Origin of the sequence: Streptomyces sp. NPDC020875 (genome assembly GCF_040641415.1) — a bacterium.
Lineage (GTDB): Bacteria > Actinomycetota > Actinomycetes > Streptomycetales > Streptomycetaceae > Streptomyces.
The window spans coordinates 1-57,671 of record NZ_JBFADP010000046.1 but is presented as its reverse complement, the minus strand read 5'-3'; the positions used below and the strand labels follow the sequence as shown (position 1 = coordinate 57,671).

The following is a 57,671-nucleotide window of genomic DNA, read 5'->3' as shown; positions in this document are numbered from 1 at the left end:
CGGGGGATACGGCCAGTGCGGCGCACGAGGAAGAACGGAAGTGCTGTGATGAACGGTCCGGTCGTGGTCGGTGTGGACGGCTCGAAGTCGGCGCTCGGGGCGGTGGAGGTCGCGGCGCGGGCGGCGCGGCAGCGCGGCGTCGGGCTCCATGTGGTGCACGCCTTCATCTGGCCCGCGATGCGGGTACCCCTCGGCCCGTCGCCCAGCGGGCCCCGGGACGGCGGACTGCGCAACGCGGCCGAGCGGCTGCTCTCCGAAGCCGTGGACCACGCCCGGGAGACCGAGCCGGGGATCGCCGTCACCCAGGACCTGGTCACCGGCGAGCCGCTGACCGTGCTGGAGGCGCAGTCGCGGGACGCGTCCCTGGTCGTGGTGGGCAGCCGGGGCATGGGCGGGTTCATCGGTCTGCTGGTCGGATCGACGGCGGTACATCTGGCCGCGCACGGCCGGTGTCCGGTGCTGGTGGTACGCGGCGACACCCAGGCGGCCGGGCCGGTCGTGGTCGCGGTCGACGGCTCGCCGGAGTCCGACGCGGCCGTCGGTTTCGCCTTCGCCGAGGCGTCGGCGCGCGGGGCCGAACTGGTGGCCGTGCACGCGTGGAACACCTGGACCGAACGGGGTGACGACGACCCCGGATACCCGGAGAACCTGGTCGACGGCATCGACCGGATGCGGGCGGCGGAGGAGCGGCTGCTGGCGGAGGCGCTCGCCGGGCACCAGGACCGTCATCCGGATGTCACCGTCCATCGGCGGCTGGTGGAGAACCGGATCCGGCAGGCCCTGATCGAGGCGACGGAGCAGGCGCAGCTGCTGGTGATGGGGGCCCGGGGCCGTGGTGGTTTCACCGGGCTGCTGCTGGGGTCGGTCAGCCAGGCGCTGCTGCACCATGCGCACTGCCCGGTCGCGGTGGTCCGCGGCGACCAGCCGTGACCCTCGGCTGACCCGCGTGCCGGGAGCCCGCCGCCCGTCTCGGGCGGCGGGCTCCAACGTGTGCCGGGGACGTCCGGGGCGGGTCCGCGCGGGGCGTGCCCCGGCGTACGGGGGTCGTACGGCCGTGGGTTCCGGACTCCTCGGGCCGGGGACACTCCGGGCCAACCGGTCGACCCGGGCGGGGGCCCGTCCCTACGATGCGTTCGGTTGGTCCGTTTCCTTTGTCCCACCACCGGCCGGCCGCGACCGTCCGGTGTCCTCCGGGGGGTTTCGCATGTCCGAGCAGCGCCATCAGCATGTCCACGGTCCGGTCGACGGTGATTCCGGCCGGCGGGGAGTGACGGCGGTCAGGTCCGACTTCTGCGCCGTACCGCCGAGTCCGCGGCTGCGGGCGGCGTACGCGACCCGGCCCGCCGACGGTTCGGGGCCGCAGCTGACACCGGCACCGCCGGGTCTGGCTTGGTCCGGGTTCGACGACGGGACCATCAAGCCGGCGGAGTCGTATCCCCCCGACACACCCCGGTTCACCGTGATGTCGGCCGCCGCCGACCGGGCCCCGCTGCGCGGACCGGTCCGGGTGGCCGTCGTCCTCGCCGACTTCGACGACCGGCCGATGGGGGCCGGGCGACAGCACTTCGAGGATCTGTTCTTCTCGCTCGGTGTGCTGCCCAAGGGCAGTGTCCGGGAGTACTTCCGCGAGGTCACCAACGGTCTGGTCGATATCGTCGGGGAGGTCGTGGGGCCGCTGCGGCTGTCGCGGACCCTGGCCTGGTACGCCAACGGCAACTCGGGTGTGGGCAACCCCGAGGGCGAGCCGCGGGCCCGGACGATGGCCGAGGACACGGCCCGGGCCGCCGATCCGCTGATGGACTTCGCGCCGTACGACAACGACGGCAACGGCTTCGTCGACGCGTTCATCGTGGTGCACGCGGGTACCGGCGGCGAGACCAGCGGGGACGGCGGGGACCTGTGGTCGCACAAGTGGCTGCTGCCGTCCGCGTACGACGCCGACGGGACGCGGATCTACGCCTATCTGACGATCCCGGAGGACGCCCGGATCGGGGTGGCCGCCCATGAGCTGGGGCATCTCGTCTTCGGTTTCCCCGATCTGTACGACACCGACGGCTCGTCCGAGGGCGTCGGGGACTGGTGTCTGATGGCGGGCGGCGCCTGGGGCGGTGACGGTGATGTGCCGGTCCATCCGTCGGCCTGGTGCAAGGTGCGGCAGGGCTGGGCGTCGGAGACGGTGGTCACCGACGGCGGGGCGGTCTCCTTCGAGGAGATGAAGACGTCCCGTACGGCCCACCGGCTGTGGACCGGTGGGGCCGTCGGGAGCGAGTACTTCCTGGTGGAGAACCGGCAGCGGACCGGTTACGACGAGTCGCTGCCGGCGGGCGGGCTGCTGGTGTGGCATGTCGACGAGAGCCGTCAGGACAACGCCGACGAGAGCCGGTACAAGGTCAGGCTCGTCCAGGCCGACGCACTGGGCGATCTGGAGGGCGCCAGGAACCGGGGCGACGCGGGTGACCCGTTCCCCGGGAGCGAGAACAACACGGCGCTCACGGCGGAGAGCAAGCCGGGGTCGCAGACGTACGCGGGCAGGGACAGCGGGGTGTCGCTCACCGGGATCTCGGCCTCCGGGCCGGTGATGACGGCGACCGTGTCGGTGACGGCCCCCGCCGCACCCGACTCGTCCGCCGCACCCGCCGGGCCCGAGGCGGGCGCTCCCCCGGCCGTGCCGGTCGTGCCCGCCGCGTCCCCCGCCCCTGCGGGGGAATCGCTGTCCGCCGCCGGGACCTCGGTGGCGCCGGGCGTCTGAGCGCCCGCCCCGTGTCGTAGGCGCCCCAACGGTTTCGGGGGCGTACGACACGGGTCGTACGCCCCCGGGGCGGCGGGTCAGGGCGGGGTCGCGGGCGGTTCGGCCCGGCTGCCGAGGATGCGTAACGCCTCTTCGAAGGCGGTGCGCTGATCCGCCGTCATCCGGCCGAGGAAGGCCACCAGGGTGTCGGCGCGGCGGCCGCCGTGCGACCACGCCTCGTCCATGAGGGCGGCGGCGTAGTCGGCCCGGGTGGCGACGGCCGTATAGCGGTAGGCGCGGCCGTCGAGTTCCCGGCTCAGCAGGCCCTTGCGGTGGACCTTGTCCATCACGGTCATGACGGTCGTATAGGCGATGGTCCGCTCGCGGCGGAGTTCGACCATGACCTCCCGGACGGTGACGGGCCGGTCGAGGCGCCACACCCGGGTCATCACGGCGTCTTCAAGTTCTCCCAGTTGTCCCTTCACGGAAACCACACTAAAGAGCGGAGGCGACCACCCCGACCGGTTTTCCGATTGTCACCACTTTCCGCCCGTCCGCGTGTTCCGCCGGGACTCCGGTAGCCCGGCGGGAGCGTGTCATCCGCCGAACAGCCTGCGCCACCAGGAGGCGCGCGGGGCGGGCGTGCCCGGGGCCGCCGTAGGGACGGGGGGCACGGCGGGCGCGGCCTCGGGCAGGGGTTGCGCCACGGGCGCGGCGGGGATGTCGAGCGGGGGCTGCGCGGTCTCCCGGGGGCTGGCCCGGGGGAAGCGTACGGGCAGCCGGTCGAGCCGGGCGGACATCCAGGTGGCGGTCATCGTCAGCTCGGCGTCGGAGACGGCGAGTTCGATCTCGGGCATCCGGCCGAGCAGGGCGTCGATACCGGTATCGGCGACGGCCCGGCCGATGTCGATACCGGGGCACTCATGGGGTCCGCTGCCGAAGGCGAGATGGGAGCGGTTGCCGTGCATGGGTGCCTTGAGGTCGGGCCGGATCTCCGGGTCGACGTTGCCTGCGGCGATCCCGAGCATCACCATGTCCCCGGTGCGGATCTCCTGTCCGCCGAGGACCGTGTCGCCGAGGGCCCAGCGGGTGGGGATCACCGCGAGCGGCGGCTGGTCCCACAGCACCTGGTCGAGGGCGTCCGGCAGGGTCATCTGGCCACCCGACAGATTGCCCCGGAAGCGGGGGTCCGTGAGCACCATCCTCAGGGTGTTGGCCACCAGGTTGGAGGTGGTGACATTGCTGACGGTCAGGGCGTGCCGGACGTGTTCGGCGACCTCGTCGTCGGTCAGGGCCCCGTCGTGCTCGATGAGCCAGCTGATCAGGTCCTTGTCGGGGTTCTCCCGCTTGAGCGCGACCATTTCCCGCATCGTCGTCATCACGTACTCGTTGCTGCGGACGGCGCTCTCGCTGCCGGAGACCATGTCGCGGACGGCGTCGCCGAGGGGGATGCCGTACTCCTCGGGGATACCGCAGAGCCTGGCCATCACCAGGATCGGCAGCCGGTCGGCGAACTCGGTGACCAGGTCGGCCTCGCCGCGGGTGATGAACGCGTCGATCAGCTGGTGGGTGAGACGGACGATATGGCGGCGGACGCCGTGGCGGTTGAACCGGCCGAGGGCGGTGGTGATGGCGCCGCGCAGCCGGGCGTGCTCCTCGCCGTCGACGAAGGCGAGCAGCGGCTGCCAGGCGGTGACGGGCAGCAGTGGGGAGTCGGCGGAGAGCCTCCCCTCCTTCATGGCGCTCCAGTTGCGGGAGTCGGCCGTGAAGAGGGAGGGGGTCCGCATCACCTCCAGATTCTCCCGGTGGCCGAGTACCAGCCAGGCGGATACGTCGCCGGGGAGGAGGACCGGGGCGACGGCGCCGTGTTCGCGGCGGAGCCGTTCGTACAGCTCGTAGGGGGAGCCCTCGGCCTCGCGTCCGTAGACCCGGCGGACGGGGGTGCCCTCCAGTCCGTGTGCGGGACATCCCTGGGGTGGCACGGTCGCGGTCCTGGTGAAGGGCTGCTCGGTGTGCGGGTTGCTCATGGTGCCTCCGGGAGACGACGGCGGGGTACGCGGGCGCGGCGGGTCCGGGTACGGGGTCGGGGGGTGGGTGGCGCGTCGTGGGGTCACCTCGGCAAGGGAGGGCCCGCGCGGCAGCCCGCAGCTTAGTGCGGCGCCGGGGGCGGGGGCGGCGGATCCGGTGAATCGTCCGCGATCTTTCCCGTGCCGGTTTCGGGGTGGTGCGTGCGTTCGGGACAAATATGGTCGAGCGCGGAGAGCGAGGGCACATCCGATCGAAGTACCACGGGTCGCCATCACTCCTCGAACTACCGTACGGAGTGGGGTAGTGGTGTTCCGGAGATGCCGTGGAACCTCTCCCACGAGCGGGCTCCCGGTGATGTGATCTCCTCGGCACCCCGGGTGGCGCGGCACCCCGGCCGGTGGGTGCGCGGATGGCCGTCAAGGGGTTGCGGTCGTCGATTCCCTGTCCGGGTTTCGCCGGTTTCGTTCGACGCGCTGTGAGTTTCCGCGGGATTTTCGAGTTCTTCTGAGTTTCTTCGAGTTCGTGGATTGGTTGGGGGTTCGTGGTGGCAGAGGTTTCACGGTCGACCGGGACGAGTTCGGTACCGCGCGCGCCCGGGGCGCTTCCGCTGATCGGGCACGCCCTGCGGCTCTGGCGCGATCCGCTCGGTCTGCTGAACTCACTGGGCCGGTACGGCGATCTGGTCCGGCTGGACGTGGGCACGCTCCCGGTCTATGTCGCGACCTCGTCGGAGCTGGTCTACGAGATCCTGACGGCCAAGGGGCGGAGCTTCGAGAAGGGACGGTTCTTCGAACGGCTGCGGCCGCTGGCGGGCAACGGGCTGGCCACCGCGGACGGCGAGTACCACCGCAGGCACCGCAGGCTGATGCAGCCGATGTTCTCCCGGCAGCACATCGAGGAGTACTCGGGAACGATGAGCCGCAAGGCGGCCGAGCTGGTGGAGTCGTGGCGGCCCGGCCAGCGGATCGAGGTCGAGCGGGTGATGAGCACCTACGCCGTTGAGACGCTGGCGTCGACCATGTTCTCGACGGACTTCGGGCGGCCCGCGGTGGCGGCGGTCCGGGACAATCTGCCGGTCCTCCTCAACCATCTGCTGGTACGGGCGGCCTCGCCGCGGCTGCTGGACCGGATCCCGATCCGCCCCAACCGGGACTTCGACGCGGCCGCGGCCCGGCTGCGCGCGGTGATCGACGAGACGATCCTCGGCGCCCGCGACGGCGCCGCTCCGGAGCGGGGCGATCTGCTGTCGCTGCTGCTGGCGGCCCGGGACGCGGAGGACGACGGGCGGCTGGACGACACGGAGATCAGGGACGAGCTGAGTACGATCCTCTTCGCCGGGGTGGAGACGACGACGGCGGCCCTGTCGTGGACGCTGGCCGAACTCGGCCGCCACCCGGAGGCGGAGGCGGCGGTCGCCGCCGAGGTGCGCTCGGTGGTCGGCGACGGGCCGGTGACGATCGGGGACGTACCACGGCTGCCCGCGTTGCGCCGGGCGCTGGACGAGGCGATCCGGCTGCACAGCGTGACCCTGCTGATGCGGCGCAGTACCGAGCCGGTGGAGCTGGCCGGATACCGGCTGCCCTCGGGGACGGAGATCGCGTTCAGCCTGTACGCGATCCACCGGGACGGGCGGGTGTACGAGAATCCGGAGGCGTACGACCCCGACCGCTGGCTGCCGGAGCGTCAGCGGGCGGCCGGGCTGGGGCGGGAGGCGTACATCCCGTTCGGGGCGGGCAGCCGGAAATGCATCGGGGACCTCTACACCTATACGGAGGCGACGATCGCGCTGGCGACGATCCTGGCGCGGTGGCGGCTGGTCCCGGCGGACGGCGCCGGGCCCCGTGAGGTGGCGTCCACGATCCCCCGGGCCGAGGGGGCGACGATGGTGGTCACATCCCGGGAGTGAGGGGCGCGCCGGTCACGGCCGTACGGATGAGCCGCCGCCCGTGGCCTCTCGCGTGGTGCGGGAACGGGAGGCGGTCAACGGGGTCCGGGCGACGCGGGGGCGGAGGGGCCGGGCGGGTCGTCGTGGAAGGTGCCGCCGGATCCGGCGGGCGCCGCGTTGAGTACCTGGAGTCCGGCGAGTACGGCGAGGGCGAAGACGGTGACGACCAGGAGGGTGAGCATCAGACGCCGGCGGCGTTCGCGCCGCCGCCAGGTGCCGCGGGCGGTCCGGTACGCGTCGGGGGCGGCGTGCACCCCGCCCGCGAGAGCCTCCATCGCCTCGCGGAGCCGGTCCTCGGTGTCGTGGGTGTCCGGGCCGTTCGCGGGCCCGGTGGGGCGGCTGTTCATCGGCGGTTCTCCATGACCTGGGACAGTGCGGCGATCCCGCGCGCGGTGTGGGTCTTGACCGAACCCGGTGAGATGCCCATGGCCTCGGCTATCTCCCCCTCCTTGAGTCCCATCCAGTGCCGCAGTACCAGCGCCTCGCGCTGGCGGGGCGGCAGTTTCCGCAGGGCGTGGATCAGTGCCCGCTGGTCGTCGTGGAGGAGGGCGGTGTGTTCGGCCGAGGCGACGGCGGCGGGCTCCGGGCCGCTGTCGGTGGTGCGGGTGTGGCGGCGGACGACCTGGAGGTGGCGGATCCGCATCCGGGTCAGATTGCAGACGACGGAGCGCAGATACGACTCGGCGCTCTCGGCGCTGCGCAGCTTGCGCCAGCGGCGGTACAGCTCGTAGTACGCCTCGGCGACGATGTTCTCCGGGTCGTCGGCGCCCAGCAGGGTGGCGAGCCTCAGCATCGAGGTGTAGTGGAGCTCGAACAGCCGGGCGAGGGCGGCCTCGCGTTCGGTGTCGCCGTCGTCGGCGACGGCCGGGGCGGCGCCGGTGACCACGGGGGGCTGGGCGGGGGCCGTCAGGGTGCGCGCGGCGCGCGGGGTCCGTCTCACGGGGTGCTCCGTCCCGGGTCGGCTCGGGGTGCGGGCGCCGGGCCGGGGGCCGGGGCGCGGCGTCCGGGCAGGGCGGAGGCGGCGGCGGTGACGGCGGCGTTGAGGACGAGGGCGGCGAGTCCCGCGTACACCTCGGGCGGGGCGCCGCCCGTACCGGGGAGGATCGCGGGGAGAGGGATCACGGACGAGAAGCCCTCACGGACGACGGCCAGGGTGCCGAACGCCATGCCCGCCGCCCAGCCCGCGAGCAGGGGCCCCGGCCTGGGCCGCCGGGCGTACAGGCCGAGGACGACGGCGGGGAGTATCTGGAGGATCCAGACGCCGCCGAGCAGCTGGAGGTTGACGGCGGCCTGGTCGCGGAGGCCGAAGACGAAGGCGACGGCGCCCGCCTTGGCGGTGAGGGAGACCGTACGGGCGATCCGTACCTGGTGTTTGGGGGTGGCGGTGGGCTGGATCCGGGCCACGTACACATTGCGGACGAAGAGGGTGGCCGCGGCGACCGACATCACGGCGGCGGGGACCAGGGCGCCGACGGTGATGGCGCCGAGGACGAGTCCGGCGAGCGGGGCGGGCATCAGCCGTTCCACGAGCAGGGGTACGGCGGATTCGGCGGCGCCGGGCGGGGTGCGGATCCCGGCGGCGACGGCGGCGATCCCGAGCAGGCCGAAGACGGCGAGGACGGCGGTCCAGGCGGGCAGGGCGATGGTGGCGCGGCGCAGGGCGCGGGGGCCCGAGGCGGCGAAGCCGACGGTGAGGACATGGGGGTACATCAGCAGGGCGAGGGCGGAGCCGAGGGCGAGGGTGGCGAAGGCGGGCTGCTGGCCCGCCGTCAGCAGCAGGGCCGTGTCGGGGTCGTGGCCGTGGGCGGCGCGTTCGGCGGCGGCGGAGGCGAAGACCCCGCCGGGGCCGCCGAACCGGTCGAGGACCAGCCAGACCAGGGCGATCACGGAGGCGAGTACGGCGGCCCCTTTGAAGCCGGAGATCACGGCGGGGGCGCGGAGGCCGTGCCGGTAGGTGGCGACGGCGAGTCCGGCGAAGAGGGCGACCATCAGCAGATCGGCGGCGGCCGAGGCGGCCGGGGTCAGCCCTCCGGCGTCCAGGACGGCGCGGATGCCGAGGAGCTGGAGGGCCAGATAGGGCATGGTCGCGAGGATGCCGGTGAGGGCGACGGCGAGTTCGAGCGCCGGGGAGCCGTAGCGGGCCCGGACCAGGTCGGCGACGGTGACGCTGCCGGTCTCCCGGGCCGCCGACCAGAGCCGGGGCAGCAGGACGAAGGCCAGCGGGCAGACGATGACGGTGTAGGGGACGGCGAAGAAGGCCAGCGCGCCGTTCCCGTAGGCGAGGCCGGGGACCGCGGTGAAGGTGTACGCGGTGAAGATCGTGCCGCCGAGCAGCAGCCAGGTCCAGCCGGGGCCGAGGCCGCGGTCGGCGAGGGCCCAGCCGTCGAGGGAGGGCAGGGTGTCGGCGGCGCGCAGCCTCGGGGCGGCCGCGGCCAGCAGGGACGCGGCGCCGACGACGGCGGCGAAGGCCGCGGCGACGGCGGTCGCGCTCATCGTCCACCCCCTTGGCCCGGGTCACCGGCGCGACCGGTCCCGTCCGAGTACTCGTCTCCGCTGCCGGGGGAAATCCCCCGGTCGTCCCTGTCAACCGAACCGCGGTGACCGGCAACTCTTGCACAGACCGGCCGGAACACCGAGCCCGCCGGCGGACAAGTGCGGAGGAACCATGGCAGGAGAGGTACGGCGGGCCGGGGGTCCGCCGAACCGGACGCGGCGTGTCCTGGCCTCGGTGGTCCTGTTGGCGCCGGTGGTCGCGCTGCTGTGGGTGCCGTCGTACGCCACCGGGCGGCCCTCGCTCGCGGGGGTTCCGTTCTTCTACTGGTACCAGCTCGCGTGGGTGCCCGGCTGTTCGCTGGGGCTGCTGGCGGCGCATCTGCTGACGCGGCCGCGCCGTTCGCCGCTGTGAGCCGTCGGTCCGCCCGGCGGAGTCCGTCCGCCGGAACCCGTCCCCGGGTGGTCCCGCCACCCTGTCCCCTTTTTCCCTTCTTCCCCTTGAATCCCCTGACCGCCCTTGTTTTCTCGACTCGCTTCGCCTTTCCGTCGTAGCCGTTTCACGTCATGTCAAGGAGCCCGTGTGTCCCGCTCCCCCGTTTCGCCGCTCCGGGCGAATCCGAAATCGATCCTGATCTGGACCTCCGTCGCCGTCGTCGGCGCCCTGTGCTGGGGTGTTCTGGCGCTCTCGCGCGGTGAGGAGATCTCGGCCGTCTGGCTGGTGGCCGCCGCGCTGGGTTCGTACGCCATCGCCTACCGCTTCTACTCTCGTTTCGTCGTCGACCGGGTTCTGAAGCCGGACGACACCCGGGCCACGCCCGCCGAGCGGCTGGAGGACGGTGTCGACTACCAGCCCACCGACCGGCGGGTGCTGCTCGGTCACCACTTCGCCGCGATCGCGGGCGCCGGGCCGCTGGTGGGCCCGGTGCTGGCGGTGCAGATGGGCTATCTGCCGGGGACGATCTGGATCGTGTTCGGTGTCATCTTCGCCGGCGCGGTCCAGGACATGGTGGTGCTCTTCCTGTCGATGCGGCGGGACGGCAAGAGCCTCGGGCAGATGGCCCGGGAGGAGATCGGCAAGGTCGGCGGCACGGCCGCGCTGATCGCCGTCTTCGCCATCATGATCATTCTGCTGGCGGTGCTGGCGCTGGTCGTGGTGAACGCGCTGGCGCATTCGCCGTGGGGCACCTTCTCGGTGGCGATGACCATTCCGATCGCCCTCTTCATGGGGTTCTATCTGCATATCCTGCGGCCGGGCCGGGTGCTGGAGACCAGTCTCATCGGCGTCGCGCTGCTGCTGCTGGCGATCGTGGGCGGCGGCTGGATCCAGGAGTCGTCGCTGGCCGACACCTTCACCCTGAGCCCGAAGACGCTGGTGTTCTGTCTGGTGGCGTACGGATTCGTGGCCTCCGTGCTCCCGGTGTGGATGCTGCTGGCGCCCCGGGACTACCTCTCCACCTTTATGAAGATCGGCACCATCGCCCTGCTGGCGCTCGGGGTGGTCTTCGCGGCGCCCTCGCTCCAGGCGGACGCCGTGACCAAGTTCGCCTCGACCGGTGACGGTCCGGTCTTCGCGGGCTCCCTCTTCCCGTTCCTCTTCATCACCATCGCCTGCGGAGCGCTCTCCGGCTTCCACGCCCTGGTCTCGTCGGGCACCACGCCGAAGCTGATCGCCAAGGAGTCCCAGGTCCGGGCGATCGGTTACGGCGCCATGCTGATGGAGTCGTTCGTCGCCGTGATGGCGCTGATCGCCGCGGCGGTGCTCGACCCGGGGCTCTACTACGCGATGAACGCGCCCGCCGGGCTGCTGGGCGATTCGGTGGAGTCGGCGTCGGCGGCGGTGGCGAATCTGGGGTTCACCATCTCGCCCGCCGATCTGACGGCGGCCGCCGAGGCCGTGGAGGAGTCCACTCTCGTCGCCAGGACCGGTGGCGCGCCGACGCTCGCGGTCGGTATGGCGCAGATCTTCTCCGATGTCATCGGCGGGGAGGGCATGAAGGCGTTCTGGTACCACTTCGCCATCATGTTCGAGGCGTTGTTCATTCTGACCACGGTCGACGCGGGCACCCGGGTGGGCCGCTTCATGCTCCAGGACATGCTGGGCAATGTGTGGAAGCCGATGGGCCGGGTCAACTGGAAGCCCGGGATCTGGCTGGCGAGCGCGCTGGTGGTCGGCGGCTGGGGGTACTTCCTCTACGCCGGGGCGACGGATCCGCTGGGCGGGATCAACCAGCTCTTCCCCTTGTTCGGGATCGCGAACCAGCTGCTGGCGGCGGTGGCGCTGACCGTGGCGACGACACTGCTGATCAAGTCGGGCCGGTTCCGGTGGGCCTGGGTGACGGGGGTGCCGCTGGCGTTCACCGTCGCGGTCACCTTCACCGCGAGCTGGCAGAAGGTCTTCTCGCCCGATCCCCGGGTGGGCTTCTTCGCCCAGCGGGACAAGTTCGCCGACGCCGCCGACGCGGGGAAGGTCCTGGCTCCGGCGAAGAGCGCCGACGACATGGACACCATCGTGCTCAACTCCACCGTGGACGGGGTGCTGATCATTCTGTTCGTCCTGCTGGTGACGGTGGTGATCGTCAACGCGGCGGTGATCTGCGTCCGTACCCTGCGGGCGCCGGAGCTGCCGCCGACCACCGAGTCCCCGTACGTCGCCTCCCGGCTCGACGCGTCGGCCGGGGCGGGGGCCGAGAAGGCGGTGGTCCGGGAATGAGCGCCCCGGCCGTCACCGCGGCCGGCCGCCGGCTGGGGGGCTGGCTGCGGACCGGGTACCGGTATCTGCGGGAGGTCAGCGGGGACTCGGCCTACGAGAAGTACCGCGACCATCACCGCAGGACCCGGCCGGACGTGCCGGTGCCGTCGCGGCGGGAGTTCCAGCGGCAGCGGGCCCGGCGGCTGGAGGAAGCCCCGCAGTCCCGCTGCTGCTGAACTCGGTTACACCCGTACGCGGCCGAACGCGCCGCCGCCCGTGCCGACGGGCGGCGGCCGTGCCCCGGGGGCCGTACCGCGAGGCGCCCCGGTCTCACTCCGCCGGAGCCGCCAGCCACTCGGCGACCGCGTCGGCCACCGGCTGTTCGGTCTCCAGTTCCACGAAGCCGAACTGGCCGCCCTGGTTGCACTCCAGGAACCACCAGGTTCCCTCGGTGTCCTCGGCGAAGTCGAAGGCACCGTAGGCGAGCTGGGCCAGCTCCATGTAGCGGACCACGGCACGGCGGACCCGGTCGGGCACCGGAACCGCGGACCAGGTGTGCCCGGTCTCCCCGTACCGGCCGTCGACCTGCCCCGGGGCGGCGACCTTACGGGCGGCGAACAGTTCGTCCCCCACCACGGTCAGCCGGATATCGGCCTCCTTGGCGATATACCGCTGGAGCAGGGTCGGCCCCGCGGCCACCTCGGAGAAGTCCGCGTCCGGCGGTACCAGGGTGGTCGGCAGCGCCATCGGGGGGTCGCTGGGCGGTTTGCCCGACACCGCCTTCACCACCACGTGCCGGTACTGGTCCGCGAACTGCCGGGCCACCTGCGGATAGGTGGTGATCACGGTCGCGGGTACCGGGAAGCCGCTGCGGTGGGCGACCCGCAGCTGCCACGGCTTCAGCCGGGCCCTGGCAGCCGCGCCGGGTTCGTTCATCCAGCGTGCGGTCGTACTGTGCAGCATGCCGTAGAGCGCCTGTCCGCTTTCGGCGGTCAGCCACGGGGAGGGTTCGGGGGCCCGCTCGGCCGGTTCGCCGGGCCTGCGCACCCAGATGGCGCGCAGGCTGTCCATGCTGACCACACGCCCGCCGGTGGACAGATAGCCGCGGAACTCGCCCCGGACGTACTCGGCGGAGAGCGTGCCCTCCCCCGGAAGGTCACCGGGGTCGAACCGGACGAGGGGAACGCCGCGTTTGTGGAGCTGCGCCACCACCATGTCCGCGGTCACGTCCTGCTCGCTGGTCAGGATCAGCACCGTCATCTTCGTTCGGGGCGTCAGTCGTCGAAGTGGGTCGCGGAACCCGCCGTCGATGTGGTGGTGCCGACCGCGGCCAGCAGAGCCCGGTCCATGATGGCGGGGCGACCGTCCGGCAGGACGTTCAGCTGGAGGGTGGCGTCGTACGAGTACTGATCGACGACGGGCGACAGCTCGGCCGGACGTGCGTAGTTCCACGCGAACGGTTTCATGCTTTTCTCCCTGCCCCGCTCGGGACTGTTCTCGGGCCACTGTGTGACCGCGTAAGGAGCAATACGCGACCGCGATGTAGCCAGTTCATCACGGTCCGTCATATTGCGGAAAAAGCTCGTCAGGAAACGTCCGACCGACTCCCCGACCGCATATGCGACGGCGAACACGACGACACCGAAGGGCCGTTGACGTTTTCCTGTCACACAAGGAGACGCTTGAACCGGCAATTTCGTGCACCGGAAAGTGGAGTGACATCCGTCACCATCTGACTCACCGGCCACACCGGCCCCGATCACCCCGCAATTCACTCCCACACCTCCGCTGTTGGATAAACAGAGTGTGATGGCGCGTTTCTCTTCGGTGAGTTCTGCCTGCCCGTGACCCTGGCCACGGGAATACCGGAGCGCGGTTCCGCTGCCCGGCAGACGGCGCGGGTCGTCCGCGAATGGGCCGCGCTCCCCCGTCCTCGTCACGGCCCCGCGACTGCGGGCGTACGACATGCCGCTACCAGGCTCGCACACGGCTTGGCGATTTTCGCCGGTACGCACCACCGATCGTGCCGGGATCGTCACTCGCACGGCATACAGGGACGGCAAACGACGCATTTCAGATACGTTCGCGTACGCATCGCGCCGCACACCGGAGAACGTTCCGGCCGTACGGGCATTCACCCGATGGCAAGCGCTATCACCGGCCCGGCCCGCCGGGGCTCGCCGCCGGGTGGTGTGTTCGGCGGGAATGGGCGGGAAGGCGGTGTGCGGGTGTCTTGTACGGGAACGCGGGCCGACCCGTACTCCTCGTCAGGACAGGAGCATATTCACGGTGTCGGAGAATCCCCGCCACGCCTGTTCCAGATCGGCCGTCGCGGTGTGCGGCGAGCGGAACCAGGCGACGAAGGCGTCGACGTCCTCCAGGCTCCACCGCAGCCGGTAGAGCGCCAGGGCTTCGGGGTCCGGCACCCGGCCGGTGAGCCCGGCGTACCGGTCGAGGTCGGCGTCGTCCCGGGCGACCAGCCACAGATCGCGTTCGGGGAGGGCGAGCCCCGCGGTGTCCCAGTCCAGGAGGAACCGGCGGTCGCCGTGGCGCAGGACGTTCCCGGGGTGGGGTTCGCCATGGGTGACGACCGGGGCGGCACCGCGTGCCAGCACGCGGGCGGTGAGCCGGTCGAGGTCGTCGAGGCGCCCGCGGACGGCCCCGGCGTGCTCCGCGAGGAGCTCCCGGGCGGGTTCGGAGCGGGGGCCGCCGGTCCACGGCTCCCGCACGGCCGTGAGGGCGGCTTCCAGCCTGCCGCGCGCGGACAGTTCGGGCGGGAGGGCCCGGGCGGCCGCCGGGGGCCTCTCGCCGTGCAGGGCGGCGAGCATTCCGATGGCCTCGGCCCGCTCCGCGGCGGCCGGTTCGTCGCCGAAGTCGCCCGCCGCGCCTTCGAGCCAGGGGAAGACGGCGACGGCGTACCGTTCGCCGATCCGGCGGACCGACTCGCCGCGCGCGGTCCGCAGCGGGGCCACCACGAACCCGCCGTCCGCCGGGCCGAGCCCGCGGTCGGCCAGTTCGGCGGCGGTGTCCATGGCCCGTTTCAGTCCGTGCCAGGCCGCCTCGGGGCCGATCCCGCAGTGATACTTCTCCGTCAGGTCGGAGAGGGTGACGAAGCGCCGCCCTCCGGGGGTCTCCGCCGTCCAGTGGTAGTCGCCGAATCCGAGGGGGACGTAGTCGAGGGCGGTGGTGCCGGGTCCCCAGGCGTCCAGGGCGTGCCGGAGCGCTGATTCGTCGATGCCCTCGGGCCGGTCTTTCATGGGGTGAAGGTAACCCGGGGCGGGCAGCCGGGGCACATGGATATCCGGGACCTCGGCTCCCCTTCCGACAGGTGCCCGGGGGATCCGGGTCCCGGCCGGCGCACGGCGCCGACCGGGGTCCCGTTCCGGTGGTACGGGACGGGCCCGGGGTCGGTGAAACGTGTAACCGACTCCTGGGGCCTGTGCCGGTGACGGCCCGTCGGGCGGGGCGGGCCCGTGGCCGCGATCGGCGCTACGGGACGGCCGGGCCGTCCTCCGGCTCCGCGCCGATGTGGTGGAAGCCGGGTTTCGGGTGCATCAGGAAGTCATGGTGCGAGATGTTCCAGGCGTACGCCCCCGCGAGGGCGAAGACCACCCGGTCCCCGGCGCGCAGACCGGGTGCGGAGACCGCGCGGGCCAGGACGTCCTTGGGGGTGCAGAGCTGTCCGGTGAGGGTGACGGGGCCGTCGGCGGGCGCGGTGGGGCGGGGCCAGGGGTGGGGCCAGTCGTCGACGGGCAGCACGGTGTGGGGCTGGGCATGGCCCCGGGTGGCCGGGGTGCGCAGATGGTGGGTGCCGCCGCGGAGGACCGCGAAGGTCTCGCCGTGGCTCCGTTTCACATCGATGACCTCGGTGGCGTACCAGCCGCAGTACGCGGTCAGGGCCCGGCCGGGTTCGATCCGCAGGACGGTGCCGGGGTGTTCGTCGGCGAGCCGGGTCAGTCCGGCGCCCAGGGCCGCCCAGTCGAAGCGGTCGCCGGGGCGGGTGTAGTCGACGGCCATTCCGCCGCCGACGTTGACCTCGGGCAGCGGCAGTCCGTGGCGGGCCGCGAGCGCGGCGGACCAGTCGACGACCGAGCGGGCGATGGCGAGGTGTTCGGACGCGGTCAGTCCGCTGGCGAGATGGGCGTGGACGCCGCGCCAGCGCAGCCCGGGGTGGCCGCCGCCGGTGAGTTCGCGGAGCAGGTCCTCCGTTTCGGCGGGGTCGCTGCCGAACGGTGAGGGGCTGCCGCCCATGGCGAGGGCGCTGGTGGCGGGGAGTCCTCCGGCGACGGGGAGGTTGACCCGGAGCAGCACCCCGGCGGGCGGCGCGCCGCCGGGCCGGATCTCGTCGGCGAGGGCGGACAGCTGCCGCAGGTCCCGGGCGCTTTCGACATGGAAGAGCGGCACTCCGCGGCGGAGGGCGGCCGTGGTCTCCTCGGGGGTCCGGCCGGGGCCGCCGAAGGCGAGCGGGCGGCCGGGTACGGCGGCGGCGACCGCGTCGAGTTCGCCGCCGGAGGCGACCTCGTAGCCGTCGGTCCAGGGCGAGAGGGCGCGCAGTATCGCGGGGTCGGGGTTGGCCTTGGCTGCGTAGTACAGCTCGACGCGGTCGCCGAGGGCGGTACGGACCCGGGCGGCGTGGTCGCGGAGGGCGGCGAGGTCGTAGACGTACGCGGGCAGGTCGCCCGGGGGCAGGGAGCGGACCAGGGTCTCGACGGCGGACCGCGGCGGGTGCGCGGCGTCAGGGCCCGGGAGATCCGGGTGCCCGGGTTCCGGGGGCGGGGCGACGGGAGGCGGGGTGGTGCCGGTCATCGCGGGCTCCGTTCGGCGTCGGTCCGGTGGGCCTGGTACAGCACGTTCTCGGCGAGCGGCGAGGGCAGCCGGACATATCCGGCGTGACGGTCGGCGGAGCGTTCCCAGCGGGTGAGGAGGTTGGCCTTGGCGGGCAGCGGTACGCCCGCCAGCAGGGCGCTCAGCTCGGGCGGGCAGCCGTGTTCGTCGGCGTACCGGCGGATGGTGCGGCGGACCTCGGACCAGAGGGCGGCCTCGGTCTGCGGATGGAGGTCGGCGAGGGCGGCGAGGAGTTCGGCGACATGGTTGACGAGGAGGCAGTAGACCACACGGTCCCAGCCGCGCCGGGCGTCGTAGGTCATGGGTCCGGCCACGTCCGGGGGCAGGGCGGCCAGGGCTTCGGCGTGGTGGCCGGGGAGGAGCTTGGTGCCCTCCAGGTCGCGGAAGAGGATCTGGGCGGGCCGGCCGTCGTCGCCGATGCCGACGACGACGTTCTGGAGGTGGGGTTCGAGGACGAGGCCGTGGTCGAAGTAGGCGGCCAGGACGGGCGGGATCAGCAGGGCGAGGTAGGAGCGCCACCAGGCGAGGGCCGTCGCCGGGTGGGCGGCGGGGCCGAGGGCGGAGACATGGCCGGGTCCGGTGGGGTACTCGTCGGCGACGGAGGCGGCGAGCAGGGGGGTGACGCCGGGCCGGAGCCGCCCGTCGAGCCCTTCGCGGACGATCACGCCGAAGCCTTCGAGGAGCGCGGTGTCGGGGCGGCCGTCGGGTCCGGGGACGGCGAGGCTGCGGTAGGCGGGTTCCCGCAGGACGGCGGTGCCGGGGAAGCGTTCCGCGAGGTCGCCGAGGGCGGGGCCGAGCAGCCGGGTGAGGGCGACGGCGCCGGAGAGTTCGTAGGCGGCGTTCTTGCGGAGGCAGTTGGTGATGCGGACGTTGAGACTGAATTTGAGGAAGGTCTCGCCGTCGTAGAGGGTGCGGACGGAGGCCGTGGGGGTGAAGCGGCGGCGGCCGGTGCCCAGGTCGAGGATGTCTTCGGTGGCGATGAGGGGGGCGAGGGCCGGGCCGAGTTCGCCGTACTGCCAGGGGTGGGCGGGGAGCAGCCGGTAGCCGGGCGGTACGGGGGCGAGCCGGTCGAGGGCCCGGACGGCCGGTCCCGGTTCGGGGTCGGCGTGCTCCTCGGCGACGAGGTGGTCGCGGACGGCGAGCAGTCGCAGTGGGAAGGAGACCCCGGCCTCGGGGGCGTAGCTGGACCAGGTGGCGGGGTCGCCGCTGTGGGCCTTGGGCGTGGGGTGGAAGCGGTGGCCGAGGGCGAGGGACTGCTCGGACGCGAGGTAGGCGGCGAGCCGGTGGTCGGCGCCGGTGGCGCCGGGGTGGGGCAGGGCCCGCAGGGCGGAGGAGACGCCTCGGTGGCTGGCGGTGATCTGGCCGAGGAACTCGTCGTTGGGTACGCCGGTGCGCAGGGACAGTTCGGTGTGGGTGTATTCGGCGAGGCGCCGCCAGTTGACGGCGGACCAGTGGCCGTCGCGTTCCTCGGTGACGGGTCCGGTGAAGCGGTGGGCGCCCAGCAGGGACGTACGGCGCAGGGCGACCCGGAGGAGGACTCCGGCGCGCGGCAGCCGCAGCAGCAGCCGTCCGCCGCTGACGGCGGTCTGGCGTTCGGGTCCCGAGACCTCCCGGAGGAGGCAGTTGAGCAGGGTGTGGGTGACGGCCTCCTCGGGGGTGGGCAGTTTGGCCGGGGGCCCGGCGAAGGGGGTGGGGCGGTCGGATGTGGTGCTGGTCATCGAGGGTCACTCCCCCGCAGCAGGTAGTTGGGTCCGGTGGTGTAGTGCTTGTTGATGTCCAATGCGCCTGATCTCTCCTTGGCCAGCAGGGTGCCCGCCGTGACCATGGCCTTGACGGGCAGTCGGGCCGCGTCCAGCACCCGGGCGCGCAGCAGCGCCCCCATCTCTCCGGGGCCCGTGCCGAGGCGCTCTGCGGCCTCGGCGAGCCGGTCCCGTATCAGGCCGAGCAGCCGGTCGAGCGGCGGATGGCCGCGGCGGGCGAGCCCGAAGGCGTAGGCGCCCGCGCAGAGATGGACGGTGATGGTGGTGAACAGGTCGAGCAGGGCGCGGTCGTCGTCGGTGACGATGCGCCGGTCGTCGAAGCGGGACGTCTCGAAGACGCCGGTCGCCTCGGCCGCGTCGCCGAGGGCGGCGCGGAGCCGGCCGGGGTGTATGCGGGGGCCGTCGTTGTCCTTGAGGAGGAGGCGGGGGCCGCCGGTGCCGTGGGGGGCGGTGGTGTCGTAGAGCAGGGTGATGTTCTGCTGGTGGGATTCGAGGGCGATGCCGTAGCCGAGCAGGGTCGTCTGCCAGTCGAAGAGGAGGGTGAGGACGGCGTCGAGGAGGGCGAGGGGGTCGCCGCCGTGGAAGCGGTCGGCGAGCCGGTCGACGACGAGTCCGCCGCCGGGCGCGGGGGCGAGCAGGGCGGCGAGGGGGACGGCGGTGGTGGTGCCGGGGTCGAGTCCGGGGGGCGGCCGGCGGACGAGGACGGCGAGGAGTTCGTGTCCGGCGTGGGCCCAGCCGGTTTCGTCGGCGTGCAGGACGGTGTGGCGGAACCGGGGTTCGCGGTCGGCGACGGCCGTGATCAGCCGCTGGGCGGCGGCGCCGTCGACGAGGGTGCCGGGTTTGATGGTGCGCCGGTTGAGGGCGCCGAGGGTGGCGGTGGCCAGCGGCATCTTGAGGTGGACCGCGGGGTCGTGGACGAGGGAGACGGTCCGGGTCGAGAGGGTGGGGACGACGTCGTGGTGGGGCAGGTCGGCGAGGTGGGCCCGGCCGGTGAGTCCGGTGGCGTCCAGGGCCCGGCGCAGGGGCGCGCCCGCGGTGAGCGGGTGGACGGGCAGGGTGCGGTGGGTGGTGTCGAGGTGGTGGGGCAGGCCGAGGGCGGAGGGGGGCGGGCAGATGTCGTCGAACCGGCCGGTGGCGGTGACGGCTTCGTGGGGTACGGCGAGCCAGCGGAGGGGGAACCGGGGGTGGAATTCGGGGGCGTAGGCCCGTAGCTCGGTCTCGGTGAATCCGGCGCGGCCTCGTCCGGTGGGGTGGACGGGGTGGTCGATCCGGGCGGCGAGGGTGTCGAAGGCGAGCGCGGCGGCGGGGCCGGTCCAGTGGGCGGGGTCGGGTCCGTACCGTTCGCCGAGGTCGTGCCGGACGGCCTCGTCGGTGGCGCGGTGCAGCCGTACGGTGGCGTCGGCCTGTCGGCATTCGGCCTCCAGGGCGGCGAAGCCGGGCCGGTCGCGGGGGTCGGCGACGGCGGCGAGCGCGCCGAGGACGGCGGCGGGGCCGGTGAGTTCGGTGCCGTCGGATTCGCGGCGGAGCAGGGGCAGCCGGACCTGGGTGCCGTACTGGAACGCGGGCGCGGTGGTGCGTACGGGCAGCAGCAGGGCGTCCCCGGGGGCGGGCAGCCGCAGCCAGGAGCCGTCGGGCAGTTCGATCCGGGTGGTACGGCTCCGGAGGCCGGCGGCGTCCTCCCGGAGCAGTGCGTCGAGGACGCCGAGGAGGGTGGGGGCGTCCGTCACGGGGTGATCTCCCAGCTCTGCCGGGCGAGGAAGCCGGCCACGGCGCGGTCGACGGAGGGCTGGTCGGGGCCGAGGGCGCGGACGATGCCGAGGAAGTCGCGGTTGGTGCCGTAGAGGGGGTGGGTCTCGCCGACGGCCCGGGTCGGACGGTAGGTCAGGGTGACGTCGCCGAGGGTGAGGTCGGCGGCTCCGGGGGCGGCGGTGAGGGTGCCCGCCCGGTCGGCCAGCGGATAGTCCAACCGGGCGGCGCCGCCGGTGCGCAGTCCGAGGTCGGCGGGGAGTGCCTCGCCGAGGTGGACGCGGAGGACGTACTGGAAGAGGGGGATGCCGATGAGTCGTTCGAGGAGCAGATCGCACTGGTCGCCGATGGCCCGGTAGTTGACCTCGATGATCCGGGCCCGGCCCCGGTGGACGACGAATTCGGTGTGGCAGACGCCGAAGCCGACACCGAGGACGGCGAGGGCGTCGAGGACCTGGGCGACGACGGGGGCGGGGTGCGCCGGTTCGTAGGTCAGCCGCTCCTCGATGAAGTACGGGAGTGGGGAGAGTTCGGTCCGGAATCCGCCGATGACATGGAGGCGGTCGCCGTCACCGAGGGTCTCCAGGGTGCCGAGGGCGCCGGGCAGGTACTCCTCGGCGACCAGGGCGGCGCCGGGGCGCCGGGTCCTGATCTCGGCGCAGCGGCGGTGGAACTCGGTCTCGTCGGCGATATGGACGACGTCTTCGCTGGCCACGCCTTCACGCGGTTTGAGGACGCAGGGGTAGGGGACGGCGGTGAGCGCGGCCGGGTCCTGACCGGCCGCCAGCTCCACACTGCGGACGGCGTGTCCGGTGGCGGCGAGCGCGCGGCGCATCTGGGCCTTGTCCTTGACCCGCAGGGCGGCCCGCCAGTCCTTGGCGGGGAGGCCGAACCAGTCGGCGACCAGGGCCGTGGTGGCCTGGAGGTGGTCGCTGTTGCTGAAGACGGCGTCGGGGGCGGGGCGGGCGGCGACGGCGCTGATGACGGCGTGGTGGTCGCGGACGTCGCATTCGACGACGTCGAGGCCGGGGTGCCGGTCGCGGTGGGCGGCGGGCTGGTCGGTCAGCAGAGTGACGTCGAGGCCGAGGGCGCGGGCGGCGGGGAGGAAGCCCTCGGAGACCGAGTCGGTGGGGTTGAGGGCGAGGAGGTGGAGCCGCCGTCCGGCGGGCGGGCCGTGGTGGTCGCCGGACCGCGGCCGGGGGGACGGTCCTTCCGGGGGGAACTGACGGATCTGTGTGGTCTGCATGGGTGAAATACTTCCGCGCGCCCAGGTGCTGGGAAGGGGACGGGGGAGAGCCGGAGCAGCGGGCCGGGCGGGCTCGGCGGACCGTTCGCGGGCCGGGGCGGGCGGGACGGGGTCCCGTTCGGCGGCTGCGGCGGCGGTCGGCGCGGCGGGCGCTCCGGGCCCGCGGAGGGCCGTGGGCGCGACCGGGCGTCCGTCCCGCGGATCGGCCCGGCGGGCGGCGGTCCGGTCGCTCTGGATCATGCGCCGGAGCTTAGGTTAGGCACCCCTAACCGCGCCAATTCCGCGTGTCGTGGGCTCAGTTCGCACACCGTAGGACGATGTGGTTAAGGTGAGCCTTACCTTCATCACTCCGCCCGCATTCCGGGCCGCCGTACCACCGACGCGCCGTACCACCGATTCGGCGTATCGCTGATGCGTCATCGCCGTTTCGCCGTACCTTCGTTTCGCCGAATCGCCGTATGGCTTTATCACCGCTTGTCGCACCTTCGCGTGCCTGTTCCGCCGTTCTCACTGTTTCGCCGTTTGACCGCGTCACCGTCTGTCGTTTCAGCCGTTTCACCGCTCCACAGCCCGGTAGTTCTGTCGCATTTTCGTTCCGCCGCACGTCCGTTTCGCGTCCCCCGCCGTCCACCGGTGCCCCACGGCTCATCCCCCGTGGTACGCCACCGCCCCGGCGCCGCCCCGCGCGGGGCCTTCGGGCCGGGCACCGCGAACGCGTTCCGTCCCGTGAGGAGTAGTCCCCGTGCCTCTGGCCCCGGCGCCCGCACCTGCCGGAGCTGCGCTCAGCTGCTCCACCCTGATGGACTCCACCTACCGCAGGCTCGCCGCGGTCTGCGGGGCGACGCCCAGGATCGAGGTGGCCGCGGTCCGCTCCCCCGCCCGCCAGGGCTGGACCTCGGGAGCCGAACTCGCCTGCCACCCCGAACTGCTGGAGGGCTTCCTGGCGGCCGAGGCGGCCGGGATCGAGGAGCTGCACGGCCGCCACGCCCGGCCGGACGTGGTGGCGTCCCGCGCGCTGCACGCCTGTCTGTGGGCGGTGTGCCTGCTGATCGCCGGGCCCTGGTATCTGGAGCGCCGGGTGCCGCTGGCACGCCCCGAGGACATCCGGTTCAGCCGGACGGCCGCCGGTCCCGCCGTCGTACCCGGGCCCTTCGTCTGCCTGCCCGACGATCCGGCGGCCGGGCTGCCGGGGGTGACGGTGGCACCGGACGAGAACGCGCTGCGCCAGCGGCTGCGGGAGACCGTGGCCGATCACGTACGGCCGCTGCTGGCGGCGCTCGGACCCCGGCTGCGCCGGGGGCCGAGGGCGCTGTGGGGCATGGTCGGGGACGATCTGGTCTCCGCCGTCTGGCATACCGGCCGAATGCTGGGCGACGAGGAGCGGGCCGTGTACGAGGCAGGACTGCTGCTGCCCGGACCGGTCGGCCCGTTCCACGGCGGGGCCGACTTCCGCCGGCTGACGGGCCGTGACGGGCGGAGCTATCCGACCCGGACCCGCCGGGGATGCTGCCTCTACTACGCGATCAAGCCCGACGCGGCGTGCGCCACCTGCCCCCGGACGGACGACGCGGAGCGGCTGCGGCGCCTGGAGGAGCCGGGGGCCTGAGCCTCCCCCGCGCGGCGCGTCCCGATGAATCCGGATCTTTGGTACACACAGGCCCATGCGCCCGGAGACACTGATCCTGATCATGGCGGCGGCCGTGCTGGCGCCCCTGCTGGCCCGTGCGGCGGGGCACTGGATCCGGGTCCCGCTGGTCGTCTTCGAGATCGTGCTGGGGATCCTCATCGGGCCCGACGTCCTCGGCTGGGCCGAGCCGGACGCCGTCGTCGACACCCTCTCGCGGCTCGGCCTCGCCATGCTCATCTTCCTCGCCGGGTACGAGATCGACTGGGGTGCCGTCCGCGGCGACACGCTCCGGCGGGCGCTGTGGGCCTGGCTCGTGGCGCTCGCCCTCGGCCTGGGCGTCGCCCTCGGCCTGGCCGGTGGCGATACAGCGCGGGCGGTCGTCATCGGGACGGCTCTCACCAGTACGGCGCTGGGGACCGTGCTGCCGGTGTTGCGGGACTCGGGCGGTCTGAAGGGCCGGTTCGGGACGGTGACGCTGGCGTTCGGCGCCGTCGGCGAGTTCGGGCCCGTGATCGCCATGGCGGTACTGCTGAGCGGCCGCAGACCGGCCGAGTCGGTGGCACTGCTGGTGGGCTTCGCCGTGGTGACGGGGCTCGCAGTGCTCTGGGCGCTCCGGCCGCGCCCGCCGTGGTTCTCGCGGGTGATCACCGAGACCCTGTACAGCAGCGGCCAGTTCGCCGTCCGGTTCGTGATGCTGCTCCTGGTGTCGATGCTGGCGCTGTCGGCCGTGTTCGGTCTGGACACCCTGCTGGGGGCGTTCGCGGCGGGGGTGCTGACCCGGATCGTCCTCGACCGCGCGGCGCCGGAGAGCGGCCCGGAGGTACTGGGCCGGATCGAGGCCCTCGGTTTCGGGTTCCTGGTGCCGCTGTTCTTCGTGGTCACCGGGATCGAGTTCGATCTGGCGGCCCTGCTCTCCGGGGGCCGCGCCCTGGCGCTGCTGCCGTTGTTCCTGGTGCTCTTCCTGGTCGTACGGGGGCTTCCGGTGGCGCTGCTGGCACCCCGCGACCTGGGCCGGGCCGACCGCCGGGCGCTGACGCTGTTCTGTGCCACCTGTCTGCCGCTGGTGGTGGCCATCACCACCATCGGGCTGGACCAGGGGACCGTGACGTCCGGGGAGTCGGCCGCGCTGGTGGGCGCGGCGATGGTGTCCGTCCTGCTCTTCCCTCCGCTGGCGCTGCGGCTGCGGGGCGGCAGCGGGGCGGCCCGGGCGGTACCGCGGGGCGAGGGCTCCGAGACCTGGTGACCGCCCACTGGGGGGAGGGACGGCGCCCGGCCCCGGTGCGGGCTCGGGTTCGCGTACGGGTGCGGTACGGGTGCGGGCGCACCGGTGTATCGGCACGCGGCAGCGGCGCGCCGGAGTGCGATCGGGGCGTACGAGGACGGCGCGCTCCGCCCGCGCGCGCCGGGCGCTGGGTGCGCCGAGGGCCTCGCCGCGCGACCATGGAGGCGGGCGACCCTGTTCAGGAGGGCCGATGGAACCCATGGAACAAGCAGAGGTCTACGAACTCGTCTTCCGCGCGTCCGCGGTCGAGGACGATGTCGTCGTGGTGCACCGGACGGAGCGAGCGGGGGCGGGCGGCCATCCGGTGTACGAGGACGACAGCGGCATCGTCCGGGCCGAGATCAGCGCCGGGGGCGAGGTGAGGATGCTGGCCAGCGGGGGTCATCAGGCGCCCGGAATGCCGGTGACCGTCCGCCCGCTCGCCGCCTGAGGACGGCCGCGCGGGGCCCTTTCGGGGTCCCGGCCGGACCGCCGTCGGCGGGCGGGCGCACTCCCCCGGCGGACGGCGCGCCGTCCGCGGGGTTGGCGACACACCCCCTTCGGGCTTAGGTTAGGCAAACCTAAGTTCCCCTGATGGTGTGGAGTATCCGCATGCGCTGGTTCAACGCCCCTCTCGCCGAGCCCACGAATGCGGAGCGGATCAGAACGATCCTGACCGCCGCGGACTCGATGACCGTGGTGACGGACGAGGGGCGTACCGAGGTGTCCCGGCTGGGCGGCACCGGCGGTACGGAGCACATCCATCTCCACCCCGCACCCGCCGACGGCGGGCCCGAGAGCCCCGGATCGGTACCGGCGACGCTGGAATTCACCGATATCGCGCCGACTCCGGTGCGGGACCGGGTCAGGGCCCGGGTGCTGCTGGCGGGCCGGCTGCTGCCGCCCGGGGAGCACCGGGGGTCGGACGGGAGCCGCTGTATGGAGTTCGGCCGGGCCGTGCTGGACCGGGCGGGCGAGCGGACCCCGGTGGGGCTGTGGGAGCTGATGGAGGCCGAGAGCGATCCGCTGGCGACCTGCGAGGCGGGGATGCTCACGCATATGACGGATGATCACGGCGATCTGGTCGAACTGCTGCTGCGCCTGACGCGGCCGCGCGATCCGGCCGCCGTGCGCCGGGCTCTGCCGCTGGCGATGGACCGGTACGGCATCACGCTCCGGCTGGAGTACGCCGAGGGGCACGAGGACGCCCGGCTGGCGTTTCCCACCCCGGTCAAGGATCCCGACCAGGCCGGGGAGCGCGTCCGGGCGCTGCTGGAGAGCGCGCGGGGCCGGTCGGCGCGCGGCCGGTCGCTCCGGGACTCCTTCCGCGACTCCTGACGGGGGCGCGCGCTCCGCGAGGAGACCGGCGACGGCCCGGCGCGGGAGGCCGGACCGTCACGGGCCGGGTCCGCCACGGGGGTGGACCCGGCCCGGCCGGTGCGCGTCCGGTCCGTACCGCCGGGGTCCCGGCCGGCGGCTCCGGAGCGGACAGGGTGCTGTCGGGGACCTGTCGTCCGCTCCGGGCCCGCGCGGCGGCGGGGAACAGCGGCGGTACGGGGTCGTACGGGGTCAGCCGTGCCGCTCCCGGCCGCTTCTCATGGCGGCGGCCGTACAGGCGAGCCCGAGCAGGAAGGTCAGACCGCCGAGCACGGCGTTGGTCCAGATGACTCCCTTGTCGGGGTTGCTGCCCACGATCCACGGCGCGATGACCATCCACGCGCCCATCACGCACATGGCCCAGCTCAGGCCGTACATCCGCTGGGGCATGACCGTGAACCCGAGGGCGAGCACGACGATCGCGACACCCATGATGAGGTTGTGGGTCGCGAGGGCGGGCTGACTGCCCGAGAAGTGAACTATCCACGGGGACACCGCGCACGCCAGGCCGACCAGGAACACCGGGCCGTCCACGAGCGCGACATCGCGCCCGCCGAGTACGCGGGCATAGCGGTCCCGCATCTCCGTGATGTCGGGATGACCCGCCAGATCTCCCCTGTGTGAGACGTCGGCCATACGACTCGCCTCCTTCGACGGTGCGTCCTGCGCGTCGGACCGAACTACGCGACACCGATGCCGCGCCCTTCCATTTTGCCCTTATATGTTCCTTATGGATAGCGGTCGGGCGGAACGATCCGAAACAACGGGCGCCGGGATTCCGCCGGGCCGGGGCGCGGGGTAATCACCCGGACGCCGTACCCGGGTGGCGCCCGAGCGCCACGACGAGTTCCCAGGTCAGAAGGTTGGGCCGGGCGCGGGGTCACCCGTCCGGCGGAACAGTCACCGATTGCGGCGCGTCGACCGCCTTCACACGGTGAGTGCGAGAGTCCGTCCCACCCGCCTCCGGAAGGAATCCGTATGCGTCTCGCACCCGTGACGCGCGCGCTCGTGGCCCCCGCCCTGTGCGCCGCCCTCGTACTCACGGCGGCCGGTGCCGCGTCGGCCGCCGACTCCCCGCCCCGCGCCCCGGCGCTCGTACCGGCGGCCGAGGCGGATCCGGCCACGACCGCACTCGACGCGACGGTGGCGGAGCTGCAGCAGTCCTTGGCCGAGCTGGTGGCGGCGGCGGCCGGGGGCACCGGTTCGACCGAGGCGGTGGAGCAGGCGGTTGCGGACCTCGTCGCGGCCCTGACCGCCGCGAGCTCGGGGACCACCCTCCCGGGGGCGTCCTCGCCGTCCGTACCCGCCACGTCGACCCCGGCGACCACATCGGCCGTGCCGACGGTTCCCCAGGTGAGCCTGCCGGACGTCACCGTCCCCGACGTGACCGTCCCGGCGGCGCCGGTCCCGTCGGTCACCGTCCCGACCCTCACCGTGCCACCGGTGCCCGCGGCACCCTGACCGGACCCCCGGCCCCTCTCGGCGGAGGGCGGCGGCACCCCTGGTGACGGGGTGCCGCCGCCCTCCGCCGTCATTTCGCGGGGCGGCCGTCCCCGGCGGCGGCCGGGGTCACGGCTTCGGCCGCAGCGACTCCCCCGACCCCGGCCACGATCCGGCTCGGCGCGGCGGCGCGCAGTTCGAGGCGGCGGGAGAGCACGGCGACGGCCAGCGCCGACGCGGCGAGCGCCGCGCCCACCCAGTTGGGCGCGGTGTAGCCGAACCCGGCCGCGATCACCAGACCGCCGAGCCAGGCCGCGATCGCGTTGCCCAGGTTGAACGCCCCGATGTTGACCGCCGAGGCGAGCGTGGGGGCGGCAGCCGCCTGGTCGAGGACCCGCTTCTGCAGCGGCGGTACGGTGGCGAAGCCGAACGCGCCGATCAGCGCCACGGCCACCGCGGCGACGGGCCGGTACTGGGCGGCCACCGCGAACAGGGCCAGCACCAGGGCGAGGCCGCCCAGCGACCCGTAGAGCACCGGCATCAGAGCCCGGTCGGCGAGGCGTCCGCCGACGAGGTTCCCGATGACCATGCCCGTCCCGAAGAGCACCAGCAGCCAGGTCACCGAGGCGTCCCCGAAACCGGTGACCTCGGTGGCCATCGGCGCGATGTAGGTGATCGAGGCGAACACCCCGCCGAAGCCGAGCACCGTCATCGCCATGGCCAGCAGTACCTGGACGTTGCGGAAGGCGGCGACCTCGTCGCGCAGTCGGACGCCCTCCGGCCGGGGAACGTCCGGCACCAGCCGCACCACGCCCAGCAGTCCGATCACCCCCACGGCGGCGACCAGCAGGAAGGTGAGCCGCCAGCTGACCTCCTGGCCGACGTACGTCCCGAGCGGCACCCCGACGACATTGGCGGCCGTCAGCCCGGTGAACATCAGGGCGATCGCCCCGGCCCTGCGCCGGGAATCCACGAGATCGGCCGCGACGACCGCCCCGATCCCGAAGAAGGCCCCGTGGGCGAGGGATGCCACGACCCGGCCCGTGAGCATCACCCAGAAGGCGGGCGCGAGGGCGGAGAGCAGATTGCCCGCCACGAAGAGCCCCATCAGCACGGCGAGCACCGTACGGCGCGGGACGCGGGCGCCGAGGGCGGTCATCAGGGGCGCCCCGATCACCACTCCGAGGGCGTAGCCGGTGACGAGCCATCCGGCGAGCGGGATGGAGACCCCGTAGGCCCCGGCGACCTCGGGCAGCAGCCCCATGATCACGAACTCGGTGGTGCCGATGCCGAAGGCCCCGACAGCCAGGGCGAGAAGGGCGAGTGGCACAGCGGTCCCCCATCGATTGCTTACGCATCTTGTCTGCGTGAACAATAATTGCAGACGCGGCATATTTGCAAGCGCGCGCCGCCGGCGCCCTCCGGCTGACGCGGACACGGCCGGAATGCCGTCGGCCTCCGGCCGCCGGGCGGCGATTTCCCGCCGCATTCGGCCCGCCACGGCGATTCCCCGATTCGGTGGCTGGGCCACGAGGCCCGAAGGTGCGCAACAATGGGCGCGTGTTGGGCAACCTTCCCGAGGAATCGACCAGTTTCGTCGGACGGAACTGGGAACTGTTCCGGCTGGACCGGGCGTTGAGGAAGCACCGCATCGTCACCCTCGTCGGACCCGGCGGCGTCGGTAAATCACGGCTGGCGCTACGCGCCGCCCATCAGGTCGCCGAGGGGTTCCCCGACGGCGTCGCCTGGGCCGAACTCTCCCCGCTCTACGGCGACCGGCTGCTGCTCGCCACGGTCTCCGACGCCTGTGATCTGGCGGACCATACGCCCCGGATGCCGGTGGACGCCCTCTGCGAATGGCTCGCGCAGAAACGGCTGTTGCTGGTACTCGACTCCTGTGAGCATCTGGTCGACCCCTGCCGGGTCCTGGTCGGGGATCTGCTGACCGCGGTCCCCGGGCTGACGGTGCTCGCCACCAGCCGTCAGCCGCTGGGCCTGGACGACGAGCGGCTGATCGACGTCGAACCGCTGCCGCTGGAGGGACCCGACGCGCTGGAGCTGTTCACCCAGCGCGTGCTGGCCGCGGGCGGCTTCATCCCTCCCCCGGGGGAACCCGGGGGCGCGGCGGGGCCGGGGCGCGCCGGTCACACCCCGGACGGGTTCGCCGGGCTGGACGGGGCGACCGCCGCCCGGTGGATCTGCCGTCGGCTGGACGGCATCCCGCTCGCCCTGGAACTGGCCGCCGCCCATGCCGCACGAGCCGGTGTCGCGGAGGTCGCCGAGCGGCTGACCTCGCGGTTCGACGTTCTGGAGGCGGAGGACGAAAGCTCCGTACGGCCGGAACGGCACCGGACGATGCGTACCACGATCGGGTGGAGTCATGAACTGTGCGCCCCACTCGAACGGCTGCTCTGGGCGCGGCTCACGGTCTTCCGGGGGGACTTCGACGAGACCTCGGCGCTGGCCGTCTGCGGCGGCGGGCCGCTGGACGCGTCGACGCTGGGTCCGCTGCTGGAGCGGCTGGTAGCCATCTCCGTACTGCGGGTCGTCAAGACGCCGGACGGCGACGGCATCCGCTACCGGATGCTGGACACCATCCGGGAGTACGGCGCCCTGTGGCTGCGCGCCCTGGAGGAGGACACCGTCCTGGCCCGGCGCCACGCCGAGCACTTCTTACGCTTCGCCGAGGACGCGGACCGCGAGTGGCTGGGCCCGGAGCAGGCCCGGTGGTACCGCCGGATCAGCGCCGTGCACAACGAACTGTGCTCGGCGCTCGACCATTTCCTGACCCACTCCCCCGAACTGGCCCTGCGGCTGGCCGGATACGTGGGCTTCTTCTGGAGCTGCTGCGGCCATCTCCACGAGGCCCGGGACTATCTCCAGCAGACCCTCGACGCCCACCCCGAACCGGGGCCCGACCGCACCCGGGGGCTCTGGGCCCTCGGGGTGACCGTCACCCTTCAGGGCGACTACACCTACGCCCGGGCGGTGAGCGACTCGTGCACCCTGTCGGCCGCGGCCGACCAGAACGCGGAGGGAGTCCTGGCGGCGGCCTATCTGTCGGGGCTGATCGATCTGCTGACCGGGAGCCCGCTGGACGCCGAGGCCACGGCCGTGCAAACGCTGCGCGCGGCGGGTGGGCAGCCCTTCGAATCGGCGTCCCGGCTGCGCTGCCATCTCGTCCATGTCTTCGCGCTCACCGGTCTTGAGCGCCATGAGGAGGCCCGGGAACTGGCGCTGCGGCTGCGGGCGGGCTGTGTGGACCGGGGCGAGTCGTGGACCCGCGCCTATCTCGACTACCAGCTGAGTCTGATCGCGCTCTTCGCCGGGGACGCGCGGGCGGCGGCGACCCATGCCAGGAACATGCTGGAGGGGAAGCACGGGATAGGGGACAACTTCGGTATCGCCCTGGGGCTCGACGCGCTGGCGGCGGCGATCGCGGCGGCGGGCGACGGCGAACGCGTCGGCCAGGTGTACGGCACCGGGCAGGCGTTCTGGAGTACGGTCGGCCATCCGCAGCGGGGCACGCCCGAGCTGCGGGCGGTCCGGGAGGCGTGCGAGCGGCAGGCCCGGGAGGCCGCCGGAGACGCGGTGTACGAACGCGCCTACCGGGAGGGTGCCTCCTACAGTCTGGATGCGGGCCTCAAGGCGGCGCTGGCTCCGTCGCGCTGACCCGGGCCGTCTCCGCCGGATCCCGCCGAGCCCCGCACGGTCCACCGTGCGAGTCCGGCGGACCGGCACGGCGGGGAGCGGACCGGATATGGCACGGTCGCGTCCGGTTACGGCACCGGACCCGGGCGGGGCCGGGGACGGGTGACGCTCCGGGCCGTTTCGCGGGGTGTCAGGAGGTGCCGAGGCCGGTCGCGGCTGTGCGCAGAGCGTCCAGGACCGGGCGGAACAGGGGGTGGTTCTCGGCTCCCCGGCGGACCGCCGCGAAGACCCGGCGGGTCGCGGCGGGCCCGGTGACGGGCCGGACGACCGCGCCCCGCAGTTCGGTACCGCGCAGCGCCGAGCGGGGCACGAGCGCGACGCCCGCCCCGGCGGCGGCCAGCGCCACATGGGCGTGGAAGTCGTCGGAGGAGTGGATCAGCCGGGGCGTGAACCCGGCCCGTTCGCCGGCGCCGATCACCATGTCGTGGCAGGGGTTGCCGGGGTGGGGGCCGATCCAGTCGCTGTCGGCGAGTGCGGCGAGTTCGATCCGGGCCAGCTCGCCCAGCGGATGACCGGCCGGGAGTACGGCGTCGAACGGCTCCGCGTGCAGCGGTACCCGGAAGAGCCGGGGGTCGTCGGGGCCCGGCGCCCCCCGGTACTCCACGGCGACCGCGATATCGGCCTCGCCGTCGAGGACCAGGGGCAGGCTCTCGTCGCCCTCGGCGTCCCGGACCCGGATCCGGATCCCGGGGTGCCCGTCGGCCAGGGCCCGCAGGGCGGGGGCGACGAGTTCGGTGATGCCGGTGGCGAAGGCGGCCACGGTGACGGCGCCGGTGGTGCCGTCCGCGTACGCCGCCAGCTCCGACTCGGCGCGCTCCAGCCGGGCGAGCATCGCATGGGTGTGGGTGAGCAGGATCTCCCCGGCCGGGGTGAGCCTGACGCCCTTGCCGCCGCGGATCAGCAGGGTGTGTCCGGTCTCCTGCTCCAGGGCGCTGAGCTGCTGGGAGACGGCGGAGGGGGTCAGATAGAGAGCGGCGGCCGCGGCGGTCACCGTACGGTGGTCCGCCACGGCCCGCAGGATGCGCAGCCGTCGGGGGTCGATCACCCCGCCATCCTGCCAGCCCTCAGCCGGTGGTCAGCGCCTCGCGGGCGGAGACGAAGGCGGCGACGGCCCGCCGGACGTCCTCGGTGGTGTGGGCGGCGGAGAGCTGGACCCTGATCCGCGCCTGGCCCATCGGCACCACCGGGTAGGAGAAGCCGATGGCGTAGACGCCCCGGTCCAGGAGGAGATCGGCCATCCGGCCCGCCTCGGCGGCGTCGCCGATCATCACGGGGACGATGGGGTGGTCGCCGGGGAGGATGGTGAAGCCCGCTTCGGTCATCTCACGGCGGAACAGCGCCGTATTGTCGGCGAGCCGGCGGCGCAGGTCACCGGCGGTCTCCAGCAGATCGAGCACGGTCAGGGAGGCGGCGGCGATCACCGGGGCGAGGGAGTTGGAGAAGAGGTAGGGGCGGGAGCGCTGACGGAGCAGGGCGACGATCTCGGCCCGGGCGGCGACATAGCCGCCGGAGGCGCCGCCGAGGGCCTTGCCGAGGGTGCCGGTGATGATGTCGACCCGGTCCATGACCCCGGCGAGCTCCGGGGTGCCGCGCCCGCCGGGGCCGACGAAGCCGACGGCGTGGGAGTCGTCGACCATCACCATGGCGTCGTAGCGGTCGGCGAGGTCGCAGATCTCGGCGAGGGGGGCGACATGGCCGTCCATGGAGAAGACGCCGTCGGTGACGATCAACCGTCGGCGGGCGTCCTGGGTCTCCTTGAGCCGCTGCTCCAGCTCGGCCAGGTCGCGGTTGGCGTAGCGGTGGCGGGACGCCTTGCAGAGGCGGATGCCGTCGATGATGGAGGCGTGGTTGAGGGCGTCGGAGATCACCGCGTCCTCGGGGCCGAGGAGGGTTTCGAAGACGCCCCCGTTGGCGTCGAAGCAGGAGGAGTAGAGGATGGTGTCCTCCTGGCCCAGGAAGGCGGAGAGGCGTTCCTCCAGCCGCTTGTGGACGTCCTGGGTGCCGCAGATGAAGCGGACGGACGCCATGCCGTAGCCCCAGCGGTCCAGGGCGTCCTTCGCGGCGGCGACGACCTCGGGGTGGTCGGCGAGTCCGAGGTAGTTGTTGGCGCAGAAGTTCAGCACCTCGCGGGTGCCGTCGCCGCCGGGGCCGGTGGTGACGCCGACGGTGGCGCCCTGGGGTGTGTCGATGACCCGCTCGGGCTTGTGGAGTCCGGCGTCGCGGATCCCGTCGAGGGTCGTACGGAGGTCGTCGCGGACGGAGCTGAACATCAGGGGGTCTCCCTAGGAGGACGGGATCACGTGGTCACGTGGTTCGCCCGGACCGGTCCGGAGTCGGCGGGCCGGCCGGGGGCGGCGGACGAGTCAGCGGCGGAGGGGCCGGTCAGGCGGTCCAGTCGAGGATGATCTTTCCGCTGCGGGCGGTGGCGGCCTCGTCGAAGGCGGCTTCGAAGTCCTGGTAGCCGTAGCTGCCGGTGATCACCGGGCCGAGGTCGAGTCCGGCTTCGAGCAGTACGGTCATCGCGTACCAGGTCTCGAACATCTCCCGGCCGTAGATTCCCTTGATGGTGATCATCGAGGTGACGATCTTCGACCAGTCGACGGCGAACTCCTCGGCGGGCAGGCCGAGCAGGGCGATCCGGCCGCCGTGGGTCATGTTGTCGACCATGTCGCGGAGGGCCTCGGGCCGGCCGGACATCTCCAGGCCGATGTCGAAGCCCTCCTTCAGCCCGAGTCGGCGCTGGGCCTCGGCAACGGGGTGCTCGGAGACGTTGAGCGCGAGATGCGCCCCGGCCTTGCGGGCGATCTCCAGCCGGGCGTCGCTGATGTCGGTGATCGCGACATGGCGGGCTCCGGCGTGCCGGGCGACGGCCGCGGCCATGATCCCGATCGGTCCGGCGCCGGTGATCAGGACGTCCTCGCCGACCAGGGGGAACGAGAGCGCGGTGTGCACCGCGTTGCCGAAGGGGTCGAAGATGGCGGCGACGTCGAGGTCCACGGGGGTGCGGTGGACCCATACGTTTCCGGCCGGGAGCACCACGTACTCCGCGAAGGCGCCGTCGCGTCCGACGCCGAGGCCGATGGTGCTGCGGCACAGATGGCGGCGCCCGGCCAGACAGTTGCGGCACTTTCCGCAGACCAGATGCCCTTCCCCGCTCACCAGGTCGCCGACGGCGATATCCGCGACGTCGGGGCCGACGGCGGCGACCTCGCCGACGAACTCGTGGCCGAGGATCCGCGGGGTGGCGACGGCCTGCCGGGCCCAGCCGTCCCAGTTGCGGATATGCAGATCGGTACCGCAGATACCGGTACGGAGCACCTTGATCAGTACGTCACCGTGCCCCGGTTCCGGTTCGGGTACGTCGACGAGCCAGAGTCCGGGCTCCGCGTGCTGTTTGACAAGGGCCTTCATCGGGCGGCTCCAGCGATGGGGGACGGGGCGCGGCTCCGGTCAGTGCCAGGCTGCGGCAGCCTGGCCGGACACCGCAAACCGTGACAGGTCCGGTCGGAGGTGCGGGCGCGCGGGACGACGGGACCAATCTGCCCAGCCGGGCCCGCGGCGTCCATCGAGGATTTCTTAACCGGGCCCTCAGGTGCGCTACACGGAGGGTGTCCGCTCGGTCGCCGGGGGCACCCGACACGGTCGCCCGGTGGTGTCCGGGCGCTCCGTTTTGGCCGCCGGGGGCGCGCAACAGTCGCGTATTCGCCGCCGTGGTGCGAGCCTGGGAGGATGAGCTGGGCATCGTGGACGACGACCGGAGTGTATTCCGGGCGCGGAGGAGTGCTCACCGACGAAGTCGGCGTTTTGACCGGGGATCTCACTGTGCACACCACCTGGGCCGGTGGTGAGGCGCGCGTCGCCGTGCAGTACAGCGGCGCGTCCGACTGGTTCACCCTGTCGGGCAGCCCCACGCCCTGTGTGTCCGAGGACGCGAGCCGTGCGCTGCACCAGGCGGTGGTGCAGGCCGTACAGGAGGGGGGCGGGGCCACCGTGCAGTCGGCGGCCCTCGGTCCACGCGGCGCCGCTCAGCACTGATCCGCTCCGCCCTCGCCCCGGCGGGCCCCCGGGCCCGGCGCCGGGCGCTTCCGACTGCCCGGCCGCAGGGCGGCGAGCAGCCTGCGGCCCGGGGACAGGGGCCTTACGGGCGCGGGCCTGGTTCGGGTCCGCGGTCGTGACGGGACCGGCCGGTCCGATGGCTCCGGCCGGATGGTTACGGACGGTTTCCTCGTAGCCGAAGGCAGTGTCCCGTCGGCCGGGGAAGGTACCCGGCCGGTCCAGGGGGTCCCGTCGTTCGTGGCCGGTGCCGGAAAGCGGGGACCGGAGCCGGAGCCGAGGTTGCCCGGCTGGGGCACGGGTGGGCCGCCGGGCCGGGAGGTCCGGGCGGTCGGACGGGGTGCGGGCCTGGTCCTCCTGGCCTCGGCCAGCTCCTGGCCCAGCAGGGCGCGGTACCAGGCGATCTCGTCGGGCCCGTCGGCCCTGATCAGCCGCTCCGTGACGGCCAGGGCGGCGGGTGACGTGGGCCGGTATCCCGCGATATCGGGCCGCAGGGTGCCGAGGTGGGACCGCTCGTAGGGGTCGGGCACCAGGTCGGCGACGCCGAAGGGATCGAGGAACGCGGCGGCGACCGCGGCCCGCTCCCAGCCGTCGGCGGCGATCCGCAACAGCAGTCCGAGCCGTTTGCCGCGCCAGTTCGCGGCGCGGCGGTCCTCTCCCCGCTCCAGCCGCGCCCGGAGCTCCGGTTCGGCGCGTCCGGTGAGCATCCCCGGCTCGGCCAGGGCGAATGCCTCCACTTCGGTGGCGAGATAGTGCCAGACCACCGAGCGGTACCGGTTGAGGTAGAAGCGGACGGGGACGAGATGGCCCGTCCGGGCGAGCCGGGTGAACCGCTCGGGGCTGATCGAGATCAGTTCGGCGCCCGTGGTCGTGTCGACGGTGCGGACACGCCGTCGTACCTCGTCCGCCAGGTCCCCCGCGCCGAGCCGGGCGATTTCCTCCCGGCTGATCCTCAGCGGGCCGCCGGGCACGTCCCGGGTGGCACGGACGGAGCCCAGTTGGACGGCGAGTTCGCACTCGGTCGGCCGCAGGCCGAGCGCACGGCCCGCGCCGCTCGGGGTGAGTCCGGGCCCGCCCGGCCGGGCTTCCGGTCCGGCCGTGGTGGCTGCGGCCGCCCCGAGCGCGCCGTCGGACCGCCTCGGGCCGACGGGCGTCCCGTGCTCCGTCGTCCGTTCCGGCCGCGACCGCGTCCCGTCCGTCGCTCCGGCGGCCGTACGCGCGTCGTCCCCGGTTCGGTGTCCGGGCGCGGCATGGTGCTGTCCGGTCATGGTGATCGTCTCCCCCGTGTGAGTGCGAATACGGTGAGTGACGACCGTAACCCCGTATCGCATCGCTCGCGGGAGCCTGTGGACAACTCCGGGCGGCCCGCCGCCGACCCGGCCGCGGGCCGGTCCGTCCGGCCCGGCCGACGAGCTGTCAGCGCACGTCGGAAGGGGTCGGCCCGGGTTGCCTGGCGGCCACGCTCAGATGTTCGCCGACCCGGTTCACCATCAGGGTCATCTCGTACGCGACCTGTCCGATGTCGGCATCGGCGTCGCTGAAGACACAGAGGCAACTGCCGTCGCCCGCCGCGGTGACGAACAGGATGGCGTGGTCGAACTCGACCATCGTCTGACGGGCCCGGCCGGCCCGGAAGTGCCGGCCCGAGCCCCGGGCGAGCGAGTGCAGGCCGGAGGAGACCGCGGCGAGATGTTCCGCGTCCTCGCGGGCGAGACCCGTACTCGCCCCCGTCACCAGACCATCGTTGGACAGCACCAGGGCGTGTCTGATGTGTTCGACGCGCTGCGTCAGATCGTCGAGCAGCCAGTCGAGTCCCTTGTCCAGCGGCATGGTTGTTCCCCTCCCGTGCGCGCGTTCCCCGTGTCGAACGCCAGCTTTTCGCACACCAGAGCGCAGAGCAAGGTGTTGCCGTGTCACCGAATCGAAGTGTCGCGCCCCGTGTATCCGTCCGGCATATTCCATGCGGCGGGCGGAACGCCTCCGTACGGACTTCCCGGCCCCGTACCAGCACGGAAACGGCGACACTCGCGGCACCCCAACCGGAAGCCGCCGGAATATCCCCCGACGGACGCCGGGGAAAATCACTCGCGCCCCGGGCGCGCCGCCGGACCGGGATCGGTGAATTGCGGCCGGGAAGCCTGCTCCCCCGTACCCGCGGTGATTTCCCGGCTCACCCGGCCGCGCGGCGGCGGCGTCTCCGGCGCCGGGGTCGCTCCTGCTCAGCGGGGGATGCCGGGCGCGGCTCCGGCGCCCGTCGGGCGAGGCGGTCCAGCCGAATTCACCGGGCGGGCCGGACAACGGTGTCACCGTTCCGCCGCGTGACCGCGGTCACGGCGCTTTCCGGGCGGGGCGACCGCATTTTCCGGCCATCGCAGCGGAACGCCCGTACCGGGAAATCCGGAGCGCGACAGCGGGGCACCGGCGGGATGTGCGCCGGGATTTTCCCGGACGCCTTCTCCGGGCCGTCTCCCGTTACCCCCGCCCGGCGGAACACCTCACGGAACCGGGATGGGATTGCATTTCCCCCCGGGCCCGGCATGAGGCCACCCTGCGACGGCACCGGTACGCCCATTCCGGCGCGGTGCCTCACGGCGGACGGAGCGGCCGGTGTACGGCAGGCGACACCACGGCGGGGAGCGGATGGCCACCGCCGACCCGAAGACACGTCGCAAGGCGGCAGGCGGCAGGCGGCGGACAGTGAGCGGGCGATGGCGCGCGGGCATGCCGGGGCCCCCGGTCGCCAAGACCGGGGGCCCGGACCGCGTCAGCGGTTGAGTTCCTTGCGGCTGACCCTCCGCAGCCTGCGGCGCTGGCCGGGATCCAGAGCCAGATAGGCGGCGGCCGGTACGCCCAGGACCACCAGCAGGGCCCACCAGAATCCGATGAAGGGGATCAGCAGCAGGCCGACGGCCACGCCGCCTACGACGATCTTCGTACGTGTCGACATCTCGGCGCCTCCTCGTGCGGCCTCGGCCGCTCCTGTCCGGTGGAACGTGCGGACCCGTGCCGCAGTTCCACTATCCGTCCGTCCGCAGCGGTTCGCCGACCTCGTGCATATGGGAGAGCGCCCGGCGGTACGACTCGATCAGCCCGGTCTCGGTGTACGGCAGGGAGAGCGCCCGGCAGTGGGCCCGTACCAGCGGCTGGGCCAGCCGCAGATGCGGCCTGGGCATGCTCGGGAAGAGGTGGTGCTCGATCTGGTAGTTCAAGCCGCCCAGCAGCCAGTCGGTGACCGCTCCGCCCCGGACGTTGCGGGAGGTCAGCACCTGGCGGCGCAGATGCCCCAGGCCCCGGCCGCTCTCCTCGTCGACCATTTCCATGCCCTTGTGGTTGGGGGCGAAGGCCATCCCGAGGTGGAGTCCGAGCACCATCTGGTGGACCAGGGCGAAGACGACGGCCCGGCCCACCGGCATGGTCGTCAGGAGCAGCGTCAGATACAGCGCCACATGGAGCAGGAGCAGGGCGCCCTCGACCCACCGGGCCCGGGCCGACCGGAACAGCCTGTTCCGCCCGAAGACCCCGCGGAAGCCGGAGATCTTGAGGGCGATCGCCTCCAGGGTGGTCAGCGGGAAGAAGAGCCATGCCTGGCGCCGGGTGAGCCAACCCCGGAAGCCTCCGCGCTCCACGGCCTGCTCCTGGGTGAAGACGAGGACGTCGGCGGCGACATCGGGATCCTTGTCGATGTGATTGGGGTTGGCGTGGTGGCGGTTGTGCTTGTCGTTCCACCACTCCTGGCTCACCCCGAGCAGCACATTGGCGTGCAGCAGCTGGATCAGCCGGCCGGTCCCCCGGTCGGCGGTGATCTGGGAGTGGCCCGCGTCGTGGGCGACGAAGGCGGCACGGGCACAGAGCAGGGAGAGCGCCGGGGCGAGCGGGAGCACCCACCAGGAGCCGCCGGTCAGCGCCATTCCGGTGATCACCGCGGCGATACCGAGCAGGTTGACCGCGATCCCGCGGACGTACCAGCCCGTCCGGTGCTCCAGGAGCCCCTGCTCCCGCACGACGCGGAGGAGGGGGGCGAAATCGCTGCCGGTGGAGCGGCGGGGGCCGTCGGACCCCGGGTCCGTACCGGCCCGGCCACCGCCGGGCGGGGCCGGCCGGGCCGGGTCCGGGGGCGGCGGCGGGGTGGCGGCGACGGTGGCCTGGGACATGAGGCTCTCCGGTCTCGAAGGGTCGGCGGGGGTCGGGGCAGCAGTCGACGGTCACCGCGGGGCATCCCGGGACACGGGCCCCTGCGGTCACCTCGGGTAACAGCCGGTGCCGAGGTGACGGACGTCGTGGGTGTGACGGATGTGAAAGCCGTGCGGGCAAGGACGGACGAGGCAACGGGGCAGCAGGGCCGGAAGGACGCCGCGCAGGGCCCGGCCCGGCCCCGCCCGGATCGGTCGGGTCGGGTCGGGTCGGAGAAGAGGGAATCCGGCCGCTCGGTGCCGATACCGGAAACGTAGGCCCCGGGAAGGGCGGGGAACCATGACGCCATCCCCCGGCCTCCCACGGGGAAGCCCCCACCGCGGGGGTGTAGCCAGCGCCACCCCCGCCGAGATCCGTACACCCGAGCCGTTTGCCGCGTACGCCATCTCACCTGCACCGATGTCCATCGTCGGGACCCCGCGGCACCGCGCTCCGCCGGGGCCGCCGTCATCGACTGCGTCCACCTGCGCCACCCGCCTACGGAAGTGACGGACATCACGGCATCCAAGCCTCCGAACCGAGTGGCCGCGAAGTACAATCAACGACTCCATCCCTCGGTAGTCAAATTTGAGGAATCCGGAATCACTGTGCACAGATCCTCCGCGGCATCACCCTCACCGGCCGACGGATCCCGCCCGACGCCCGCCGCGTCCTCCGCCCGGCCCTCACCCTCGGCACCCTCATCACCTTCGGCCTCGCCCTCTTCTTCGCCTTCGCCCTCGGGGCTCGCGGTCGACCCCGCGCACTGCCGTGTCACTTTCCTCCCCGGTGATCCCGCGCGGACGGGGCGGTTCGCGTTCTGGCGGCCGGACGGCACCCCGCCGCCCCACTCCGCCGGAACCGTCGAGCCGGTCACCGTCGTGACGGACGACATCCGGCCGTGCGCCGTCGACGCGGTGACGCTCTCCGTCCGGGACGCCCTGCCGGTCCTGACCCGGGCCCGGACCAGCCCTGACGCCTCCCCTTCGGCCGCGTTCTGGGGCGCCGCCGCCGTCCTGGCCCTCCAGTTCACGGCCCGGGGACTGCTGTTGCCCGGTCTGAGCCCCACCGACCACGATGCCTGGCGGGCAGGCCCGCTGACCCCGGCCGACGCGGAGGCCGTCCGGGTGCTCGCCGCGTCGATGCCCCCGGCCGCGCACGCGATCCCGTTCGTTCCCGGCGGAGATGACGGCTCCGGCCCCCTGCTGCTGCCCGAGCCGGAGCGGCTGGTGCGGTCGTTCGCGGACGCGGTCGCGGACTCCCTGACCCGTACCCCCGCCGCGGCCGCGGCGCTGGGCGGACCCGCCTTCGCCGCCGACGAGCCCCGGCAGCTGCCGGGGGCCCGGGCCTGGGCTGCGGACATCGCGGCCGGTCACGACGCGGGGGTACGGCTGTCGTTGCGGGTGGAGACGGTCACCGCCGACGGCGCGGACCCGGAGGCGGAACCGGGCTTCCGGGCCGTGCTCCAGATCCACAGCGTCGCCGATCCGGCCGTGGTGCTCGACGCCGCCGACGTCTGGGCGGGCGGCGGTGACACGTCCTTCGGCCCGCGCGCCCGGATGGACGCCCTGCTGGCCCTGCGCCGGGCCGCCCGGTCCTGGGCGCCGCTGACCCCGCTACTGCACGCGGCGGTACCGGACGCGATCGACCTCGCCGACGAGGAGATCGCCGAACTGCTCGGTGACGCCGCGCGGGCCCTGGCGGCCGGTGGCGTCCAGGTCCACTGGCCCCGGCGGATGGCGCGCCGTCTGGTCGCGCGCGCCGTCGTCGGCCCCCCGGACGACGACGGCGACGGCGCGGGCGGCGGGGCCCGGGGCGACGACGAGTCAGGGCTGCCGTCGTTCCTCTCCGCCGACGCCCTGCTCTCCTTCGACTGGCGGTTCGCCGTCGGCGGGCAGTCGCTCACCCGGGCGGAACTGGACCGGCTCGCGCAGGCGGGCCGCCCCCTGGTCCGGCTGCGGGACCAGTGGGTCCTGGTCGACCCGGAGGAGGTACGCCGGGCCCGGCGCAGCCAGGACCGCAAGGTGACGCCGGTGGACGCGCTGGCGGCCGTACTGACCGGCTCGGCCGAGGTGGACGGCCGCCGGGTGGACGTGGACGCGTCGGGGTGGGTGGCCAGGCTGCGCGACCGACTGGCCGACCCGGAGGGCGGGGAGCCGGAGATCGCGGCTCCCGCCGCACTCGCCGCGACGCTCCGCGACTACCAGTTGCGCGGGCTGAACTGGCTGCACCGGATGACGTCCCTCGGTCTCGGCGGCTGTCTCGCCGACGACATGGGGCTCGGCAAGACCATCACCCTGATCTCCCTCCATCTCCACCGGCAGACCGATCCGTCGGCCGCCGGTCCCACCCTCGTGATCTGTCCGACGTCGCTGATGGGCAACTGGCAGCGGGAAATCGAGAGGTTCGCGCCGGGGACTCCGGTCCGCCGGTTCCACGGCGCGGTCCGCGATCTCGACGGCCTCACCGGTGACGGCGGCGGCGCGGGTTTCGTGCTGACGACCTACGGCACGATGCGCCTGGACGCCGAGCGGCTGGCGACGGTCACCTGGGGCATGGTCGTGGCCGACGAGGCCCAGCACGTCAAGAACCCGTACTCGGCGACCGCGCGGAGCCTGCGGACGATCGGCGCGAAGGCCCGGGTGGCCCTCACCGGCACCCCCGTCGAGAACAACCTCTCCGAGCTGTGGGCGATCCTGGACTGGACGACCCCGGGGCTGCTGGGCCGGCTCGGCGGTTTCCGGAACCGCTACGCGCGGGCCGCCGAGGGCGGCGACCCGGCCGCGGCGGCCCGGCTCGCGGCCCTGGTCCGGCCGTTTCTGCTGCGGCGCCGCAAGTCGGATCCGGGGATCGCGCCGGAGCTGCCGCCGAAGACGGAGACCGACCGGGCGGTGTCGCTGACACCGGAACAGGCCGGACTCTACGAGGCCGTGGTGCGCGAGACGCTGGCCGCGATCGCCGACGCGGACGGCATGGAGCGGCGCGGTCTGGTGGTCAAGCTGCTGACCGCCCTGAAGCAGATCTGCAACCACCCGGCGCAGTATCTGCGGGAGGAGCGGCCGGTCGTACCGGGCCGGTCGGGAAAGCTCGAACTGCTGGACGAGCTGCTGGACACCATCCTCGCCGAGGAGGCGGGCGTCCTGGTCTTCACCCAGTACGTGGCCATGGCCCGGCTGCTGGCGGGCCATCTGACGGCCCGTGGCGTCCCGGTGCAGCTGTTGCACGGCGGTACGCCCGTACCGGAACGGGAGGCGATGGTCGCCCGGTTCCAGAACGGGGAGGTCCCGGTGTTCCTGCTGTCGCTGAAGGCCGCGGGCACCGGGCTGAACCTGACCCGGGCCGAGCATGTGGTGCATTACGACCGCTGGTGGAATCCGGCGGTCGAGGCGCAGGCCACGGACCGTGCGTACCGGATCGGCCAGACCCGTCCCGTACAGGTCCACCGGCTGATCGCGGAGGGCACCATCGAGGACCGGATCGCGGACATGCTGGTTCGCAAGCGGGAGCTGGCAGAGTCGGTGCTCGGCGCCGGGGAGGCCGCGCTGACCGAACTCACCGACGCCGAACTGGCGGATCTGGTGGAGCTGCGAGGAGGGGCCGACCGCTGATGTCCCCCATGGACGACACCTATGACGACATCTATGCCGACGAGGCCGACGGCCCGGACGGGAACCACGAGACCGACGAGATGACGGAGACCGGGTCGTACGACCACGGAGAGGGGGCGGCGCCCGGGGCGGAACGTACCTTCGCGGCGCTGCCGCCGGTGCGCGGCCGGGGCTTCGCCGAAAGCTGGTGGGGGCGTTCCTGGATCCGGGCACTGGAGGCCACGGCCCTCGACTCGGAGCAGCTGAAGAAGGGCCGCAGATACGCCCGGGACGGCTCGGTGGGCGCCGTTTCGGTGCGGCCCGGGCGGATCACCGCGGTGGTACGGGACCGGGACGGCACCCGGCACCGGGTGGACGTACTGCTCCAGGAGCTGGGCGACGGCGACTGGGACCGGTTCCTGGACACCGCGGTGGACCGGGCGGGCCATATCGCCGCCCTGCTGGACCGGGAGATGCCGCCGCATCTGGTGGAGGACGCGGCGACGGCGGGCGTGGAGCTGCTGCCGGGGACGGGCGACCTGGAGCCGGAGTGCGGCTGCGGTTCGTGGGATCTCTGTCCGCACGCCGCCGCCCTCTGCTACACGGTGGCGCGGCTGCTGGACCAGGATCCCTTTGTGCTGCTGCTGATGCGGGGACGGGCCGAGCGGCGGCTGCTGGACGAACTCCAGACCCGGAGTACGGCCCGGGCCGCGTCCGGGACCGCCGGTGGTACGCCCGACACCGGGCCCGCCGTCGCGGGGGTGCCAGCGGCGGAGGCATTCGCGGCCGGGGACATCCTGCCGCCGCTGCCCGCCGCGCCGCCGGTGCCGGACGAGCCGGGACTGCCGCCGTCCCTGGACACGGAGACGGATCCGGTGCCCGGGATCGACCCGGACGGGCTGGAGTTCCTCGCCGCGGACGCGGCCGTACGGGCGCGCCGGCTGCTGGTGGAGGCGCTGGCCGAGGGGCACGCGGACCGGCCCGTGGAGCCGGGGCCGTCGTTCGACGAGGACGCGGTACGGCTGGCGGCCGCCGTTCCCGGACCGGGGGCGGGGCCGGGCTCGGTGATCGCGGGCAGGCTGGCCGCCGCGACCGGGCGTACCCGGGCCGAACTGGAGCTGGCGGTACGGGCGTGGCGGACGGGCGGTCCGGTGGCGCTGGCCGTCCTGGGCGACGACTGGTCCCCGGACACCGGTGAGCTGGCGCGCGCGTCGGCGGCCCTGGACGGCGCCTGGGAATCGGCGGCGGGCCGCCCTCAGCTGCGGTCGGCGGGCCCGGGCCGGTGGACGGTCGTGGGCGCGGACGCGCAGTTGCGGTACGGGCCCGACGGGCGCTGGTGGCCGTACCGGAAGGAGCGGGCGCGCTGGGTTCCGGCGGGTCCGGCGGAGCGCGACCCCGAGGCGGCGCTCGCGGCGGCCGGTGCTCCGGCCGGGGACGGCGACTGAGCCCACCGCAGCGGTGGGGCTCGGGGTTCGGGGTCCGCGTGGATGGGGGAACGGGCTGACGGGCCGTGCGCGGCTCCCGGTCCCGGTCCTCTGGGGCCGCCGGGGTGCTTTTGCGCCGCTCGGCGGCCCGCGCGCGGGCGTACGACCGCGGGCGCCGGAACGGGGCGCGCTATCGACTCCGTCTCCGTGCGCGGGCGGAACGGGGCACGGGGCACGGGGCACGGGGCACGCCGGGGAGGGTACGCCGGTCCGCTGCCACTCCCGGCGTGCGCGGGTGGCGCGCACGTCTCCCCCACGCCCCTGCGGCACGGCGCGATCCGCCGGGGCATCCGCCCTGGCGACGCGTCAACTCCCCTGTGGACAGAGGTCGTTGCGCCGTACAAGGTGGCACCGGGCGTCTTCCGCGCGGACTCCGCCGGACGTACGGTGGATGCGCTCGGGCCGGACCGGCCGGGACCGGCCCAGTGCCTCCCGCCGGACCGGCCCGGGACCAGTCCGCTCATCGGCCCGTCGGGTGAGAGGCCCGTTCCGCCGTGTTCGTGACGGATGACACCCGATGGTGTCGGCCTGCGGGCGAACCGGCCGACGACACGAGATCCTCGGGGCGGCCCCGCGCCGTTCGGCGGCCACCCGCTTCCGCCCCTCAGGAGAGCCCATGGACCGTCGAGACCTGCTCCGGTCGGCCGCCGCGCTGACGGCCGCCGCCGCCGGTGCGCTGCCGTCGGCGGGTACCGCCCGCGCGGCGTCCGATCCCACCCGTGCCGCCGCCGTGGACCAGCCCGGCGCGGTGTGGCGCCCCGCCGCGGCCGTCAACTTCACGGCGTCGAGCCGCCCGTCGTCGTACCGGATCGACCGGGTGGTCGTCCATGTCGCGCAGGAGACCTTCGAGGACACGGTACGGATCTTCCAGGACCCGGCCCGGCGGGTTTCGGCGCATTACGTGGTCGGGTCGGCGGACGGCCGGATCGCCCAGTGCGTCCGGGAGCGGGACATCGGCTGGCACGCGGGCAACTGGTCGTACAACACCCGCAGTATCGGCATCGAGCACGAGGGCTGGATCGACCGGCCGGTCTGGTTCACCCACGCCCTGTACGAGCGGTCGGCGGCGCTGACCGCCGCGATCTGCGACCGCCACGGCATCCCCAAGGACCGGGAGCACATCATCGGCCACCACGAGGTGCCCGGGGCCACTCATACGGACCCGGGGCCGCACTGGGACTGGGTGCGGTACATCCGGCTGGTGAACTTCGCCTGACCCGTTCGCCCGACCCGGCCCTCCCCCACACCACTCACGCGCTTAGCACGCGCGAACGAATCGCCACTCGCACGAGTGATATCTCTTCGGCCGCGATCCGGTGTCGCGCCCGTGGCCTCCGGGTACGTCCCCCGGCACCGGGCCGCACCGAGCGGTGACGGCCGGTGAACGGATCGTTGCTGAGAGCGTGTCAGTGGCTTGTCGCACCCGCGCGGCTCGGTCACGATGGGTGTCTGGGAGGCCGAGTTGAGCGATTCATGGGTGGCCCTGGAACCCGGCACCGATCCCGGGAAGCGGATCGCCGAACTCCGCAGGGCGTACGACGCGTATCTGTCGGCGGGCCGGGTCGAGCGCCCGGTCCGGCCCGAGGTGGCCGATTCCTGGCGGCGTTCCGCCCGGGCCCGGGTTAGCCCGGAGGGCATGGTGGGCGTCGAACTGGCCGACGACGAGCTGATCGCCTATCGGGAAGGCCATCCCCTGGCCCGGGTGATGCCGCTGGTCCGCGAGCTGACCGAGCCGTACGCCAGGGACGGCGACCATCTGGTGGCGGTCTGCGACGCGGGCGGCCGGCTGCTCTGGGTCGACGGGCCGTCCGCCACCCGGGACCGGGCCGGGGCCATGGACTTCGTCCCCGGGGCCCGCTGGGCGGAGGCGGTCGCCGGGACGAACGCGCCGGGCACCGCGATCACGGTCGACCGGCCGGTGCAGGTCTTCGCGGCCGAGCACTTCTGCCGCCCCGTCCAGCAGTGGACCTGCGCCGCGGCCCCGGTCCACGACCCGGCGACCGGACGGGTGCTGGGGGCGGTCGACATCACCGGCGGTGACCGGCTGGCCCATCCGCACAGTCTGGCGTTCGTCACGGCGGTCGCCCGGGCCGCCGAGACCCAGCTGGCGCTGCTCGCCCCGCCCCCGGCGGCCGGAATCGTCCAGCTGTCGGCGCTCGGCCAGGACGAGGCGCTGCTGGTGGTGGAGGGGCGCAGGATCCGGCTGAGCCGACGGCACAGCGAGATCGTCGTCCTGCTCGCCGGCCGACCCGACGGCATCGGCGGGGACGAGCTGCTGACGGAGCTGTACGAGGACGAGTCGGTGACGCCCGTGACACTCCGGGCCGAACTCTCCCGGCTGCGCGGGATCCTGGGCCCCGAGCTGCTGCGCTCGCGCCCGTACCGGCTCGCGGCCCGGGTCGACTCCGACTTCGGGACCGTCGCCCGTCGGCTGGCGTCGGGCGCGGTCTCCGACGCCGTCAGCGCGTACACCGGACCGCTGCTGCCGTCCTCCCAGGCACCCGCGGTGGTACGGACCCGGCGCCGGCTGACGGACCAGCTGCGGGCGGCGCTGATCGCCCGGTCCGACCCGGGCCTGCTCGGGGACTGGGCGTACAGCCACTGGGGCGAGGACGATCTGACGGTCTGGCAGGCACTGGCGTCGGCACTCGACGGCCCCCGGCGGGCCGCGGCGCTCGCCCGGGTCCGGGAGATCGACCGGTGGCAGCGGGCCTGATCCGGGGGCGCGCGGCGGCGATCGGACGCGCCCCCGCAACAGCGTCGCAACCCCACCGCCGTTAGCCTCCCGGGGAACGCCGTCCAGCGGCGGGCGGCACCTCCCCGGGAGGCTGGGAATGCCCCGATACGCGAACCCCGGCAGCGATGGCTCGGTCGTCTCCTTACAGGCACGGTACGACCACTGGATCGGCGGGGAGTACGTCGCGCCCGCCCGGGGCGGCTACTTCGAGAATCCGAGCCCTGTCGACGGACGCCCCTACACCGAGGTGGCGCGGGGCACGGCCCAGGACGTCGAGCGGGCCCTCGACGCCGCCCACGCGGCGGCGCCCGCCTGGGGCGCGCGCCCGGCGGCCGACCGGGCGCGGATCCTGCTGCGGATCGCCGACCGGATGGAGGAGCGGCTGGAGGCGCTCGCGGTCGCCGAGAGCTGGGACAACGGCAAGCCGGTCCGGGAGACCCTGGCGGCCGACATCCCGCTGGCCATCGACCACTTCCGCTACTTCGCGGGCGCGCTGCGGGCCCAGGAGGGCTCACTCAGCCAGATCGACGACGACACGGTGGCGTACCACTTCCACGAACCGCTGGGCGTGGTGGCGCAGATCATCCCCTGGAACTTCCCCCTGCTGATGGCCGCCTGGAAACTGGCCCCGGCACTGGCGGCGGGCAACGCGGTCGTCCTCAAGCCCGCCGAGCAGACGCCCGTCTCGATCCACTTCTGGATGAGCCTGATCTCCGATCTGCTGCCGCCGGGCGTGGTGAACATCGTCAACGGCTTCGGCGAGGAAGCGGGCAAACCACTGGCCTCCAGCCCCCGGGTCGCCAAGATCGCCTTCACCGGGGAGACCAGCACGGGACGGCTGATCCTGCGGTACGCCGCCGAGCATCTGCGCCCGGTCACCCTGGAACTGGGCGGCAAGTCCCCCAACATCTTCTTCGACGACATCTGGGCCGTGGACGACGACCTCCGCGACAAGGCCCTCGAAGGCTTCACCATGTTCGCCCTCAACCAGGGCGAAGTCTGTACCTGCCCGTCCCGCGCCCTCGTCCAGCGGGGCCACTACGCGGACTTCCTCGACGCCGGCATCGCCCGTACCGAGAAGATCACCACCGGCCACCCCCTCGACACCGCCACCATGATCGGCGCCCAGGCGTCCGAGGAACAGCTCCGCAAGATCGTCTCCTATCTGGAGATCGGCCGCCAGGAGGGCGCCAAGGTCCTCACGGGCGGCGAGCCCGTGACGTACGACGGCGAACTCGCGGGCGGCTACTACGTCCAGCCGACCATCTTCGAGGGCGACAACCGGATGCGGATCTTCCAGGAGGAGATCTTCGGCCCGGTCGTAGCCGTCGCCTCCTTCTCCGACTTCGAGTCGGCGATCCGTACCGCCAACGACACGCTCTACGGCCTCGGCGCCGGGGTGTGGACCCGCGACATCAACACGGCCTACCGCGCGGGCCGCGCGATCCAGGCGGGCCGGGTCTGGACCAACTGCTACCACGCCTACCCCGCGCACGCGGCCTTCGGCGGCTACAAGCAATCGGGCTTCGGGCGCGAGACGCACCGGATGATGTTGGAGCACTACCAGCAGACGAAGAACCTCCTCGTGTCATACTCGGCGAAGAAGCTGGGCCTATTCTGAGCCGCAGGAAAGGGCGCCCGAACAGGGAGGTCCCTGCCGGGCGCCCTTCGCGATGCGCTTCTCCCCCTGTGCGCCATCTCCGACCAGCCGTTCCGGGGCTTCCGGGCCAATAGCCGGTCAACGACACCTCCGCGGCGCCCTCCCAGCGCCGCATGGAGTCCTCGGTAAACCGGTTGGTCACGCATCCCGGCCGGGAACTTTGCGCAGTGCCGGAAGAGCACCTGGATACCTGGTCGGCGCCATCGCCGCACTACGGAGAACCAAGTAAATCGGTGCACCCTCGTCGGAGCATATGCTCAGCCGAAGGCCGCCCCGCCGTCCGGCAAATGCCCAACCGGGGAACCAAGTCCGATGCCCACACATGATGGGGCCGGGCTGGCGGGCTGCACTCGTGGCCCTCAACTCATGCCTGGACGCCGGTTGGGCCGTAACCACCCCCGAGCAGACCAGGGAGGCTGCCGTTCTTCGGTGCTGGCGGCCCCGGTACCGACCCCATCACAAGGACTTTATGCGGTGGCTCTGACATCCGGACCAGACCTTGAAGAACAAGGCTGCTCCTGGCACACGTCGCAGGCGGCCGGGGTGCCGCCGATCGGACCGAGTGCGGCAGCCGGACGCCGACTGGAGCATCCCGCGGGGCGGGACCGACTCGCCGATGAGCGGCCTGGCCAAGCGATGTAGTGCGGTACGACTGAAGTGGTGCATCCCGATTCTTCGGCGGCATGGCAAGTACAGTCTGGGGCTGGTGTGGTCGCCTCACGCACATGACGATCTCCGGCAATGTGGTCCAGCTGCCCGATCAGGTCATCAGCGGCGAGGAGCACAAGAACTAGATGGCGGCCTTTCGGTGCGACAGCGAGCAGTGCGGGCGGCTCTCTCTCGGTGTGGCGACGATCTACCGGGCATCGAGTCAGCAGGCGGCACTTCAGACGGCATTGTCCGAGCACCGGAACCTGGGTTGGACACCCAGGCATGTGAGCCATCCATCGTTCCCCGATGTGCCTGATCAGATAGCCGAGACCGCCGCAGAGGCCCATGCCTGCCTCTCAGTTGACGCGCACCGGGGCGCGGTGGCTCTGGCGCGAGCAGTCGTGGAGGCTACCGCGAAGGAGAAAGGCATCATCAAGGGGTCGCTCGTGGCCAAGATTGACGCGCTTCACGCGGCTGGGCATATGCGGGAGATCACCCGGGAGGTGGCACACGAGATCCGTTTGGGCGGGAACGAGATTGCCCACGGTGACCTGGGGGCCGAGCCGATGCCAGCCGGGGACGCGCAGGCGATCGTACGCCTGATGGACGAGATCCTGCACGAGGTCTACCAGGGACCGGCAGCGATGCGGCAACTGAAGCAGAACCGTATCGATCGTGAGAAGCGGAACAGTGGCTCCCCGCTCGAGTAGCCCAGCCCGTCCGCACCGGCACGGCAGAGGCCCCACCGCGGTGTCAACGGCTCTGGCGGTGCGGGCAAGGGTCGGAGTCATGCCGAGATGGTGTCAAGAGGCGTCTGCGGAGCCGAGAGTCAGCTCAGCTGGGAGGCGATCTGCCGACGGGCAGCTCGCCAGATTGTCTCGAACTCCTCGGGGGCGAGTTCTTCGGGGTCGTGGCCTTCCCATTCCGAGACGGGAATCTCGGCCGTGATCCCGAACCTGCTGTCGTACTCATCGAGACGGCCCGCTTCACGGGCCTGCTCCCATTCGGCGAGGGAGGCGGCCGCGATCGGTATGAGCGCAGGTCCTTGGAGTTCGACTTGCCTGGCTACCCAGCCATCCGCGTCGACCTCGAAGTAGTACCAGGTGTCTTCCTCGTCCCAGTAGCAGCGCATCCATGTTGTCACCAGGACATGATGCCGGACGGTCACAGCGCGGCAGGCCGGACAGGCCGGCCGTGGGCTCAGGGTCGGCAGAGGAGCCGAACCACGCGGACTTCGACCCGGGCGTCGACGACGAGGTATCCGACCGTGATCCCCACCGGGGCCACGGCCGGTTTCCGCAGCGCGTCAGGCCCGGCAGGGCAGTCCAGCCACCGCAAACGGGTTCGCGGTGGGCGGAGCGCGCGGCACCGCTCAGGGGCAATGTCCGATCCGCGTACGCGCAGTGCCCCGCCGACCCCCCGGCTTGCCGCCCGGCCCCGGCGACATCCATGCCGCTCGTCTGCCCGCAGTTGGGGGCCGGGCTTTAGCTCCGCCCGTGATCTGCGGGACACGGCCCGACCGCGTCCCGCCTGGCAGAGGAGCCGCTCGCCGGGCCCCTGCCTCCCGGGTAGGAGTGGCAGCACACTGACCCTCTCCGCAGTCACAAGCAACCGGGGCCTGCGGTCGGGCAGTACGACAGGGCCGTCACATCGACGGCCCGTATCGCATAGAAGCGGAGTCGGAGGCGAGCCCCGCAGGACTCAGCGCTATTCGCTCAGGATGTGCAGGGCTGCCGCGGCAGCGTCCACGATCGCAGGCCACTGGGGCGAGTCGGTGTCCGACCGCCGTAGTGTGCGACCGGGGCAACCGGGGGCCACACTCGCGCGTCGTGGTGTCGGTCTCGGCCGTCCGGGTCCCGCGGGTGGCATGCAGGAATCGGCCGGCCGCGACTGCAAGTGCCGGTCAAAGGAGCGCGCCGGTCGTCCGGGTCAGCGCGCGGGTCTCACGCCCCGACCTCGTCGAGCAGCGCGACCAGGGCGTCGGCCGCGGGAGCCGAGGACGCCGGGTTCTGCCCGGTGATCAGGAGGCCGTCCCGCTGGACGTACGGCTGCCAGTCCGCGGCCTTCGAGTACGCCCCGCCGATCCTGACCAACTCGTCCTCGACCAGGAACGGGACGACGTCGGTGAGTTGGACGGCATCCTCCTCGGAGTTCGTGAACCCGGTGACCCGCTTGCCCGAGACCAGAGGAGTGCCGTCCTCGTCGACGACGTGCCGCAGGACGCCCGGGGCGTGGCACACCAGCGCCACCGGCCTGCCCGAGCGCAAGGTGGTCTCGATCAGCCGCACCGAGACCGGGTCCTCCGCCAAGTCCCAGAGGGGACCGTGACCACCGGGGTAGAAGACCGCGTCGAAGTCGCCGACCGAGACCGTGTCGAGGCGCACGGTGTGCGCCAGCGCCCCTGTCGCCTCCGGATCGGCCTCGAAGCGTCGGGTCAGGTCGGTCTGGAACTGGGGTTCGTTGCTCTTGGGGTCCAGCGGCGGCTGCCCGCCTCCGGGGGAGGCGAGCACGATCTGCGCACCGGACTCCTTGAACCGGTAGTACGGCGCTGCCAGCTCTTCCAGCCAGAACCCGGTCTTACGGCCGGTCTCTCCCAGCTCGTCGTGCGAGGTGAGGACGATCAGAATCTTCATGACGCGCTCCTGTGCGAGTGGACCAATATGGCTCGACGTCACCCGTACGGCTCGGCCAGGTGGGGTACACGGGTGCCGATCACCCATAGCCTCCCCCGCCGGGGCCATCCATAGGAGCAGCCGGACCAGAGCAATCGCGTGACAGTCAATCACCGCACGTCACCATCGGCCGCTCGACGGCGTGCCGCTCGGGCCGATATCGAGCTGGGCAGGTGCCCAGGAGGCTACCCGCAGCCGCGACCACGACCGCGAAGCGCCGCTACGGCGTGACTTCACGGCCTTCTCCAGTGCGGTACGGCACCGGACTGGGCGCCGTCAGTGCGTGGCTGCCGCGGTTGCCGCGACCACGGTGAGGATGCGGTGCAGGACCGGGAGGGGAATCGCCGGGTTGGCGACCGCGGCGCGTGCGGTGTCCCGGTCGTGGAGCAGTCCGGCCAGGACGCGGGCCGGTAGCCGCGGATTGCGCACCGCGGCGCCGCGGACGTGGGCTGCCGGGTCGTTGAGCAGCCGTACCGCGTCGGCTGGAGAGAGCCGTGGGTCCTCTGCCGCGCGGTGGCGTACCTCGGCTTCGGGGTCACGGGCCAGGTGTGCGACGTCGGACGGTGTCGAGTCCGGGTCGTCCAGGGCCAGGCGGCGCATTCGCCCGCTGGGGTCGGCGATGTGGTGCAGCAGTTGCGTACGGGGGAAGTTGGGGTGATTGCGGTGCCGGTCGGGGTGGCTGAGGCTGCCGTCCCACCAGCGCCAGACGTCCAGCAGCATGCCGGCTGGCGCGTCGTCGCACGATTCGGCGAGGAACAGTCGGACCACCTGGTCCTCGTCCCGCGCCAGGCGCGCCACGACATCCGGCGGGAGGTGCCGGGCTCGGGCCACACTGCGGCGGACCAGGGGGTGGGACGACGCGGCGAGACGGCGCATCGCGTCGGTGTCGCGGTGCAGGTCCTCGACCCAGGGCAGGGTGTGCGACATCGACGTCGGGTCGAAGTCGTGGCGCACCGCGGCGCGTTGCTCTTCGGTGAGGTCGGGGCGCAGCGCCACTGTGGAGCGGATGTCGTTCTGCGGGTCTTGTGCCAGTACGGCGACGCTGTCGGGGCCCAGGCCCGGGTTGGCGGCCAGCGTCCGACGCAATTCCGCGTCCCCGTCTCGGATGAGTTCCGCTTCGAGTTCGGGTGCGAGACGGCACCGTTCGAGCGCCCGTAGCTGGTCGGGCAGGGCGGTGAAGACCTCGCGGGGCATGGGGACGCCGGTGTGGTGGGCGAGCAGCGCAGCCGTTCGCACCGCGTGGTCGGTGTCGGCCAGCAGCCTCTCGCGCACCGGCGCGGCGAGGTCTTCCCACCGGGCGCAGGCCGCCGCCCGCACAAGCGGATTGGCGTCGGCGGCAAGGCCGGGGAGGTGCTGTGCGGGGAGTCCGGGGAGTTCGGCGGCTCGTGCGCGGGAGGGGCCGGTGAGGAGGTCGTCGTACAGGTTCTCGGGGAGTTCGGCGCCGCAGGCGTGGGCGCGCTCCGCCCAGAGCAGGCGTCGATTCGGCGACGGTTCGCCGCGGACCACGTGTGCCCACTGAGCGGGTGTGAGCCTGGGCCGGAAGGTGTCGGCGGCCATTGACCGAACCCGCGGATCGGGGTGCGTCACGGCGGCGTCGAGGACGGCGGGCCGGTCGCATGCGTGCAGGAAGTCCGCCGCCACGTCCAGCAGCCGGATCAGTAGTTCGTCCGTCGCGGCCAGATTCGACCCGATTCCCTCCGCCCAGTGCGAAGGCCACGCACGCCGGCCGGGCACCGCCGCCCACACTTCGGCGCGCTCCCTCTCGGTCTCGCGCCCGGCGGACGCGGCGGACTCCTCCAGCCGTTCCGGCAGTCGGTCGAGGGCCGTCACCCGGGGCCCGTCCGCGCCGGGCACCTCCGCCAGCAGCACCTGCCCGTCGAGGGAGAGCGCCACGAACCCCGGGTCGTCGGTCAACACCGGCACTCCGCCACCGGTGTGCCGAACCCGGGTCCACCAGGAGTCGTTGCCACCGATCCGGTGCCTGAGGACAGCCACCAGGAACTCACCGTTCTCATCGCAAAGACGGCGCCACCATGCGGCATCGAGAGCTTCCCGAGCCCCGCCACGCGGCGCCGCCACTCCCCGCGCGATCCGCCAACCCGCCTCCGGCGGGAACAGGCCGCCCGGGCGCACGTCCTCGACGACCGTGAGCCCGGCGCGTGCGAGTAGTCCGTGGAGTTCCTCTTGTCTCTGCACACGGTCATGATTCCCCACGGCGGCGCTATCGCCTGATCCCGATCGCCTCCAATCGCTGCCATTGCTACCCAGAGATGTCCCGGGTGGGCCTGCCGGTCCGAGATCCGGACCATTTCCGGGCCAACCTGACCGGGGCCACGGCGCCGGGGACCATGCTGGTGTACCGCGACCGGGGCGCAGAGGAAGCGTTTGTCGCCCGCTGGTGACGTCAGACAGCGGCCACCGCATGAGGATCACGAGCGACAACTCGCTCAGAGGTGGGGAGTGATGAGCCGGACCACGTCGTTCTTGCCGGCTGGTCCGATGAGGGTGCCGACGATCTTCCCGCCCTTGAAGACGTGCAGGGTGGGGATGGCGGTGACGTTGTGCTTCGGGGGTGTGTTCGGGCTGCGGTCGATGTCGAGGCGGGCGACGGTGAGCCGGTTCGCGTACTCCCTGGCGATGTCCACCAGGACCGGATCGAGGAACTTGCAGGGACCGCTCCATTCGGCTCGGAACACCGCGAGGACCGGTCCGGCGGTTTTGACCACCTTCGTCTCGAAGTCCGCGTCGGTGACATCGACGACGGTTCCGGTCAAGGGAATCACTCCTTCGCTGGGGCGGGGCGGCGGCGGAGGGCCCGACGCGGTGCCGCGGGTGTGCCGGGCGGGTTCGTCCGGCACACCCGCGGCTGGTGCCGCATCGCCGGAGACGGTGGTCAGGGGGTGGCGAGGCCGAACCAGTACTCGAAGGTCTCCAGCAGGCCGTTGAGGGTGTCGAGCGGGTCCAGGGTGCCGGTGACGACGGTGAGTTCGCCCTCGGTCTGGAGCCGGCCGGGTGTGGTCTGGGCGATGGCGAGAGCGTTGAGTCCGGCGCGGGTGATCGTGTAGGTGGCGTCCGCGGCCGCCGGGTCGGTCGGGCCCGGGGTGTAGACGAGGACGCCGTTGCGTACCCGGAGTGTGCAGTGGGTGGGGTCGCCGGCGATGCCTCCGGTGATCCTCAGGCCGATGGCGAGGGGGTGAGCGGCGGCCTCGGGGCCGTTGAGGCGGATGCCGAGGTAGTCGAAGAGCATCTCCAGGGGCATCGCCTCCAGCACCGGCTGGGTGATGATCTGCGGGGCGGGCAGATCGGGCGGCGTGCCGTCGGCCGGGCGGGTGCGCAGTTCGTGGGCGGCGGCGAGGTAGAAGTTGCGCCACGGGCCGCTCTCGGCCTGGTAGCCGAGTTGTTCGAGGACATCGGCTTCCAGCGCGCGGGCACCGGTGTGGGTGGGGTCGGCGAAGACCGCGTGGGAGAGGAGTTCGGCGGCCCACCGGTAGTCGTCCGCGCTCGTCGCGTTCTCGAACGCCTGCCGGGCCAGCCCCACCACCTTGGCCACCCCGCCGATCGCCTCGACGTACCGCGGGCCGGACTCCTCGGGCGGCAGCGGGTGCAGATGGGCCGCGTTCCCGTCGTACCAGCCCAGGTACCGCTGGTAGACGGCTTTCAGGTCATGGTTGACCGTGCCATAGTAGCCGCGGTTGAACCACTGCCCCGCCAGGCTCTCGGGAACGCTGCCGTCGAGGTCCTCGGCGATCTCCGTCATCGTGCGGCCCCGGTTCGCCAGCCGCAGCGCCTGGTCGTGCAGGAACCGGTACAGATCCGCCTGGCTGGTCAGGAACGACACGATCGCGTCCGGGGACTCGTCGGTGTTCCAGCGGGGCCAGAAGTGCGAGGCGAACAGCGTTGTCGACCGGTGCCCGTACCATTCCACCGACTCGTTGAGATACTGCGACCACCCCTTCGCGTCCCGCACCTGCGCGCCGCGCAGGCTGTAGAGGTTGTGCAGGGTCGGAGTGGCGTTCTCGGCCATGCACAGCGCCTGGACGTCGGGGAGGTAGAAGTTCAGCTCCGCCGGGGCCTCCGTCCCGGGGGTAAGCTGGAACTCCAGGTTGACCGGCCCGAAGGCGACGACATGACCGGGCTGGGCCACCTCGGGGGTGACGGTATAGGTCGGGGGCAGCAGACCCGGGACCCCTGAGGACATGGTCTTGCCCAGACCGGCGTCCACCTGCCCCTTCTCGGACCGCTCCAGCAGCGTGCCGTACATGAACAGTGCCCGGCGCAGCATCGCGTTCCCGGCGTAGACGTTCTCGCTGACCGAGTGCTCCAGGAACCCTTCCGGGGCGATGATGTCCACCCCGTCGGGCAGCCGCCGGCCCTCGAAAAGACCAAGCACCCCGCCGTAGTGGTCGAGATGCGAATGGGTGAAGATCACCGCACGGATCGTGCGGCGCGGGCCCCGGTGTTCCCGGTAGAGGTTCCAGGCGGCTGCCGCGCATTCCTCGCTGATCAGCGGGTCGACCACCACAACCTCGTGGGAGGCGCCGGTGGGGTCCTCCAGGAAGGAGATGTTCGACAGGTCCATCCCGCGCACCTGGTACACGGCGTCCGGGACGACCTCGAACAGTCCGGTCTTCATGTTCAGCAGCGCGTTGCGCCACAGACTCGGGTTGACCGTGTCCGGCGCTTCCCCCGTCAGGAACGCGTAGGGTGCCAGACTCCACGCGGGCACCGGGCTGCCCTGCTTGTCCACGGTGAAATCGGCCGGCAGCGCCGCGATGAGCCCCTGTCCGGCGAGCGCCGCCTCCGGGTCCTGATCATCCGGCGGCACCACCACCGCCGCGTTCAGATCCCTCGTCAACGATGTAGCAGGCTGGGGCTCCTCTGACGGCAGACCAGTCAACGCACTCTCCCTCCACCAGGCAGGGCACACCCCGGAAACGCAACGGAGCAGAACCCCCGCGAACAGACCCCGGAACCCTCCAGGGAACTCGAAAGTCACAGAAAGCGATCACTCGACTACGGAAGCATTCCACTTGCCGGTCACTCCCAAAAGGAGCGGAACGGGCCATCCGTCGCATTCAGGCGGCCTCAAGGGCGCCACACGGGGTTGCGGCCCGCGGACCGACTCGGCGGAGGGGTTCTTCCCGGGCGCCTGTGTTCATTCTTTCGCGTGAATCCCCGGCAGCCGCGGGCCCGGCGGCTGCCGCGCGGAGGTGGCCGGAAGCCGCCGGGGACCGATCGGTGCCCCTGATCCGTTGCCAGGGACCCGGCGCCCGGTCCGCCGGACCAGGCGGCTCCAAGGGGGTGCATGTGAGGGGCGCGTAAGCCGGGATGTCCCGCCCGAGCGCCGCCGGTTTGTTCCTGGTGAAGAAGGCGGTCCTCAAAAGCACCGGCTCGGACTTTAGGCCCTCTGCGAACAGAGACTACTCATTGTCATGTTCCGCACTTTCTCCAGGCCGTCCGGCCCGCACCGCACCGCCCTCAACCCCCTGCTCATCAACTGCGCCTGACCGCCACGCACATCCAGACACACCATCCGCTGGGGAGCGAACGAGATCCGGCCCGGTGTCACACCCGCCGCAGGCCCGCCGGGCATGTCGTCGAAACGGGGAAGAACGACGGGTACGCCCACCGTCGCCGCCCCTGGACCAGAGCTCCTGACGGCCGCCGTGCGCGGCCCGGGGCTTATCCCCGGGGGCGACGCCCAGGCGAAGGCGCCGCAGGGCGAGCAGATGATCAAGGAGACCGGCCAGCTCGGCCGGGC

General features: G+C 72.7%; 45 protein-coding genes. 19 read left to right on the top strand and 26 right to left on the bottom strand.

Annotated features, from left to right (window positions below):
- Positions 1 to 48 precede the first annotated feature (48 nt).
- Positions 49 to 930: a universal stress protein gene (locus tag AB0G74_RS24900; protein ID WP_361150132.1), complete on the top strand. Its 882-nt coding sequence runs from the start codon at positions 49 to 51 to the stop codon at positions 928 to 930.
- Between the two features lie 274 nt (positions 931 to 1,204).
- Entirely contained in the window at positions 1,205 to 2,749 is a 1,545-nt protein-coding gene (locus AB0G74_RS24895; protein WP_361150129.1) for a M6 family metalloprotease domain-containing protein, read from the top strand.
- Positions 2,750 to 2,826: 77 nt separating this feature from the next.
- On the opposite strand, the gene AB0G74_RS24890 is transcribed toward AB0G74_RS24895, so the two are convergent.
- Both AB0G74_RS24890 and AB0G74_RS24885 read right to left on the bottom strand, forming a co-directional pair.
- A complete protein-coding gene (locus tag AB0G74_RS24890) occupies positions 2,827 to 3,213 on the bottom strand; it encodes a BlaI/MecI/CopY family transcriptional regulator (RefSeq protein WP_361150127.1) in 387 nt (128 codons plus the stop codon).
- Positions 3,214 to 3,324: 111 nt separating this feature from the next.
- Entirely contained in the window at positions 3,325 to 4,755 is a 1,431-nt protein-coding gene (locus AB0G74_RS24885) for a cytochrome P450 (protein ID WP_361150124.1), read from the bottom strand.
- Positions 4,756 to 5,300: 545 nt separating this feature from the next.
- Between AB0G74_RS24885 and AB0G74_RS24880 the strand changes: the two genes are divergently transcribed.
- On the top strand, positions 5,301 to 6,662 hold the full coding sequence (locus AB0G74_RS24880) for a cytochrome P450 (protein ID WP_361150122.1): 1,362 nt from the start codon (positions 5,301 to 5,303) through the stop codon (positions 6,660 to 6,662).
- Between the two features lie 74 nt (positions 6,663 to 6,736).
- Here AB0G74_RS24880 and AB0G74_RS24875 read toward each other — a convergent pair whose 3' ends face one another.
- From AB0G74_RS24875 to AB0G74_RS24865, 3 genes are read right to left on the bottom strand one after another with little or no spacing between them, the layout of a single operon-like run.
- Entirely contained in the window at positions 6,737 to 7,048 is a 312-nt protein-coding gene (locus AB0G74_RS24875; RefSeq protein WP_361150119.1) for a hypothetical protein, read from the bottom strand.
- A complete protein-coding gene (locus AB0G74_RS24870; RefSeq protein WP_361150172.1) occupies positions 7,045 to 7,587 on the bottom strand; it encodes a sigma-70 family RNA polymerase sigma factor in 543 nt (180 codons plus the stop codon). The genes AB0G74_RS24875 and AB0G74_RS24870 overlap by 4 nt, the downstream gene beginning before the upstream one ends.
- Positions 7,588 to 7,637: 50 nt before the next feature.
- A complete protein-coding gene (locus AB0G74_RS24865; protein WP_361150117.1) occupies positions 7,638 to 9,194 on the bottom strand; it encodes a sodium:solute symporter in 1,557 nt (518 codons plus the stop codon).
- Between the two features lie 172 nt (positions 9,195 to 9,366).
- On the opposite strand from AB0G74_RS24865, the gene AB0G74_RS24860 reads away from it, so the two are divergent.
- The 3 genes from AB0G74_RS24860 (at position 9,367) to AB0G74_RS24850 (ending at position 12,119) form a co-directional block, all read left to right on the top strand.
- The gene (locus AB0G74_RS24860; RefSeq protein WP_361150114.1) at positions 9,367 to 9,606 is read left to right on the top strand and encodes a DUF3311 domain-containing protein; all 240 of its coding nucleotides are present in this window, start codon (positions 9,367 to 9,369) and stop codon (positions 9,604 to 9,606) included.
- Between the two features lie 168 nt (positions 9,607 to 9,774).
- On the top strand, positions 9,775 to 11,904 hold the full coding sequence (locus tag AB0G74_RS24855; protein WP_361150111.1) for a carbon starvation CstA family protein: 2,130 nt from the start codon (positions 9,775 to 9,777) through the stop codon (positions 11,902 to 11,904).
- On the top strand, positions 11,901 to 12,119 hold the full coding sequence (locus AB0G74_RS24850; RefSeq protein WP_361150109.1) for a YbdD/YjiX family protein: 219 nt from the start codon (positions 11,901 to 11,903) through the stop codon (positions 12,117 to 12,119). Before AB0G74_RS24855 ends, AB0G74_RS24850 begins: the two co-directional genes overlap by 4 nt.
- Before the next feature lie 94 nt (positions 12,120 to 12,213).
- Here AB0G74_RS24850 and tgmB read toward each other — a convergent pair whose 3' ends face one another.
- The 7 genes from tgmB to AB0G74_RS24815 all read right to left on the bottom strand — a co-directional run bounded on the left by tgmB (position 12,214) and on the right by AB0G74_RS24815 (position 21,480).
- On the bottom strand, positions 12,214 to 13,143 hold the full coding sequence (gene tgmB, locus AB0G74_RS24845) for an ATP-grasp ribosomal peptide maturase (RefSeq protein ID WP_361150106.1): 930 nt from the start codon (positions 13,141 to 13,143) through the stop codon (positions 12,214 to 12,216).
- 14 nt (positions 13,144 to 13,157) lie between these two features.
- Positions 13,158 to 13,349 carry a putative ATP-grasp-modified RiPP gene (tgmA, locus tag AB0G74_RS24840; RefSeq protein WP_358827479.1) on the bottom strand — a complete coding sequence of 64 codons (192 nt, stop codon included), beginning with the start codon at positions 13,347 to 13,349 and terminating at the stop codon, positions 13,158 to 13,160.
- Between the two features lie 801 nt (positions 13,350 to 14,150).
- A complete protein-coding gene (locus AB0G74_RS24835) occupies positions 14,151 to 15,140 on the bottom strand; it encodes a phosphotransferase (protein WP_361150102.1) in 990 nt (329 codons plus the stop codon).
- 232 nt (positions 15,141 to 15,372) lie between these two features.
- Positions 15,373 to 16,689, bottom strand: a complete 1,317-nt coding sequence (locus tag AB0G74_RS24830; protein WP_361150100.1) for a type III PLP-dependent enzyme — start codon at positions 16,687 to 16,689, stop codon at positions 15,373 to 15,375.
- Positions 16,686 to 18,446 (bottom strand): IucA/IucC family protein, encoded by a 1,761-nt coding sequence (locus tag AB0G74_RS24825; RefSeq protein WP_361150097.1) that lies wholly within the window; start codon positions 18,444 to 18,446, stop codon positions 16,686 to 16,688. The genes AB0G74_RS24830 and AB0G74_RS24825 overlap by 4 nt, the downstream gene beginning before the upstream one ends.
- Entirely contained in the window at positions 18,443 to 20,215 is a 1,773-nt protein-coding gene (locus tag AB0G74_RS24820) for an IucA/IucC family protein (protein ID WP_361150094.1), read from the bottom strand. Before AB0G74_RS24820 ends, AB0G74_RS24825 begins: the two co-directional genes overlap by 4 nt.
- Positions 20,212 to 21,480 carry an ATP-grasp domain-containing protein gene (locus AB0G74_RS24815; protein WP_361150091.1) on the bottom strand — a complete coding sequence of 423 codons (1,269 nt, stop codon included), beginning with the start codon at positions 21,478 to 21,480 and terminating at the stop codon, positions 20,212 to 20,214. The genes AB0G74_RS24820 and AB0G74_RS24815 overlap by 4 nt, the downstream gene beginning before the upstream one ends.
- A gap of 742 nt (positions 21,481 to 22,222) precedes the next feature.
- Between AB0G74_RS24815 and AB0G74_RS24810 the strand changes: the two genes are divergently transcribed.
- The 4 genes from AB0G74_RS24810 (at position 22,223) to AB0G74_RS24795 (ending at position 25,706) form a co-directional block, all read left to right on the top strand.
- A complete protein-coding gene (locus AB0G74_RS24810; protein WP_361150088.1) occupies positions 22,223 to 23,086 on the top strand; it encodes a (2Fe-2S)-binding protein in 864 nt (287 codons plus the stop codon).
- Between the two features lie 55 nt (positions 23,087 to 23,141).
- Positions 23,142 to 24,350: a cation:proton antiporter gene (locus AB0G74_RS24805; protein WP_361150086.1), complete on the top strand. Its 1,209-nt coding sequence runs from the start codon at positions 23,142 to 23,144 to the stop codon at positions 24,348 to 24,350.
- Positions 24,351 to 24,588: 238 nt separating this feature from the next.
- On the top strand, positions 24,589 to 24,819 hold the full coding sequence (locus AB0G74_RS24800; RefSeq protein ID WP_361150170.1) for a DUF6296 family protein: 231 nt from the start codon (positions 24,589 to 24,591) through the stop codon (positions 24,817 to 24,819).
- Positions 24,820 to 24,980: 161 nt separating this feature from the next.
- A complete protein-coding gene (locus AB0G74_RS24795; RefSeq protein ID WP_361150167.1) occupies positions 24,981 to 25,706 on the top strand; it encodes a DUF2470 domain-containing protein in 726 nt (241 codons plus the stop codon).
- Positions 25,707 to 25,937: 231 nt separating this feature from the next.
- Here AB0G74_RS24795 and AB0G74_RS24790 read toward each other — a convergent pair whose 3' ends face one another.
- Positions 25,938 to 26,381 carry an SPW repeat protein gene (locus AB0G74_RS24790; RefSeq protein WP_361150084.1) on the bottom strand — a complete coding sequence of 148 codons (444 nt, stop codon included), beginning with the start codon at positions 26,379 to 26,381 and terminating at the stop codon, positions 25,938 to 25,940.
- Positions 26,382 to 26,723: 342 nt separating this feature from the next.
- Here AB0G74_RS24790 and AB0G74_RS24785 point away from each other — a divergent pair, with 342 nt between their 5' ends.
- A complete protein-coding gene (locus tag AB0G74_RS24785; RefSeq protein ID WP_361150082.1) occupies positions 26,724 to 27,206 on the top strand; it encodes a hypothetical protein in 483 nt (160 codons plus the stop codon).
- Between the two features lie 70 nt (positions 27,207 to 27,276).
- Here the strand turns inward: AB0G74_RS24785 and AB0G74_RS24780 are convergent, their stop codons facing one another.
- The gene (locus AB0G74_RS24780; protein ID WP_361150079.1) at positions 27,277 to 28,515 is read right to left on the bottom strand and encodes an MFS transporter; all 1,239 of its coding nucleotides are present in this window, start codon (positions 28,513 to 28,515) and stop codon (positions 27,277 to 27,279) included.
- Between the two features lie 230 nt (positions 28,516 to 28,745).
- Between AB0G74_RS24780 and AB0G74_RS24775 the strand changes: the two genes are divergently transcribed.
- Positions 28,746 to 30,857, top strand: coding sequence for an NB-ARC domain-containing protein (locus tag AB0G74_RS24775; protein ID WP_361150077.1), 2,112 nt, complete (start codon positions 28,746 to 28,748; stop codon positions 30,855 to 30,857).
- Between the two features lie 169 nt (positions 30,858 to 31,026).
- On the opposite strand, the gene AB0G74_RS24770 is transcribed toward AB0G74_RS24775, so the two are convergent.
- The 3 genes from AB0G74_RS24770 to tdh all read right to left on the bottom strand — a co-directional run bounded on the left by AB0G74_RS24770 (position 31,027) and on the right by tdh (position 34,307).
- Positions 31,027 to 31,941: a LysR family transcriptional regulator gene (locus AB0G74_RS24770; RefSeq protein WP_361150075.1), complete on the bottom strand. Its 915-nt coding sequence runs from the start codon at positions 31,939 to 31,941 to the stop codon at positions 31,027 to 31,029.
- 19 nt (positions 31,942 to 31,960) lie between these two features.
- Complete coding sequence (locus AB0G74_RS24765) at positions 31,961 to 33,166, bottom strand: glycine C-acetyltransferase (protein ID WP_361150073.1); 1,206 nt, start codon at positions 33,164 to 33,166, stop codon at positions 31,961 to 31,963.
- Positions 33,167 to 33,278: 112 nt separating this feature from the next.
- The gene (gene tdh / locus AB0G74_RS24760) at positions 33,279 to 34,307 is read right to left on the bottom strand and encodes an L-threonine 3-dehydrogenase (RefSeq protein WP_361150070.1); all 1,029 of its coding nucleotides are present in this window, start codon (positions 34,305 to 34,307) and stop codon (positions 33,279 to 33,281) included.
- 318 nt (positions 34,308 to 34,625) lie between these two features.
- On the opposite strand from tdh, the gene AB0G74_RS24755 reads away from it, so the two are divergent.
- Positions 34,626 to 34,931, top strand: a complete 306-nt coding sequence (locus tag AB0G74_RS24755; RefSeq protein WP_358827147.1) for a hypothetical protein — start codon at positions 34,626 to 34,628, stop codon at positions 34,929 to 34,931.
- Here AB0G74_RS24755 and AB0G74_RS24750 read toward each other — a convergent pair.
- The 4 genes from AB0G74_RS24750 to AB0G74_RS24735 form a co-directional block, all read right to left on the bottom strand.
- Entirely contained in the window at positions 34,922 to 36,217 is a 1,296-nt protein-coding gene (locus tag AB0G74_RS24750) for a DUF6397 family protein (RefSeq protein WP_361150068.1), read from the bottom strand. The genes AB0G74_RS24755 and AB0G74_RS24750 overlap by 10 nt on opposite strands.
- A 148-nt stretch (positions 36,218 to 36,365) precedes the next feature.
- Positions 36,366 to 36,779 carry a roadblock/LC7 domain-containing protein gene (locus AB0G74_RS24745; protein ID WP_361150066.1) on the bottom strand — a complete coding sequence of 138 codons (414 nt, stop codon included), beginning with the start codon at positions 36,777 to 36,779 and terminating at the stop codon, positions 36,366 to 36,368.
- Between the two features lie 934 nt (positions 36,780 to 37,713).
- Entirely contained in the window at positions 37,714 to 37,896 is a 183-nt protein-coding gene (locus tag AB0G74_RS24740) for a hypothetical protein (protein ID WP_361150064.1), read from the bottom strand.
- A 70-nt stretch (positions 37,897 to 37,966) separates the two neighbouring features.
- Entirely contained in the window at positions 37,967 to 39,100 is a 1,134-nt protein-coding gene (locus tag AB0G74_RS24735) for an acyl-CoA desaturase (protein WP_361150062.1), read from the bottom strand.
- 627 nt (positions 39,101 to 39,727) lie between these two features.
- Here AB0G74_RS24735 and AB0G74_RS24730 point away from each other — a divergent pair.
- From AB0G74_RS24730 to AB0G74_RS24705, 6 genes are all read left to right on the top strand, one after another.
- A complete protein-coding gene (locus AB0G74_RS24730) occupies positions 39,728 to 42,727 on the top strand; it encodes a DEAD/DEAH box helicase (RefSeq protein ID WP_361150059.1) in 3,000 nt (999 codons plus the stop codon).
- 80 nt (positions 42,728 to 42,807) lie between these two features.
- Complete coding sequence (locus AB0G74_RS24725; protein WP_361150165.1) at positions 42,808 to 44,151, top strand: SWF or SNF family helicase; 1,344 nt, start codon at positions 42,808 to 42,810, stop codon at positions 44,149 to 44,151.
- Positions 44,152 to 44,806: 655 nt separating this feature from the next.
- Positions 44,807 to 45,406, top strand: coding sequence for a peptidoglycan recognition family protein (locus AB0G74_RS24720; protein ID WP_361150056.1), 600 nt, complete (start codon positions 44,807 to 44,809; stop codon positions 45,404 to 45,406).
- A 246-nt stretch (positions 45,407 to 45,652) separates the two neighbouring features.
- Complete coding sequence (locus AB0G74_RS24715; protein ID WP_361150054.1) at positions 45,653 to 46,906, top strand: GAF domain-containing protein; 1,254 nt, start codon at positions 45,653 to 45,655, stop codon at positions 46,904 to 46,906.
- Positions 46,907 to 47,024: 118 nt separating this feature from the next.
- Positions 47,025 to 48,548 carry an aldehyde dehydrogenase family protein gene (locus AB0G74_RS24710; protein ID WP_361150051.1) on the top strand — a complete coding sequence of 508 codons (1,524 nt, stop codon included), beginning with the start codon at positions 47,025 to 47,027 and terminating at the stop codon, positions 48,546 to 48,548.
- Between the two features lie 884 nt (positions 48,549 to 49,432).
- Entirely contained in the window at positions 49,433 to 49,948 is a 516-nt protein-coding gene (locus AB0G74_RS24705; RefSeq protein WP_361150049.1) for a DUF4145 domain-containing protein, read from the top strand.
- 119 nt (positions 49,949 to 50,067) lie between these two features.
- Here AB0G74_RS24705 and AB0G74_RS24700 read toward each other — a convergent pair whose 3' ends face one another.
- From AB0G74_RS24700 to AB0G74_RS24680, 5 genes are all read right to left on the bottom strand, one after another.
- Positions 50,068 to 50,382 (bottom strand): hypothetical protein, encoded by a 315-nt coding sequence (locus AB0G74_RS24700; RefSeq protein ID WP_361150047.1) that lies wholly within the window; start codon positions 50,380 to 50,382, stop codon positions 50,068 to 50,070.
- A gap of 799 nt (positions 50,383 to 51,181) precedes the next feature.
- Positions 51,182 to 51,871 (bottom strand): type 1 glutamine amidotransferase domain-containing protein, encoded by a 690-nt coding sequence (locus AB0G74_RS24695; protein ID WP_361150044.1) that lies wholly within the window; start codon positions 51,869 to 51,871, stop codon positions 51,182 to 51,184.
- Between the two features lie 315 nt (positions 51,872 to 52,186).
- Positions 52,187 to 53,905: a hypothetical protein gene (locus AB0G74_RS24690; RefSeq protein ID WP_361150042.1), complete on the bottom strand. Its 1,719-nt coding sequence runs from the start codon at positions 53,903 to 53,905 to the stop codon at positions 52,187 to 52,189.
- Positions 53,906 to 54,357: 452 nt separating this feature from the next.
- Positions 54,358 to 54,684, bottom strand: a complete 327-nt coding sequence (locus AB0G74_RS24685; protein ID WP_361150040.1) for a thioredoxin domain-containing protein — start codon at positions 54,682 to 54,684, stop codon at positions 54,358 to 54,360.
- 119 nt (positions 54,685 to 54,803) lie between these two features.
- Entirely contained in the window at positions 54,804 to 56,765 is a 1,962-nt protein-coding gene (locus AB0G74_RS24680) for an alkyl sulfatase dimerization domain-containing protein (RefSeq protein WP_361150037.1), read from the bottom strand.
- Positions 56,766 to 57,671: the final 906 nt, after the last annotated feature.

Excerpts from the sequence above, each read along its gene's own strand:
- AB0G74_RS24900 (WP_361150132.1), top strand. The coding sequence starts at position 49 with ATGAACGGTCCGGTCGTGGTCGGTGTGGACGGCTCGAAGTCGGCGCTC.
- AB0G74_RS24895 (WP_361150129.1), top strand. The coding sequence starts at position 1,205 with ATGTCCGAGCAGCGCCATCAGCATGTCCACGGTCCGGTCGACGGTGAT.
- AB0G74_RS24885 (WP_361150124.1), bottom strand. The coding sequence starts at position 4,755 with ATGAGCAACCCGCACACCGAGCAGCCCTTCACCAGGACCGCGACCGTG.
- AB0G74_RS24875 (WP_361150119.1), bottom strand. The coding sequence starts at position 7,048 with ATGAACAGCCGCCCCACCGGGCCCGCGAACGGCCCGGACACCCACGAC.
- AB0G74_RS24865 (WP_361150117.1), bottom strand. The coding sequence starts at position 9,194 with ATGAGCGCGACCGCCGTCGCCGCGGCCTTCGCCGCCGTCGTCGGCGCC.
- AB0G74_RS24860 (WP_361150114.1), top strand. The coding sequence starts at position 9,367 with ATGGCAGGAGAGGTACGGCGGGCCGGGGGTCCGCCGAACCGGACGCGG.
- AB0G74_RS24850 (WP_361150109.1), top strand. The coding sequence starts at position 11,901 with ATGAGCGCCCCGGCCGTCACCGCGGCCGGCCGCCGGCTGGGGGGCTGG.
- tgmB (WP_361150106.1), bottom strand. The coding sequence starts at position 13,143 with ATGACGGTGCTGATCCTGACCAGCGAGCAGGACGTGACCGCGGACATG.
- tgmA (WP_358827479.1), bottom strand. The coding sequence starts at position 13,349 with ATGAAACCGTTCGCGTGGAACTACGCACGTCCGGCCGAGCTGTCGCCC.
- AB0G74_RS24835 (WP_361150102.1), bottom strand. The coding sequence starts at position 15,140 with ATGAAAGACCGGCCCGAGGGCATCGACGAATCAGCGCTCCGGCACGCC.
- AB0G74_RS24830 (WP_361150100.1), bottom strand. The coding sequence starts at position 16,689 with ATGACCGGCACCACCCCGCCTCCCGTCGCCCCGCCCCCGGAACCCGGG.
- AB0G74_RS24825 (WP_361150097.1), bottom strand. The coding sequence starts at position 18,446 with ATGACCAGCACCACATCCGACCGCCCCACCCCCTTCGCCGGGCCCCCG.
- AB0G74_RS24815 (WP_361150091.1), bottom strand. The coding sequence starts at position 21,480 with ATGCAGACCACACAGATCCGTCAGTTCCCCCCGGAAGGACCGTCCCCC.
- AB0G74_RS24805 (WP_361150086.1), top strand. The coding sequence starts at position 23,142 with ATGCGCCCGGAGACACTGATCCTGATCATGGCGGCGGCCGTGCTGGCG.
- AB0G74_RS24800 (WP_361150170.1), top strand. The coding sequence starts at position 24,589 with ATGGAACAAGCAGAGGTCTACGAACTCGTCTTCCGCGCGTCCGCGGTC.
- AB0G74_RS24795 (WP_361150167.1), top strand. The coding sequence starts at position 24,981 with ATGCGCTGGTTCAACGCCCCTCTCGCCGAGCCCACGAATGCGGAGCGG.
- AB0G74_RS24790 (WP_361150084.1), bottom strand. The coding sequence starts at position 26,381 with ATGGCCGACGTCTCACACAGGGGAGATCTGGCGGGTCATCCCGACATC.
- AB0G74_RS24785 (WP_361150082.1), top strand. The coding sequence starts at position 26,724 with ATGCGTCTCGCACCCGTGACGCGCGCGCTCGTGGCCCCCGCCCTGTGC.
- AB0G74_RS24765 (WP_361150073.1), bottom strand. The coding sequence starts at position 33,166 with ATGTTCAGCTCCGTCCGCGACGACCTCCGTACGACCCTCGACGGGATC.
- tdh (WP_361150070.1), bottom strand. The coding sequence starts at position 34,307 with ATGAAGGCCCTTGTCAAACAGCACGCGGAGCCCGGACTCTGGCTCGTC.
- AB0G74_RS24755 (WP_358827147.1), top strand. The coding sequence starts at position 34,626 with ATGAGCTGGGCATCGTGGACGACGACCGGAGTGTATTCCGGGCGCGGA.
- AB0G74_RS24750 (WP_361150068.1), bottom strand. The coding sequence starts at position 36,217 with ATGACCGGACAGCACCATGCCGCGCCCGGACACCGAACCGGGGACGAC.
- AB0G74_RS24745 (WP_361150066.1), bottom strand. The coding sequence starts at position 36,779 with ATGCCGCTGGACAAGGGACTCGACTGGCTGCTCGACGATCTGACGCAG.
- AB0G74_RS24740 (WP_361150064.1), bottom strand. The coding sequence starts at position 37,896 with ATGTCGACACGTACGAAGATCGTCGTAGGCGGCGTGGCCGTCGGCCTG.
- AB0G74_RS24735 (WP_361150062.1), bottom strand. The coding sequence starts at position 39,100 with ATGTCCCAGGCCACCGTCGCCGCCACCCCGCCGCCGCCCCCGGACCCG.
- AB0G74_RS24725 (WP_361150165.1), top strand. The coding sequence starts at position 42,808 with ATGACGGAGACCGGGTCGTACGACCACGGAGAGGGGGCGGCGCCCGGG.
- AB0G74_RS24720 (WP_361150056.1), top strand. The coding sequence starts at position 44,807 with ATGGACCGTCGAGACCTGCTCCGGTCGGCCGCCGCGCTGACGGCCGCC.
- AB0G74_RS24710 (WP_361150051.1), top strand. The coding sequence starts at position 47,025 with ATGCCCCGATACGCGAACCCCGGCAGCGATGGCTCGGTCGTCTCCTTA.
- AB0G74_RS24695 (WP_361150044.1), bottom strand. The coding sequence starts at position 51,871 with ATGAAGATTCTGATCGTCCTCACCTCGCACGACGAGCTGGGAGAGACC.